The sequence below is a fragment of the Kitasatospora sp. NPDC048662 genome, assembly GCF_055587065.1.
On sequence record NZ_JBVJHA010000002.1, the window covers coordinates 685944 to 742784 of the forward strand.

Annotated in this window: 49 protein-coding genes and 1 tRNA gene (1 of these 50 cut by a window edge); 20 read left to right on the forward strand and 30 right to left on the reverse strand. The window is 73.1% G+C overall.

The features are described from left to right. From ACZ6R9_RS09055 to rsmI, 4 genes are all read right to left on the reverse strand, one after another. Nucleotides 1-512, reverse strand: partial view of a Uma2 family endonuclease gene (locus ACZ6R9_RS09055; protein WP_380479674.1) — the 5' portion only. It extends 64 nt beyond the left edge of the window; only the first 512 of its 576 coding nucleotides appear in the window; the start codon lies at nt 510-512; the stop codon falls past the left edge of the window. A gap of 53 nt (nt 513-565) precedes the next feature. Continuing rightward, nucleotides 566-1447: a TatD family hydrolase gene (locus ACZ6R9_RS09060; RefSeq protein ID WP_465537362.1), complete on the reverse strand. Its 882-nt coding sequence runs from the start codon at nt 1445-1447 to the stop codon at nt 566-568. Between the two features lie 139 nt (nt 1448-1586). Next, the gene (locus ACZ6R9_RS09065; protein ID WP_380479670.1) at nt 1587-2009 is read right to left on the reverse strand and encodes a hypothetical protein; all 423 of its coding nucleotides are present in this window, start codon (nt 2007-2009) and stop codon (nt 1587-1589) included. Nucleotides 2010-2195: 186 nt separating this feature from the next. Beyond that, nucleotides 2196-3041 carry a 16S rRNA (cytidine(1402)-2'-O)-methyltransferase gene (gene rsmI / locus ACZ6R9_RS09070; protein ID WP_380479668.1) on the reverse strand — a complete coding sequence of 282 codons (846 nt, stop codon included), beginning with the start codon at nt 3039-3041 and terminating at the stop codon, nt 2196-2198. A 138-nt stretch (nt 3042-3179) separates the two neighbouring features. Between rsmI and ACZ6R9_RS09075 the strand changes: the two genes are divergently transcribed. Beyond that, on the forward strand, nt 3180-4967 hold the full coding sequence (locus tag ACZ6R9_RS09075) for a dolichyl-phosphate-mannose--protein mannosyltransferase (RefSeq protein WP_465537695.1): 1788 nt from the start codon (nt 3180-3182) through the stop codon (nt 4965-4967). A 129-nt stretch (nt 4968-5096) separates the two neighbouring features. Beyond that, nucleotides 5097-6797: a penicillin-binding transpeptidase domain-containing protein gene (locus ACZ6R9_RS09080; RefSeq protein ID WP_380479666.1), complete on the forward strand. Its 1701-nt coding sequence runs from the start codon at nt 5097-5099 to the stop codon at nt 6795-6797. Between the two features lie 51 nt (nt 6798-6848). Here the strand turns inward: ACZ6R9_RS09080 and ACZ6R9_RS09085 are convergent, their stop codons facing one another. The 8 genes from ACZ6R9_RS09085 to ACZ6R9_RS09120 form a co-directional block, all read right to left on the reverse strand. Continuing rightward, nucleotides 6849-8336, reverse strand: coding sequence for a N,N-dimethylformamidase beta subunit family domain-containing protein (locus tag ACZ6R9_RS09085; protein WP_465537365.1), 1488 nt, complete (start codon nt 8334-8336; stop codon nt 6849-6851). Next, complete coding sequence (locus ACZ6R9_RS09090) at nt 8333-9604, reverse strand: glycosyltransferase 87 family protein (protein ID WP_465537367.1); 1272 nt, start codon at nt 9602-9604, stop codon at nt 8333-8335. Before ACZ6R9_RS09090 ends, ACZ6R9_RS09085 begins: the two co-directional genes overlap by 4 nt. 99 nt (nt 9605-9703) lie before the next feature. Beyond that, entirely contained in the window at nt 9704-11134 is a 1431-nt protein-coding gene (locus ACZ6R9_RS09095; protein WP_465537369.1) for an amino acid permease, read from the reverse strand. Nucleotides 11135-11242: 108 nt separating this feature from the next. Beyond that, the gene (locus ACZ6R9_RS09100; protein ID WP_465537697.1) at nt 11243-12664 is read right to left on the reverse strand and encodes a penicillin-binding transpeptidase domain-containing protein; all 1422 of its coding nucleotides are present in this window, start codon (nt 12662-12664) and stop codon (nt 11243-11245) included. An 86-nt stretch (nt 12665-12750) separates the two neighbouring features. Further along, nucleotides 12751-14079, reverse strand: coding sequence for an FtsW/RodA/SpoVE family cell cycle protein (locus ACZ6R9_RS09105; RefSeq protein ID WP_465537371.1), 1329 nt, complete (start codon nt 14077-14079; stop codon nt 12751-12753). Between the two features lie 76 nt (nt 14080-14155). Further along, a complete protein-coding gene (locus tag ACZ6R9_RS09110; protein ID WP_380479657.1) occupies nt 14156-14659 on the reverse strand; it encodes a DUF1269 domain-containing protein in 504 nt (167 codons plus the stop codon). A gap of 103 nt (nt 14660-14762) precedes the next feature. Then, complete coding sequence (locus tag ACZ6R9_RS09115) at nt 14763-15413, reverse strand: ABC transporter (RefSeq protein WP_380479655.1); 651 nt, start codon at nt 15411-15413, stop codon at nt 14763-14765. Beyond that, entirely contained in the window at nt 15410-16240 is an 831-nt protein-coding gene (locus ACZ6R9_RS09120) for an ABC transporter ATP-binding protein (protein ID WP_465537373.1), read from the reverse strand. Before ACZ6R9_RS09120 ends, ACZ6R9_RS09115 begins: the two co-directional genes overlap by 4 nt. Nucleotides 16241-16335: 95 nt before the next feature. Between ACZ6R9_RS09120 and ACZ6R9_RS09125 the strand changes: the two genes are divergently transcribed. Then, entirely contained in the window at nt 16336-17658 is a 1323-nt protein-coding gene (locus tag ACZ6R9_RS09125) for a VWA domain-containing protein (RefSeq protein WP_380479651.1), read from the forward strand. A gap of 2 nt (nt 17659-17660) precedes the next feature. Further along, nucleotides 17661-18530 (forward strand): peptidase, encoded by an 870-nt coding sequence (locus tag ACZ6R9_RS09130; RefSeq protein WP_465537375.1) that lies wholly within the window; start codon nt 17661-17663, stop codon nt 18528-18530. A gap of 170 nt (nt 18531-18700) precedes the next feature. On the opposite strand, the gene ACZ6R9_RS09135 is transcribed toward ACZ6R9_RS09130, so the two are convergent. Beyond that, nucleotides 18701-20950, reverse strand: a complete 2250-nt coding sequence (locus tag ACZ6R9_RS09135; protein WP_465537376.1) for a terpene synthase family protein — start codon at nt 20948-20950, stop codon at nt 18701-18703. Between the two features lie 208 nt (nt 20951-21158). On the opposite strand from ACZ6R9_RS09135, the gene ACZ6R9_RS09140 reads away from it, so the two are divergent. Continuing rightward, nucleotides 21159-21479: a hypothetical protein gene (locus ACZ6R9_RS09140; protein ID WP_380479645.1), complete on the forward strand. Its 321-nt coding sequence runs from the start codon at nt 21159-21161 to the stop codon at nt 21477-21479. Nucleotides 21480-21491: 12 nt separating this feature from the next. On the opposite strand, the gene ACZ6R9_RS09145 is transcribed toward ACZ6R9_RS09140, so the two are convergent. Both ACZ6R9_RS09145 and ACZ6R9_RS09150 read right to left on the reverse strand, forming a co-directional pair. Beyond that, entirely contained in the window at nt 21492-21986 is a 495-nt protein-coding gene (locus tag ACZ6R9_RS09145) for a hypothetical protein (protein WP_465537378.1), read from the reverse strand. Nucleotides 21987-22114: 128 nt separating this feature from the next. Continuing rightward, complete coding sequence (locus tag ACZ6R9_RS09150; RefSeq protein WP_380479642.1) at nt 22115-22537, reverse strand: hypothetical protein; 423 nt, start codon at nt 22535-22537, stop codon at nt 22115-22117. Between the two features lie 317 nt (nt 22538-22854). Here ACZ6R9_RS09150 and ACZ6R9_RS09155 point away from each other — a divergent pair, with 317 nt between their 5' ends. From ACZ6R9_RS09155 to ACZ6R9_RS09180, 6 genes are all read left to right on the forward strand, one after another. After that, nucleotides 22855-23055 (forward strand): hypothetical protein, encoded by a 201-nt coding sequence (locus ACZ6R9_RS09155; protein WP_380479640.1) that lies wholly within the window; start codon nt 22855-22857, stop codon nt 23053-23055. A 36-nt stretch (nt 23056-23091) separates the two neighbouring features. Then, the gene (locus ACZ6R9_RS09160; RefSeq protein WP_380479639.1) at nt 23092-23328 is read left to right on the forward strand and encodes a response regulator transcription factor; all 237 of its coding nucleotides are present in this window, start codon (nt 23092-23094) and stop codon (nt 23326-23328) included. 121 nt (nt 23329-23449) lie between these two features. Beyond that, nucleotides 23450-24214 (forward strand): lysostaphin resistance A-like protein, encoded by a 765-nt coding sequence (locus tag ACZ6R9_RS09165; protein WP_465537381.1) that lies wholly within the window; start codon nt 23450-23452, stop codon nt 24212-24214. After that, entirely contained in the window at nt 24211-25488 is a 1278-nt protein-coding gene (locus ACZ6R9_RS09170) for a sensor histidine kinase (protein WP_465537382.1), read from the forward strand. The genes ACZ6R9_RS09165 and ACZ6R9_RS09170 overlap by 4 nt, the downstream gene beginning before the upstream one ends. Continuing rightward, complete coding sequence (locus ACZ6R9_RS09175) at nt 25440-26084, forward strand: response regulator transcription factor (protein ID WP_380479633.1); 645 nt, start codon at nt 25440-25442, stop codon at nt 26082-26084. Before ACZ6R9_RS09170 ends, ACZ6R9_RS09175 begins: the two co-directional genes overlap by 49 nt. A gap of 71 nt (nt 26085-26155) precedes the next feature. Continuing rightward, entirely contained in the window at nt 26156-27214 is a 1059-nt protein-coding gene (locus tag ACZ6R9_RS09180) for an acyltransferase family protein (RefSeq protein WP_465537384.1), read from the forward strand. Nucleotides 27215-27284: 70 nt separating this feature from the next. Here the strand turns inward: ACZ6R9_RS09180 and ACZ6R9_RS09185 are convergent, their stop codons facing one another. Continuing rightward, the gene (locus ACZ6R9_RS09185; protein WP_465537385.1) at nt 27285-27641 is read right to left on the reverse strand and encodes a hypothetical protein; all 357 of its coding nucleotides are present in this window, start codon (nt 27639-27641) and stop codon (nt 27285-27287) included. 98 nt (nt 27642-27739) lie between these two features. On the opposite strand from ACZ6R9_RS09185, the gene ACZ6R9_RS09190 reads away from it, so the two are divergent. Further along, a complete protein-coding gene (locus tag ACZ6R9_RS09190) occupies nt 27740-29017 on the forward strand; it encodes a hypothetical protein (protein WP_465537387.1) in 1278 nt (425 codons plus the stop codon). Between the two features lie 31 nt (nt 29018-29048). Here the strand turns inward: ACZ6R9_RS09190 and ACZ6R9_RS09195 are convergent, their stop codons facing one another. From ACZ6R9_RS09195 to ACZ6R9_RS09240, 10 genes are all read right to left on the reverse strand, one after another. Beyond that, complete coding sequence (locus ACZ6R9_RS09195) at nt 29049-31172, reverse strand: tetratricopeptide repeat protein (RefSeq protein ID WP_465537389.1); 2124 nt, start codon at nt 31170-31172, stop codon at nt 29049-29051. A gap of 113 nt (nt 31173-31285) precedes the next feature. Next, complete coding sequence (locus ACZ6R9_RS09200) at nt 31286-34504, reverse strand: DEAD/DEAH box helicase (RefSeq protein WP_465537391.1); 3219 nt, start codon at nt 34502-34504, stop codon at nt 31286-31288. Between the two features lie 63 nt (nt 34505-34567). After that, nucleotides 34568-34644: transfer RNA gene (locus ACZ6R9_RS09205), tRNA-Ala, on the reverse strand. 135 nt (nt 34645-34779) lie between these two features. Continuing rightward, nucleotides 34780-35778 carry a divisome protein SepX/GlpR gene (gene sepX, locus ACZ6R9_RS09210; RefSeq protein ID WP_465537393.1) on the reverse strand — a complete coding sequence of 333 codons (999 nt, stop codon included), beginning with the start codon at nt 35776-35778 and terminating at the stop codon, nt 34780-34782. A 161-nt stretch (nt 35779-35939) separates the two neighbouring features. Then, nucleotides 35940-36566, reverse strand: a complete 627-nt coding sequence (locus tag ACZ6R9_RS09215) for a GNAT family N-acetyltransferase (protein ID WP_380479874.1) — start codon at nt 36564-36566, stop codon at nt 35940-35942. Further along, complete coding sequence (locus ACZ6R9_RS09220) at nt 36563-37051, reverse strand: MogA/MoaB family molybdenum cofactor biosynthesis protein (protein ID WP_465537395.1); 489 nt, start codon at nt 37049-37051, stop codon at nt 36563-36565. The genes ACZ6R9_RS09215 and ACZ6R9_RS09220 overlap by 4 nt, the downstream gene beginning before the upstream one ends. Further along, nucleotides 37048-37485 (reverse strand): cyclic pyranopterin monophosphate synthase MoaC, encoded by a 438-nt coding sequence (gene moaC / locus ACZ6R9_RS09225; RefSeq protein ID WP_465537700.1) that lies wholly within the window; start codon nt 37483-37485, stop codon nt 37048-37050. Before moaC ends, ACZ6R9_RS09220 begins: the two co-directional genes overlap by 4 nt. Nucleotides 37486-37601: 116 nt before the next feature. Beyond that, nucleotides 37602-38915: a molybdotransferase-like divisome protein Glp gene (glp, locus tag ACZ6R9_RS09230; RefSeq protein ID WP_465537397.1), complete on the reverse strand. Its 1314-nt coding sequence runs from the start codon at nt 38913-38915 to the stop codon at nt 37602-37604. Nucleotides 38916-38941: 26 nt separating this feature from the next. Then, a complete protein-coding gene (gene galU / locus ACZ6R9_RS09235; protein ID WP_380479606.1) occupies nt 38942-39862 on the reverse strand; it encodes a UTP--glucose-1-phosphate uridylyltransferase GalU in 921 nt (306 codons plus the stop codon). Between the two features lie 57 nt (nt 39863-39919). Beyond that, nucleotides 39920-40759, reverse strand: a complete 840-nt coding sequence (locus tag ACZ6R9_RS09240) for a GGDEF domain-containing protein (RefSeq protein ID WP_380479604.1) — start codon at nt 40757-40759, stop codon at nt 39920-39922. 60 nt (nt 40760-40819) lie between these two features. On the opposite strand from ACZ6R9_RS09240, the gene ACZ6R9_RS09245 reads away from it, so the two are divergent. Continuing rightward, nucleotides 40820-41416, forward strand: a complete 597-nt coding sequence (locus ACZ6R9_RS09245; protein ID WP_380479602.1) for a 5-formyltetrahydrofolate cyclo-ligase — start codon at nt 40820-40822, stop codon at nt 41414-41416. 1422 nt (nt 41417-42838) lie between these two features. Here ACZ6R9_RS09245 and ACZ6R9_RS09250 read toward each other — a convergent pair. After that, the gene (locus tag ACZ6R9_RS09250) at nt 42839-45583 is read right to left on the reverse strand and encodes a penicillin acylase family protein (RefSeq protein ID WP_380479601.1); all 2745 of its coding nucleotides are present in this window, start codon (nt 45581-45583) and stop codon (nt 42839-42841) included. Nucleotides 45584-45799: 216 nt separating this feature from the next. On the opposite strand from ACZ6R9_RS09250, the gene ACZ6R9_RS09255 reads away from it, so the two are divergent. The 4 genes from ACZ6R9_RS09255 to mscL all read left to right on the forward strand — a co-directional run bounded on the left by ACZ6R9_RS09255 (nt 45800) and on the right by mscL (nt 50195). Further along, nucleotides 45800-47320, forward strand: a complete 1521-nt coding sequence (locus ACZ6R9_RS09255; RefSeq protein ID WP_380479599.1) for a potassium/proton antiporter — start codon at nt 45800-45802, stop codon at nt 47318-47320. Nucleotides 47321-47525: 205 nt separating this feature from the next. After that, nucleotides 47526-48818 carry an MFS transporter gene (locus ACZ6R9_RS09260; RefSeq protein WP_465537401.1) on the forward strand — a complete coding sequence of 431 codons (1293 nt, stop codon included), beginning with the start codon at nt 47526-47528 and terminating at the stop codon, nt 48816-48818. Nucleotides 48819-48912: 94 nt separating this feature from the next. Continuing rightward, entirely contained in the window at nt 48913-49203 is a 291-nt protein-coding gene (locus tag ACZ6R9_RS09265; RefSeq protein ID WP_465537403.1) for an FmdB family zinc ribbon protein, read from the forward strand. Between the two features lie 578 nt (nt 49204-49781). Next, nucleotides 49782-50195 carry a large conductance mechanosensitive channel protein MscL gene (gene mscL, locus ACZ6R9_RS09270; protein WP_380479591.1) on the forward strand — a complete coding sequence of 138 codons (414 nt, stop codon included), beginning with the start codon at nt 49782-49784 and terminating at the stop codon, nt 50193-50195. Nucleotides 50196-50206: 11 nt separating this feature from the next. Here the strand turns inward: mscL and ACZ6R9_RS09275 are convergent, their stop codons facing one another. Both ACZ6R9_RS09275 and ACZ6R9_RS09280 read right to left on the reverse strand, forming a co-directional pair. Then, the gene (locus tag ACZ6R9_RS09275) at nt 50207-50386 is read right to left on the reverse strand and encodes a hypothetical protein (protein ID WP_465537405.1); all 180 of its coding nucleotides are present in this window, start codon (nt 50384-50386) and stop codon (nt 50207-50209) included. A 60-nt stretch (nt 50387-50446) separates the two neighbouring features. Next, entirely contained in the window at nt 50447-51418 is a 972-nt protein-coding gene (locus tag ACZ6R9_RS09280; RefSeq protein WP_380479588.1) for a sigma-70 family RNA polymerase sigma factor, read from the reverse strand. Between the two features lie 323 nt (nt 51419-51741). On the opposite strand from ACZ6R9_RS09280, the gene ACZ6R9_RS09285 reads away from it, so the two are divergent. After that, nucleotides 51742-52554, forward strand: a complete 813-nt coding sequence (locus ACZ6R9_RS09285) for a phosphatase PAP2 family protein (RefSeq protein ID WP_380479586.1) — start codon at nt 51742-51744, stop codon at nt 52552-52554. 316 nt (nt 52555-52870) lie between these two features. Next, a complete protein-coding gene (gene murJ, locus ACZ6R9_RS09290) occupies nt 52871-55045 on the forward strand; it encodes a murein biosynthesis integral membrane protein MurJ (protein ID WP_465537408.1) in 2175 nt (724 codons plus the stop codon). A gap of 6 nt (nt 55046-55051) precedes the next feature. On the opposite strand, the gene ACZ6R9_RS09295 is transcribed toward murJ, so the two are convergent. Then, nucleotides 55052-56062: a LuxR C-terminal-related transcriptional regulator gene (locus ACZ6R9_RS09295; protein WP_465537410.1), complete on the reverse strand. Its 1011-nt coding sequence runs from the start codon at nt 56060-56062 to the stop codon at nt 55052-55054. 277 nt (nt 56063-56339) lie between these two features. On the opposite strand from ACZ6R9_RS09295, the gene ACZ6R9_RS09300 reads away from it, so the two are divergent. Continuing rightward, a complete protein-coding gene (locus ACZ6R9_RS09300; RefSeq protein WP_380479580.1) occupies nt 56340-56666 on the forward strand; it encodes a hypothetical protein in 327 nt (108 codons plus the stop codon). The last annotated feature ends 175 nt before the right edge of the window (nt 56667-56841 follow it).

Here is a 56841-nt window from a genome sequence, read left to right on the forward strand (position 1 = left end):
CCTTCGTGCACAGCGACCGGGAGGTAGACGCCCTGCTCCTGGTCGAGCCGGAACTCGTGGACCACAGGGATGTCGTCCACGCCCCGTTCGATGCGCCAGTAGGACGAAACGCCGGCCTCGGCGTACAGACCGGGCTTGGTGAACCGGTCGGCCGCCTTCGAACCGGGAGAGACCACCTCGACCGCCAGAACCACCGAGTGCACCGGGATGCACGCCAGCTCCGAGATCTCCAGGCCTGTCTCGTCGAACACCATGACGTCGGGCAGGACGACGTTGTGCTCGTCAAGCAGGACGGCCTGCTCCACGATCGCGTCGAAGGGCTCACTGATCACTGTGAGCAGTTGATGGAGCAGACGGTTCAGCACCCGGTTGTGCCACCACACTGCTTGTCCTCGGACCACGATCGCCCCATCCACCAGTTCCCACTTGAACGGCAGATCGAGCTCATTGGCCTGATCAAACGTCCAGCCGTTCGCCGGCGGATACACCCAGTCAATCGGTTCGGCGCTCATCACGGCCTCCTCACTGCCTCCATGCTAACGAGCGCGGGCGCATCAGAATGCGGTCAGTAACCGAACGCCCGTGCCGTGTTGGCCGCGATCGCCGTCGCCAACTCGTCCTCCGCCAAAGCCAGATGGGCCGCCATCGCGCGCAGCGTGACCGGGATCAGGTAGGGGGCGTTGGGGCGGCCGCGGTACGGGTGGGGGGTGAGGAAGGGTGCGTCGGTCTCGATCAGGATGCGGTCGAGGGGGGTGGCGGTGAGGGCCTCGCGCAGGGGGTGGTTGGCCTTGTAGGTGACGGGGCCGGCGAAGGACAGGTACCAGCCGTGTTCGGCGCAGGTCTTGGCCATGGTGGCGTCGCCGGAGTAGCAGTGGAAGACCGTCCGCTCGGGGGCGCCTTCTTCGAGCAGGACGGCGATGACGTCCTCGTGGGCGTCGCGGTCGTGGATGACGAGTGCCTTGCTGTGGCGCTTGGCGATCTCGATGTGGCGGCGGAAGGACTCCTTCTGCAGGTCGACGCCCTCGGGGCCGGTGCGGAAGTAGTCGAGGCCGGTCTCGCCGACGGCGAGCACGTGCGGGAGCGCGGCGAGGCGGTCGATCTCGGCGAGGGCCTCGTCCAGGGCGGCCTGGCCGCCGGCCTTGCGCTGCTGGCCGGACCATCCGTCGGGGTCGCCGAGGAAGATCCGCGGGGCCTCGTTGGGGTGCAGCGCGACGGCGGCGTGCACCTGCTCGTACTCGGCGGCGAGATCCGCGGCCCACTGCGAGCCGGCCACGTCGCAGCCGACCTGCACGACGGTGGTGACGCCGACGGACGCGGCGCGGGCCAGACCCTCGGCTGGGGTGCCGGACTGCATGTCGAGGTGGGTGTGCGAGTCGGCGACGGGGACGGCGAGCGGCTCGGGGAGCGGCGGCGGGGTGCTGCGGTCGTCGTTCTTCTTGGTGGCCATCAGGAGGCGGTCTTCTCTTCCGGGCGGCGGACGGCGTCAAGGGGTCGAGCGGCACGGCGGTGGCCCCCGACGAATCCTAGTCACCGACTGATGCCGCGGCCCCGGACCGCGGGGGCGGTCCGGGGCCGTGGGAGGAGGGTCATGCGGTGCGGTGGCGCCGGAAGAGCCGGTTCCACCAGTGCAGGACCCGCGGCTTGCGGGGCTGCTGCGGGCCCTCGGGTTCGGCGGTGGGGGCGTAGCCGGGGGCGGCGGCCATGGCGGACAGTCCGGCCACTCGGCCGGCCCGCATGATCCGGACCCGTTCGCCGCCGCAGCCGGGGCAGACCAGTTCACGCAGCGGGGACGGCACCTTGACGCCGTTCGCCTTGTACTCGACCACGGTGTGCCCGTCGCGGCCGGTGTGGTGCTCGATGTCGTACGCCTGCTCCCAGCCGTAGCCGCAGTTGAGGCAGACGAAGGAGTAGGCCTCGCGGACCGTCTCCACGGGGATGCGCGGCCGGGTGGTCAGCCCGAGGCCGCTGGGTGCTCCGCCGTCCAGGGGGCTGTCGATCGTGTCGCTCATGCGCCACCTCGCTTCGCTCGGAGCCCGTCGCCCGACCTGGCGGGCCCGGCGCGGGTCTTTCCATCCCAGGGAATGCCCGGGAGGGTCCGTCCGATGCCCGGCTTGCCAAGTCTTGGTTCCGAATTGGCCCTCCGCTGGGGTGCTCATTCCAACGTACGCGCGAATCCGGCCATGGGCACCAGCCGGTCAGCCGGAGTGCTTGGCGGCCACCACGGCGTCGAAGACGACGGACTTGCGCAGGCCGAGTTCGGTGGCGACCGCGGCGATCGCCTCCTTGCGGCGCTCGCCGGCCTCCTCGCGGACGGCGACCCGGCGGGCCAGTTCGGCGGGGCCGACCTCCTCGGGGGCGGCGGGCGGGGCGCCGGCCACCACCACGGTGATCTCGCCCTTGACGCCCTCGGCGGCCCAGGCGGCGAGTTCGGCGAGCGGGCCGCGCTTGACCTCCTCGTAGGTCTTGGTGAGTTCGCGGCAGACCGCGGCGGGCCGCTCGGCGCCGAACGTCTCGGCCATCGCGGCGAGGGTCTCGGCGATCCGGTGCGGGGCCTCGAAGAACACCATGGTGCGCGGCTCGGCGGCGATCTGGGCGAGCTGCCGGGAGCGGTCGCCGGCCTTGCGGGGCAGGAAGCCCTCGAAGGTGAACCGGTCCACCGGCAGCGCGGACAGCGCCAGCGCGGTGAGCACGGCGGACGGGCCGGGCACCGCGGTCACCTTGATCCCGGCGGCGACGGCCGCGTCCACCAGCCGGTAGCCGGGGTCGGAGACCGAAGGCATGCCGGCGTCGGTGACCAGCAGGACCCGGGCGCCTTCCTGGAGAGCGCCGACCAGTTCGGGGGTGCGGGCGACTTCGTTGCCCTCGAAATAGGACACCACCCGGCCGGTCGGCGTCACGCCGAGCGCCTGGGTCAGGCGGCGCAGCCGCCGGGTGTCCTCGGCCGCGATCACGTTCGCCTCGGCGAGTTCGGCGCGCAGTCGGGGCGGCGCGTCCTCGACGTCGCCGATGGGGGTACCTGCCAGTACGAGAACACCAGTCACGGCACCATCCTCCCCTACCGGAGGGGGTCCTCACCGGGACGGACGCGGTGCGGTGCGGCGCGGGCCGCACGGGGACCCCTTGTGACTTCAGCCTTTGCCCCTACGATGTGGCCCGTGAGCGGCGACATGGACAGTGGTATGGACCACCCCGAATGGGGCGGCGTGACCGTGCTGGAATCGGCCGATCCGGCCGCCGTTCCGGGGCCGCGCCCCGAACCCGAACCGGCCTCCCGGTGGGCCCGGGCGCTGTCCGGCGTGGGCTACCGCGCGCCGCAGCGCACACCGGTGGACGAACAACTGGTGCCGCCGATGCCGGACGGCCCGGGCGTCACCCCCGAGCTCGTCCCGCCGTCCCCGCTGCTCACCCGGCTCGGCCTGCGGCTGCCGGACGCGCTCTGGGCGTGGCTGTGCCGCTGGTCGGGCTGGCTCGGCCCGATCGCGGTGGCCGTCTTCGCCGGCGTGCTGCGCTTCGTCAACCTCGGCGGGCCGCACGCGCTGATCTTCGACGAGACGTACTACGCCAAGGACGCGTACTCGCTCTGGCAGGTCGGCTACGAGACCAACTGGTCCGAGGACGCCAACAGCCTGATCACCGGCCCGAACCCGACCGTCCCGTTCCGCACCGACCCGGCGTACATCGTGCACCCGCCGGTCGGAAAGTGGATCATCGGTCTGGGCGAGCAGATCTACGGCATGAACCCGTTCGGCTGGCGGTTCATGATGGCCGTGCTCGGCACCCTGTCGGTGCTGATGCTGGCCCGGATCGGGCGGCGGCTGTTCCGCTCCACCCTGCTGGGCTGCGTGGCCGGGCTGCTGATGTCGGTCGACGGCCTGCACTTCGTGCTCAGCCGCTCCGCGATCCTCGACCTGATCGTGATGTTCTGGTTCCTGGCCGCGTTCGGCCTGCTGCTGATCGACCGGGACAAGAGCCGCGCCCTGGTCGCCGCCCGCCTCGAACAGGGCCTCGGCGGCGAGTGGTGGCACCTCGGCCTGCGGCCCTACCGCCTGGCGGCGGGCGTCTGCCTCGGCCTGATGATGGGCACCAAGTGGAGCGGCGGCCCGGCGATCCTCGCGTTCGTGCTGCTCACCGCGTTCTGGGACTCCTCGGCGCGCCGGCTGGCGGGCGGCATTCGCAAGGCGGCCGGCCGGCCGATCGGCGAGGGCGGACGGCTGCTGCGGTACGGCTGGGACTTCGTCTGGTCGGGCCTGACCATCGGCCTCACCGCGCTGGCCACCTACGTGGTCACCTGGACCGGCTGGATCATGTCCTCGACGGAGCCCGGCAAGGGCGGCTACTTCCGCGACTGGGCGGTGCAGAACCCGGGCGGCTTCGGCCCGGACTGGCTCCGCAGCCTGTGGCACTACCACTACACGATGTGGGAGTTCCACACCAACCTGCACAGCCCGCACACCTATCAGTCCAACCCGTGGAGCTGGCTGGTGCTGGGCCGCCCGGTGTCGTTCTTCTACGAGTCCCCGAAGAACGGCCAGGCCGGCTGCACCACCTCCGACTGCGCCCGCGAGGTGCTGGCGATCGGCACGCCGCTGCTGTGGTGGGCGGGCATCGCCGCGCTGCTGTACTGCCTGTACCGCTGGCTGTGGCGCCGCGACTGGCGGGCGGCCGCGCTGCTGAGCGGCGTGGCGGCCGGCTACCTGCCCTGGTTCATGTACCAGGAGCGCACGATCTTCCTGTTCTACGCGGTGTGCTTCGTGCCGTTCCTGGTGCTGGCGGTGACGATGATGATCGGCGCGATGCTGGGCCCCGTGAACGCCTCGCCGGACCGCCGGCTGGCGGGGGCCACCGGTGCGGGGTTGCTGATCACGGCGATCATGTGGAACTTCCTGTACTTCTATCCGATCTACACCGGCCAGACGATCCCGATGTCGGACTGGAACAACCGGATGTGGCTCAGCACCTGGATCTGAGCCACACCGGAAGGCGTGTACCGGATCTGTCACAAACCAGCGGCGTGTCGTGAGTGCACGGATGGTGTCTGCCTAAGGTGGCGTGGCCGCTGAATTCCGACGGCCATGACACATCCCGGGGGGCTCCACGTGAACAACGGCGCGAAGATCGGCATCGCCTCGGCCGCCACGGTGCTGCTGCTCGCCGGTGGCTACGGGGCGTACGCCCTGGTCTCCGGCGACTCGGACGGCAAGGACACCGCCAAGAAGGCCCGCACCGTGGTCGCCGAACCCCCCAGCCCCGAGCTCGCCGCGTCCGGTGCCAAGGCGTTCCTGGACGCCTGGGCCAAGGGCGACCTGTTCGGCGCCGCCAAGCTCACCGACGACCCGGACAAGGCGCAGGCGGCGCTGCAGGCCTTCAAGGACAACGTGAAGCCCAGCGCCGTCCACCTCACCGTCGGCGGCCCCACCACCGCGCCCAGCCCGTCCGCCTCCAAGTCCGCCGCGGCCTCGGCATCCGCGTCGGCGTCGGCGTCCTCGACGGCGGAGCCCGGGCCGACCGGGGTGCTGGAGAGCTTCAAGGTCTCGCTGGAGTTCGCCGACACCGGCACCCCGTGGAACTACGACGGCGTGCTCGGAGTGGTGAAGATGAGCGACGGCACCGCCGCCGTGCACTGGGCGCCCACCGTGATCCACCCGAAGCTGGACGCCAACGAGACCATCGGCATCAAGCCGGTGTTCGCCGCGCCCGCCGCCGTCACCGACCGCAAGGGCAAGCCGCTGGCCGGCTACGCCTCGCTCACCGGCCTGCTCAACCAGCTGAAGGCCGCCGCCCCGCAGGGCGGCAACCCCGAGGACGCCGGCACCGCCGTGGTGGTCTCTCCGGCGTCCGGCAACGGCGCCGCGGAGAAGCTCTTCACGCTGAAGGAGCCCAAGCCCGTCCCCAACCTGAAGCTGACCCTGGACGCGGACCTCCAGGCGGCCGCCGAATCCGCGGTCTCCGCCCAGGGCAAGCCGGGCTCGCTGGTGGCGATCGAGCCCAGCAGCGGCGGCATCCTGGCCTACGCGTTCTCCCCCACGAACGGTCAGAACCGGGCGTTCTCCGGGGCGACCGCGCCCGGCTCCACCCTGAAGGTGCTGACCGCCGCCGCGCTGCTGGAGGCCGGCGTCACGCCCAGCACCTCGATGCCCTGCCCGGAGACCACCATGGTCACCGGCAAGTCCATCGGCAACGACTTCAAGGGCGCGCACCCGGAGTACACGCTCACCGACGCGTTCATCAACTCCTGCAACACCTCGTTCATCGAGAAGGGCAAGGACACCCTCAAGGCGAACAGCCTGCCCTCGCTCGCCAAGGACGTGTTCGGGATCGGACTGGTCTGGAAGACCGGCCTGTCGAACTTCGACACCGACATCCCGACGGAGACCAACATGGCGGGCGCGGCCAGCGAGTTCATCGGCCAGGGCCGGGTGCGCGCCAACCCGCTGGGGATGGCGTCGATCGCCGCGACCGTGCAGTCCGGGGTGTTCCGGCAGCCGATCCTGGTCCCCGGCATGGAGCAGGTGAAGGCATCCCGCACGCTCTCCCCGCAGGTGCTCTCCAGCCTGCAGTCGCTGATGGTGCAGACGGTGAAGTCCGGTACCGCCGCGGCCGTGAAGCCGGCCCTGCCGAGCGGTTCCGGGGCGAAGACCGGCACCGCCGAGGTCGACAACACCTCCGACGCGAACTCCTGGTTCACCGCCTACTCCGGCAACCTGGCGGTCGCCGCCGAGTTCCAGGGCGCCGGGCACGGCTCGGCGGCGGCCGGACCGGCCGCGTCCAAGGTGCTGGCGGTGGGCAACCGCGGCTGACGCCTCACCCACGCGACGCGAAGGGGCCCCGGGATCCGGGGCCCCTTCGGGCTACTGTGCGAAGCGGCGCAGCAGGTTCTCCGTGACCTGGCGGGTGAACGCGCCCGCCTTCCCGTCGATGCCGTGGATCGCGCTGCCGCCGGCGGGGCCGGTCGCCTCCAGCGACTCCACCCACCGCATGGTGCCGGTGGCGAACACCAGCGCGCCGCTGCCCGCCGTGTACAGCGCGGTGTCGGCGAACGAGTGCCGGCCGTCGCACACCACCGGGGAGTGCGAGAGCACCTCGATGCCCTGCGGGGTCGGGAAGGACGGGTTGACCCGGTCGTACTCGACGCCCACCAGGTGCGGGAAGCTGTCGCCGGCCTTCGCGCCGGTGCCCGCGAACAGCCAGTGGCCCGGCTCGGTGACCACGTACGGGGCGTCCACCGGGTAGCCGTCGTAGATCACGCCGAGCAGCGAGGACTCGGGGTCGGCGCCGGGCGGGGAGCGGAAGTCGGTGGTCGCCGGGTGCCCGGCCTGGTACCCGGGGTCGTCCTTCCAGGCGCCCTTCCAGCAGACCACCGTGCGGTCCGGCCCGGTCGGTGACGGCTCGTACCGCACCCGCCGGAAGCAGCAGTTGGCGCCCAGGATCGCCAGGTGCGATCCGGCGTCACGGGCCGCGGTGAAGTGCGCGCGCTGCTCGGGCGACCAGTACTCGTCGTGGCCGGGCGAGAGCACCGCCTTGGCGCCGCGCAGCAGGTTCGGGTCGGCGGCGACATCGATGCCGGTGGTGTACGACAGCGGGATGCCGAGCTTCTCGGCCAGCGCGACCAGCGGGGCCTCGTAGACCAGGAACAGGCCCGCGCCGTCGTCGTACTGGTACGGCCGGTCGAAGCTGACCTGGAGCGAGCGGGTGGGCAGGCCGCCGGACGGGCCGTTGTACAGGTTGTAGCCGCCCCACTCGTTGTAGGCCTGCCAGGTGGAGACCGCGTTGACCAGCACGGTGGTGCCCGCAGTGCCGCGCGAGCGCACCGTGAGCGGCACGTACCGCTGCCCGGCGCCGCCGTCCGCGTCCAGCCGCAGCAGGTAGCAGCCCTCCGGCCAGCCGGTGGTGTCGACGGCGGTGGTGCGCGGCCAGGCGGTGATCACCGTGCGGGTGGGCTGTTCGACGGAGAACGGCTGCTGCTTGCTGCCGGGCAGCCGCTCCGACTTCCACACCTGCCGGGCGCGCGCCCCGCCGTACCAGCCCATCCGGTAGGCGGTGACGGTGAAGCCGGGCGCGGTGGTGGAGACGTGCAGGCCGACCTGCTCGCCGGGCAGCACGCTGACCCGGTCCGCCCAGCCCTCGATCGCGGCGGCCGGGCCGGCGTTGGTGATCGCCCAGTCGGCGTTGCCCGGTTTGGCGTTCTCCGCCGCGGTGGCGGACGGCGCGGGGCTCGGCGCGGCGGCCCCGCCGCTGCCCCCGGTGGCGGTGCGGCCCGGGCCGCAGGCGGTGAGCGCGGCGGCCGCGCCGGCGGCCAGGCCCAGGAAGCGGCGTCGTCCGGTGGCGCCCAAGATCACTCCCGTGTTCGTACGGTGTCCCGGGACACCATAGGCACTGCGGCGGGCTGCCGCTGTGTCGCCCGGCGCCGGGGCACCGGAACCAGTCGTCCGGATGCCACCGCCAGCCGGGGCCACAGCACCAGGACGGCGGGCAGCGCCAGATAGCCGAACCGGCCGGCCGGGGCCAGCGCGAACGCCACCGTCAGGCCCGCCGCCAGCAGGTCGCAGGCGGCGACCGCGGTGGCCGGCGGGTGGGCGGGCAGCCACAGCGCGACGGCCAGCGCGCCGGTACACAGCAGGGTCAGCGACAAGGTGTGGCCGAGCGGGCCGAGACCGGCCAGCACCTTGCCCGGCAGCGGGCTGCCGGCCGGCGTGTGGATCGCCGTCAGACCGAGCGGGAAGCGCACCACCTGCTCGTACAGTTCGCGCGGGTGCAGCACCGCGAACGGGCCGATCACCGCACCGCCGACGGCCAGTACCGGCCAGACGGCCCGCAGCGCCGACCGCAGGCCGTGGCGGCGGTGCAGCAGCAGCAGCGCGATCGGCAGGGCCGGCCAGGCCGTCCACTTCAGCGTGCAGGCCAGGGCCAGCACCAGGCCGGTGCGCAGCGGGTGGCCGCGTTCGGCGAGCGCCATGGTCAGGCAGCACACGCCGATCAGCGGCAGGTCGACGCCGCCGACGGTCAGCGCGGGCGCGATCAGCGGCGAGGCCGTGAGCACCATCAGCGGCAGCACCGGTGCCCGCGCCGGGCCGGGGCGCAGCAGCCGCCACCCGGCCAGCAGGCAGGCCAGGAACGCCGCCGCGAACCACAGCCGGGCGTCACCCAGCACCCGGGCCGCCGGTCCGGCCTCGCCGAGCACCAGCCGGGGCAGGCCGAACAGCGACATCGCGGGCAGGTACGGGTTGTAGTCGACGACGTGCACCGGATGGGGCAGGTACGGGCTGCCGGTGTGCAGCAGCAGCGCCGCCGACCGTTCCACCACCGTCACCTCGGACTGGTGGTGCCCGGTCAGCGCCAGTGCCCCGAGCGGCAGCAGCACCGCGCTCAGCGCCGCCACCGGCACGGCCGCCCGCGCCGCGAGGCCGTGCGGCAGGGTCAGCGTCAGCACCGCGGCGAGCAGGTACCCGGGCGCCGCGTACCGCCCCCAGGTGACTTGGTTGGCCAGGTGCGACACCAGTGGGAACGCCCCCGCCCAGGCCGCGGCGGCCAGCCACCCGCCGGCCTGCACCACGGGGTGCCCGAACGGTCGCAGGGCGCGGCGGACCTGCGTCCGGGTGGTCACCATGGCTCGAAGGCTAGGCGGGATGTGTACGCCCTGTCGCGAGCATCGGCCCGGTTTTGCCCATTTCCGTCCGTATTTCGACGCCGCGTGGCCTACGGAGCGTCAGCTCCGGTCGGCGGGTTCCCCGGTGCGGGCCGCGGCCAGCCGGGAGTGCTTGGCGCTGTAGGTGAAGTAGAGGACTCCGGCGAGGGCCAGCGCGATCGCGAAGGCGATGAAGGTGTCGCGGTGCAGCTTGGTGATCAGGTAGACGCAGAAGCCGGCGCTGAGCACGGGGGTGATCGGGTAGAGCGGAACCTTGAAGCCGCGCGGGAGGTCGGGGCGGGTGCGGCGCAGCACGATGATGCCGACGGACACCGCGCAGAACGCCACAAGGGTGCCCATCGAGGTCATGTCGGCAAGCAGTTTGAGCGGGAAGACGGCGGCCAGCAGGGCGACGGCGGTGCCGACCATGACGGTGTTCCACACGGGGGTGCCGGTGCGCGGGGAGACCTTGGTGAAGCGGCGCGGCAGCAGGCCGTCGCGGCCCATCGCGAACAGGATCCGGGTCTGGCCGTAGATCACCACCAGGGTGATGGAGAAGATCGAGACGATCGCGCCGCCGGCGAACACCAGGGCGGGCCAGGACTGGCCGGTGACGTCCTGCAGGATCTGCGCGAGGCCGGCCTCCTGGCCGCCGAACTGCTGCCAGGGCTGGGCGCCGATCGCGGTGACGGCGACCGCGATGTACAGCAGGGTGACCACGCCGAGCGAGATCAGGATGGCCAGCGGCAGGGTGCGGCGCGGCTCGCGGACCTCCTCGCCGGCGGTGGAGACGGCGTCCAGGCCGATGAAGGAGAAGAAGATGGTGGAGGCGGCGGTCTGTACGCCGTCCCAGCCGTTGGGGGCGAACGGGGTGAAGTTGCCGGCGTGGAAGCCGGTCAGGCCGACGGCGACGAACAGCACCAGGATGGCCAGCTTGATGGTCACCATCACGGCGTTGACCTTGGTGGATTCGCCGACGCCGCGGATCAGCAGCACGGTGACCAGGGCGACCAGCACCACGGCGGGCAGGTTGACGACGCCGTTCTCGCCGGGCGGGGCGGTGAGCGCCGCGGGCAGGTGCAGGCCGAACGCCAGGTCGGCGAACTGGTTGAGGTACTGGCCCCAGGTGACGGCGATCGCGGACGCGGAGACGCCGTACTCCATCAGCAGGCAGACGCCGACGCCGTACGCGACCAGTTCGCCCATGGTGGCGTACGCGTACGAGTAGGAGGACCCGGCCACCGGGATGGCGGAGGCGAGTTCGGCGTAGCAGAGCGCGGTGAGGCCGGCCGTGACGGCGGCGATCACGAAGGACATCACCACGGCCGGCCCGGCTTCCGGGACGGAGGTGGTGAGGACGAAGAAGATGCCGGTGCCGACGGTGGCGCCGATGCCGATCGCGGAGAGCTGCCACAGGCCGATGGATCGGCGCAGATGTCCGGCTCCGGTTCCGCCCGCTTCGGCGATCAGGGTGTCCACGGGCTTGCGCCGCAGCAGGCGGGTGGTGCTCATCGGTGTCCTTCTGGTGGGAATCAGGCAGGAACGATATCAAATACGACTTTCCGCATAGTTATGAGGCCTTTGCGGTGGGCACGGCCATCCGCCACAGGTGGCGGGCGGTCACCGGTTCAGGACGGCTTGCATGACGGCCTTGGCGATGGGCGCGGCCAGCTTTCCGCCGGTGACGTCGGTGGCCTGGCTGTCGGCGACCACCACGGCGACCGCGACCGGCGGGGTGGCGGTCGAGCCGGCCGGGCGGGCCCAGGCGATGAACCAGGCGTACGGGGTGCCGGTGTTGTCGACGCCGTGCTCGGCGGTACCGGTCTTGCCGCCGACCTCGGCGCCGGGGATCTGCGCGTTGGTGCCGGTGCCGTTGTTCACCACGTTCACCATCAGCCGGCGCAGCTCGGCGGCGACGCCGGGCCCGAGGGCCTGCCGGTACAGGGTGGGGCGCATCAGCTGGACCTGGGTGCCGTCGACCTTGGTGAGCCTTTCCACAAGCTGTGGATGCATCACCTGCCCGTCGGCGGCGGCCCCGGCGGCGACCATGGCCATCACCAGCGGCGTGGCGGCGGTGTTGTACTGGCCGATCGAGGACAGCGCGAGCTGCGAGCTGTTCATGGTGGTGTCGAAGTTGGAGCGGGCGGCGCGCACCGGGGTGTCGAGCTTCGCGTCGTCGAAGCCGAAGTTCTTCGCCATCGCGACCATCCGGTCGAGGCCGGTCTGCACGCCGAGCCAGCCCATCACGCTGTTGCAGGACATCGTCATCGCCTCGTCCAGCGACAGCCCTGCCTGGTCGCAGGCGCTGGTGTCGTTGTTGAGCGTCGTGGTGGTGCCGGGCAGCACGTACGGGTAGGGCGCGCCGGTGGGGGCCTGGATGTCCGTCACCGTGCCATTGGCGAGGGCGGCCGCGGCGGTGACCACCTTGAAGGTGGAGCCGGGCGGGTAGATCTGGCGCAGCGCCCGGTTGAGCATCGGCTGGGCGGGGTCGGCCTGGAGCTTCTCCCAGGTGGCCTGGTCGGCGGTGCCGGCGCCGGCGATCGCGCCGGGGTCGTAGCTGGGGGTGGAGGCCAGCGCGAGGATCCGGCCGGTGGCGGGTTCGATCGCGGCGACGGCGCCCTGCTGGTTGCCGAGCCCCTGCATGGCGGCGCGCTGCGCGGCCGGGTCGATGGTGGTGACCACGTCGCCGCCGGGCTGCTGGTGGCGGGTGATGGCGTCCCAGACCGCCCAGCCGGCCAGCCGGGGGTCGGTGCCGGTGAGCAGGTCGTCGTAGACGCCCTCCAGCTGGGTGTTGCCGTAGATCTGCGAGGAGTAGCCGGTGACGGCGGCGTACAGCGGGCCGTCGGTGTAGGTGCGCTTGTACGCCAGGCGGCCCCCGGTGGCGACCGAGCCGGTGACGGGCTGGCCGGCGATCAGGTTGCCGCGCGGCTGCGCGTACCGCTGGATGGTGGCGCGCTGGTTGGCGCTGTTGTCGTCCAGTTCCTGCTTCTGGAAGACCTGCACCCGGGTGGCCTGGACGGCCAGCGCGATGATCAGCAGCATGCAGAAGGTGGCGGCCCGGCGACCGGTGGTGGAGATGCCGGGCAGGCCCTGCGGTCCGCCGTTGGTGCCCTCGGGGCGGGTGAACCTCACGCCGCCTCCCAGGGCGCGGGCCGCCGGGCGACGTCGCTCATCCGCACCAGCAACGCCACGATGATCCAGTTGGTGACCACCGAGGAACCGCCCTGCGCGATGAACGGCAGCGTCATGCCGGTCAGCGGGATCAGGTCGAGGACGCCGCCGGCCACCACGAACACCTGGATCGCGACCAGCGCGGCCAGGCCGATGGCGAGCAGCCGCCCGAACGGGTCGCGCAGCGCGATGCCGGTGCGAAAGCCCCGGGAGACCAGCAGCGCGTACAGCAGGAACACCGCGAGCAGGCCGGTCAGGCCGAGTTCCTCGCCGATGGTGGCGAGGATGAAGTCGGACTTGGTGGCGAAGCCGATCAGCGCGGAATGGCCGAGACCGAGACCGGTGCCGAGCTCACCGCCCCAGGCGAACGCGAACAGCGACTGGGCGATCTGGTTGGCGCCCTGCCCGGCCTCGATCGAGGCCAGCGGATGCAGCCAGTCGGAGACCCGGCTGTGCACGTGCGGCGACAGCCAGCCCACCCCGACCGCGGCGACGGCCGACAGCAGCAGGCCGATGACGATCCAGCCGGTGCGGGCGGTGGCCACGTACAGCATCACCACGAACAGGCCGAAGAACAGCAGCGAGGTGCCGAGGTCGGTCTCCAGGACCAGCACGCCGACGAACGCCGCCCAGATCAGCAGCACCGGCCCGAGCACCCGGCCGAGCGGCAACCGGAACCACAGCACCCGGCGGCCGGTCAGGGCGAGCGCGTCGCGGTGCCGTGCCAGGTACGCGGCGAAGAAGATCGCCAGCAGGATCTTGGCGAACTCGCCGGGCTGGAAGGACAGCGGGCCCAGCGTGATCCAGATCCGCGAGCCGTACACCGGCGGGAAGAACACCGGCAGCACCAGCAGGACGAGGGCCACGAACGCGCCGAGGTACGCGTAGCGCTGGAGCCGGCGGTGGTCGCGCAGCAGGAGCAGCACGGTAATGAACAGGCCCACGCCGAGGGTGGACCACAGCAGTTGGGTGGGGGCGGCCTCGTGGTGCGGGGTGTTGCGGTCCAGCCGGTAGATGACGACCAGTCCGATGCCGTTCAGCAGGACCGCGATCGGCAGCAGCAGCGGGTCCGCCCACTTCGCCCGCCAGCGCACCGCGCCGTGCGCGAGCAGGGCCAGCACACCGAGGGCCGCGCCGTACTGGGCGGCGTCCGGCGGCGCCTTGCCGTCGATGTTGACGCCCACCTCGACGTAGCCGAACACCGCCAACCCCACCGCGGCCACCACCAGCAGCAGTTCGGTCCACCGCCGGGGGCGCCGCGTGCCGGCCGCGTAGTCAGTGGCCACCAGCCGTCCTCGCCAGCTCGATGGGGGGAGGGACGGCGGGGTGCGAGCGACCCCGCCGGTACCGCTCGAGGGAGGGTCAGAGCGTGGACGCGGGGTTCGCCGCCCGGGCGATCTCCCGCAGGTGCTCCTCCTCCTGGTGGCTCAGCGAGGTCTGGAGCAGTTCGCCGCCGAACTGCGCGACCGCCGGGATCACCTTGTCCTGGGTGGCGGTGCGCACCAGCGCGAACACCGCGGCGCTGCCCGGGGACAGCTTCTGCCCGACCTGCCGCATGAAGTTGTCGTCCACGCCGGTGTCGGTGGTGGCACCGACGGCCGCGCCGGTCGCGCCGCCGATCGCCGCGCCGATCACCGGCATCAGGAACAGCAGGCCGATCACGCCGCCCCACAGGGCGCCGGAGGCCGCGCCCAGGCCGGTGTTGGAGACCGCCTGGTGGAGCTTGATCTTCCCGTCCGGGTGGCGCTCGACCACCACGATGTCCTCCAGGTCGATCAGCCGCTGCTTCTGCAGGCCGATCAGCTCGTCCCGGACCTTCTGTGCGGTGGTGACATCGGGGTAGGCGATCGCGAACAGGTTGCTCACAGCGGGGTTCCTTCCGGCAAGGCATCGGGCACGTCCCCAGCACCCTAGCCACCATCCGCCGCATTTAATCCCATCTACTGCGGTGTGTCCGGTTCCCTGCCGCTCACTCGCCCCGGCGCTCCGCCACGGCCACCGCCGCCCACCAGGCGGCCGCCGCCAGCGCCGCCGCACCCACGAGCGTCCACCACGGCACGGACAGCGCGTGGTGCCGCGAACCCAGCACCAGCGCCCGCACCACCACGTTGGCCGGCGAACCCGGCACCAGCAGCGCCAGCACCATCGCGGCCAGCCCCAGCGGCACCGCGTACTGCGCGCCCGCCACCACCGGACGGTTGCACACCGCGCCCACCGCCGCGCCCGTCAGCACGCACACCACGGTGGCCAGCACGCCGGCCGCCACCGCCACCCCGGAGCCGCCGCTGCCCACCAGCAGCACCGCCGCCAGCCCCGCCCCGCCCAGCGCCAGACCGGCCAGCGCCGCCGCCAGCAGCCCCGACAGGTGCACCCGCCGCCAACCCGCCGCCGCCACCAGGCAGGCCCGGGACTGCGCGGGCTCCGCCGTCACCGCCGAGCGCACCAGCCAGCCCGTCACCGGCACCAGCAGGCCCGCCGAGAACGCCGCCGCCGACAGCGCCTCGTCGCCGCTCGACACACCCAGGCCCATCAGCAGCAGGTACAGCAGCCCGGGCGGCAGCCAGCGCTGCGAGCGCAGCAGCAGCTCCAGGTGGTAGCGCGTCAGCATCCGCACCGTCATGACGCATCCTGCCGGACGGACCTGATGTGCACCGGCGGGTGGGCCGCCAGGAGGCGGCGCAGCAGCGCGTCGGAGTGCGCGGCCGGGACGTCCAGCCGGGTGGCGCCGTCGGCCAGCGGTTTGCGTTCGGGCCGGCCCGGGAGCCACTCGGGCAGCGTCTCGGCCTCGACCACGACCGCCGTACGCGGCCCGTCCTCCTCGACGCCGGGCAGCGGGACTTCGTGCAGCGTGCCGTCACTGACCCGGTGACCTTCGGTGGTCAGGCCCGCCAGCCGGGTCGGATCGTGGTCGACGAACACCACCAGGCCGCCGGCCGCGGCCCGTTCGGCGACCGCGCTGTCGAGTTCGCCGCGGGCGTTCTGGTCGAGCCCGGTCCACGCCTCGTCCAGCAACAGCAACTCGGCCTCGGCGAGCATCGCCTGAGCCACCGCGACCTTCTGGCACGTCCCCTTGGAGAGCCGGCCGATCGGGGTGCCCGCGTACCCGGCGATGCCGAACCGCTCCAGCCAGTGGTCGGCGCGCCGTCGCGCCTCCCCGTCGGACAGCCCGCGGATCCGGCCCAGGTGGCACAGGTAGCCGCGGGCGTCGAACGGCAGCGCGGGCGGGAACCGCTCCGGGACGTACGCCCGGCCGGCGGGCACCTCGACCGTTCCCCGCTCGGCGCGCTCGATACCGGCGAGCAGCTTCAGCAGCGTCGACTTGCCACTGCCGTTGGCGCCCTCGATCCGCACCAGGGAGCCCGGACGGAGCGTCAGCCCGACCTCCCGCAGAACCCACGGCCCCCCGCGTCCGTAGCGCTTTCCGACGCCCGCCAGACGCACCGTCATGTGCTCTCCCCGCCTGCTGTGCCGACCAGTTCAGCGTACGTCGCGCTCACCACCCGCATTGGGTGATTGGAACTGACGGTCCCTAGGATGCGGCGGTGATCACCCTTACCAAGAAACGACGGACGGCCCGCGGAGCCGCCCTGCTCGGGGCGCTGACGATAGTCGCCGGCACCGTGCTCGGCACCCTGCCCGCGCACGCCGACGAGCCCGGGGCCCCGCCCGCCGCGACCGAAGCGCCCAAGGTCGACCTCGTCCTGGACGGGTCGGGGTCGATGCGGACCGCCGACATCCAGGGCAAGAGCCGGATCGCGGTCGCCCAGCAGTCCATCAACGAGGTCATCGACGCACTGCCCGACGAGACCGAGTTCGGCCTGCGCACCCTCGGCGCGACCTACCCCGGCAGCGACCAGAAGGAAGGCTGCAAGGACACCAAGCAGCTCTTCCCCGTCGGCAAGACCAACAAGGTCGAGGCCAAGACCGCCGTCGCCACCGTCCGCCCGACGGGCTGGACCCCGATCGGCGTGGCGCTGCGCGCCGCCGCCCAGGACCTCGGTACCGGCCCGACCACCCGCCGGATCGTGCTGATCACCGACGGCGAGGACACCTGCGCCCCGCCCGACCCGTGCGACGTGGCCCGCGAACTCGCCAGCCAGGGCATCCACCTGGTGGTCGACACCCTCGGCCTGGCGCACGACGACAAGACCCGCCAGCAACTGCTGTGCATCGCCAACGCGACCGGCGGCACCTTCACCGACGTCCGCACCCAGGAACAGCTGACCCAGCGCGTCAAGCAGATCGTCACCCGCGCCCAGGACACCCACACCATCACCCCCGCGAAGGTGACCGGCGCCGAACAGTGCCCCAACGCGCCGATCCTGGCGCCCGGCGTGTACAGCGACCGGGAGAAGTTCTCCGAGCACCGGGTGTACCGGGTGCCGGTGAAGGCCGGCCAGGAACTGCGCGCCTCGGTCAGCGTCACCCCGGACCGGGCCGTCGCCCGTGACTACGGGGTCCTGCTGCAGGCCACCGACAGCAGCGGCCAGGAACTGGTCCGCGGCAGCGACGCCGGCTCCGGCCGCACCGACGTGGCGTCCACCGGCGTCCGCTGGTCCGCGCCCGGCACCGACTCGGCCTCCCCGTCGGCGAGTTCCGGCACCAAGGCGAGCACCGACCGCACCGTCTGCCTGATCGTCAGCAACTCCTTCGCCGGCCAGGCCGCCACACAGGCCGCCGACCCCGGACTGCCGCTGGAACTGACCGTCGACGTCGCCGCCGCCTCCCCCGCGCCCGACGGCGCCGCGATGGGCCTCGGCCGCGGCTGGATCCTGCTCGGTGTGCTCACCCTGGCCGGCCTGCTCGCCGGTCTGATCTTCGGCTGGCTGGCACGCTGGCGGATCGCCGTCTGGCGGGAGAACTGACGATGCGCAAGCTCTTCACCCTCGCGGCCCCAGCCGCCGCGCTCACCGGCCTGCTCCTGCTCGCCCCCTCCGCGAGTGCGGCTTCGCCGTCGCCCTCGCCGTCCGCGAGCGGCGGCACCAAGCCGGTACTCAACTCGGTCGGCACCAGCTTCCTCACCGCCACCACGCTGGCCGCCGGCCAGGACGCGGACGTGCCGGTCTCCACCGGCGACTACCTGTACTGGGCGTTCCCGGCCGCCGAAGGCCAGACCGCCACCGTCCAGGTCAAGGTCACCCTCCCGGACGCCGCCGACCGGCACGGCGCACAGACCTGGACCGTCGAACTCTTCGACGGCCTGCGCCGCCGCCAGGCCTGCACCGCAGGACCGCAGAACGGCAGCGCCGAACAGAGCGCCACCACCATCGCCCTGAGCTGCACCCTGCGGCAGATCCGCTCCTGGGCCGAGCCCTGGTCCGGCGACCCGCTGCCCGGCACCTACTACATCCGGCTCTCCACCAGCGACATCCCGCAGCAGGACCTCGGCCTCGCCTCCCAGGTCCACGTGCACGTCGCCACCACGGGCGGCCTCAACGACGCCCAGCCCGAAGGCGGGTCGCTCAAGGCCCCGCTCGTCCCGCCGGTCAACGCCGGCTCCACCGCGAGCGGGCCGGCGGCGACGCCCGCCCCCAGCGCGAGTGCCGCGTACGCGGCGGCCCCCACCGCGGAAGAGACCCACTGGTACTGGGACCTCTTCTCCGGCTGGAACACCCGCTGGTGGTGGACCGCCGCAGGCGGCATCCTCGCCGCCCTCGCCGGCGTCCTCGGCTACACCCTCACCCGCCACCCACGCGGCCACCGGCCGCACCACCACCAGCCGCACATGCCGGAATAGAGCTGCACAACCCTGGGAGAGCACAACCAGGGAGAGCACAGCCAGGGGCGCGGGGAACTGCGCGAGGCGGAAGGCACCCCACCGCAAGGTCGCGACGCAGGACAATGACCTGCACTTGATCGCGACCTTGCGAACGTGGTGAGCGCTTGTCGCGCAGTTCTCCCCCAGCCCTAGCGGGCCGGGAGGTACCCCCACGCGCCCCTGTTTTCGCGCCCATCCGCTCTCGTGCTACCCCTGAGCTCCGCGAGAATCCGCATCGCCGACATCCCCAGATCCGCCGGAACGGCCGTCCCGGGTGCGAAGTGGCGCTTGAGGACGTCCTCGGTGTAACGCCGGCACTTCTGGTGCCAGTTGAGGACTGCGGCCATCCAGTCCTCCAGCTCGTGGACGTACCCGTCGAGTGCCTCCGAAGCCTCCCCCTCGATGCCGAAGTCCTGCTTCAGCAGCGGCAGTTCGCCCTCCACCACGTGCTGGAACTGGCTCAGCCGGGAGCCCATCAGGTCGGCGACGATGTCCACCGCCACGGGGTACTCGCAGGAGAAGAAGTTCTCCACCACCCGGACCAGGTTGTGGAACTCCCCCTCGTACTCGATCTCCTTCTGGTACGAGTGCAGGTCGTTGACCAGGCAGGCGTAGTCCGCCGCCGAGTTCTCGATCGCCCGCATGGTGCCGCTCAGGTACACCTCCTCGGCGATCACCTCCCCGCGCCCGAGCCGGGACAGGCTCATCGTCAGGTCGGAGCCGAATGTCGCACGCCGCATCTCGATGTAGTCGACGGGGTCGGGGATGCGGTTCTGCGCGCCGTTGGCCAGCTCCCACAGCCAGCTGTCGATCATGTCGCCGACGGCCTTGCGGAACTTGGCCCGGGCGGAGGTGGAGAAGGGCACGATGGTGCGCTGCCAGAGGTCGGCGAGGCCGGCCTCCAGTGCGTTGCGCGGCGGGAAGGGGAGGCTTCCGTCGAGCGTCATCAGCGCGTACAGCCGCTCGTTGGTGAGCTTCGCGCCGGCGAGGTCGCGGGGGGCGCCGAAGACCGGGGGGTAGTAGTCGTCGGCGTAGGTGCCCCAGGTGAGCCAGGCGGAGCTGAGGTCGAGCTCGGCGGGGGTGCCGTCGGGGTCGATGCCGGCGGCGCACAGCGGGAAGTCGTAGTCGCGGAGCTTCTGTTCGGTCCAGATGTCGGAGGCGGGGACGCCGGGCTCGGGGTCGAGCAGGCCGAACTCGCGGGCCCAGTGGACGACGTTCTCTCGAGAGGCGTCCAGGTGCGGGTTGAGCGAGACGGCGTACGGCATCGGGAAGTCGGGCATCCGCGAGGGCCCGACCTTGCGGTGCGGGGTGTGGGCGAAGCTGCGCAGGCCGCGGATGCCCGCCGCGAGGCGGATGTTGGCGGCGGAGGTGCCGAGTCCCCTGGGGCCGGGGACGGGGGCTGCCGCGCCTCCGCCGTTCATGTAGCGGCTGGAGCGCATGTGCCATTCGTGGCCGCCGGACTGCCAGTCCTGCATGCCCTTGACGTACGCCAGGACGCGGGCGATCTCCTCCGGGCCGAGTGCGTACTCGGCGAACAGGCCCGGGAGTTCGGTGAGCGCGGTGTTCTCGAACTGCTGGAGGCGGGAGGTGAGCAGGTCGTTGACCGCGTTCGCGGCCTCCTGCGTGGAGCAGCCGAGGAAGGTCTCCAGCACCAGGACGCCGTTGGAGAGTTCGCCTTCCTCGCCGATCTCGCGCTCGTAGGAGAACAGGTCGTTGCGCAGGTGCACGCCGTCGGAGAAGGCGTCCCGCAGGACCCGCAGCGGACGGGAGTACGCGACCGCCTCGGGCACCTCGGCCTGCGCGGCGTACTCGACCAGGCCGGCCGACCAGGGGGCGCCGCCGACCTTGCGGCGCATCTCGATGTACTCGACGGGGTTGGAGACCCGGCCCTCGTTGATGTTGGAGAGCTCCCAGAGGGACTCGTTCAGCAGGTTCCGGGTGGATTCGGCGAACCGGGCCCGCCAGTCGGCCGACATGTGCGGGACGGTGCGCTGCCACAGGTCCGCCAGGCCCGCCTCGACCGGGTTGGTGGCCTCGGGGAAACCGTCGGCGAGGTCCATCGGCATGAAGGCGGGCAGCCGGTCCAGGTAGGCCTTGCCGCCCTCGCGGTCGAGGGTGCGCTTGAAGATCTCCAGGAAGTGGTCGTCGAAGAAGAAGACCCAGGTGTACCAGTCGGTGACGAGGTCGAGTGCCTCGCTGTCGCAGTCGGGGTGGGTGTAGGAGCAGAGCAGCGCGTAGTCGTGCGAGTCGAGATCGTGCTCCTCCCAGATGCCCGATCCCTCCAGCATGCCGAAGTCGCGCGCCCACTCCTTGGTGTGCACCCGCGCCTTCTCGTAGTGCGGGTTGATGCGCGCCGGGTACGGCACGTAGAAGTCCGGCAGTTCGAACGGCTGAGCCACTGGGTCCCGCCCCTTTTTCGACGACAGAGATCGGCGCGATGCCTAACGAGCCCTCCGACCCTCGGTCACCGGTACCCAACTCTGCCGCTCGGACGCCACAATCCACTCGTTCGAGTGAACTCCCGGATGATCTCCTGGCCTTGGGCGCTGTCAGACCCCTCCGACAGACTGTCACCGCCCGTGCCCCCGCACCCCGGAGGAGCTCCGCATGGCGTTCACCGACGAGACCTGGCGTCTGATGCGCGGCGACGGCCTGGTCGGCGAGATCCGCATCACCGACGCCGACTTCCCCTGGCTGTACGGAGACTTCCTGCCCGGCCCCGGCTGGCCCGCGGCCGAACCCGACTTCGCCGAGAACCGCCGGCTGAACCAGGCCGAGGAGTGGGAGGCCTGGGACCAGCACTACACCGAGCTGGAGAAGAGGTACACCCTGCACGCCCCGGAGGGCCCGGTCGCCGAGTTCCTGCTGCACATCAAGCCACCGCACGCGTGGTTCCGCTTCAGCGAGGAGCCGTTCGAGGACGACTGACGCCCCGTCCCGTCAGGCCTGTGGCTGGAAGACCCGGGCCTGAGCCGGGTCGCTGCTCCAGTCGACCTGCCAGCCGCGGCTCGCGGCCAGAGCGGCCAGCCCGTCGAGGCCGATGCCCCGGTAGTAGCGCCGCCGGATGCTCGTGCTGGGCACCAGATCCTTGCCCTTGTACTTGTAGCGGTACTTCGCGTTGTGCCCCAGGCGCGACCGCACCCTGGCCAGCCCCTGCTCGATGCCCCGGTCGAGTGCCCGCGCGGCCCAGGCCTCCCACTCCTCGCGGGTGCCGCGCCGCTCCAGGCGGTAACGGCTCGGCGTGAGCACGAACTTGGACGCGCCGGGCTCGGCCGTTCCGTCGAGCGCCACCGAGCCGTCCAGGAAGTCCCAGGTGATCCGGAACGGCAGCCAGAACCACTGCAGGCCGAACTGGAGCCGCAGCCCGAACGCGGAGCGCCGCGGCAGCGGGCCGGTGCGGGTGCCGGGCGGGGCCGGGGGGTGCCAGGTGCTCATCCGAATGCCTCCAGGATCTCCGCGTCGAGGCTGCCGGCCCGGGCGGTGCACGCGCCGAGCCGCAGTTCGATCTTCGAATACCGGGCGCAGGCTACCTTCCGCCGCCGAGGGGGCCGGCCGACGGGGCGTCAGGGCAGCGCGAGCGTGAGCGGCCGCGCGGGGCTGCCGGGGTCGAGGCGGTAGCTCCAGTCGGCGGGCACCAGCAGGCACTGGGCGGCGCGCAGGCGCAGCGTGCTGCGGCCGGCGGCGGAGCCGGGGGGTGGGCTCAGCTGGATCTCCGCGGCGCCGCGCCGTTGCACCAGCAGCACCGCGACGTGGCCGCGCCGCCACGGCCCGGCGGGACGGTCGGCGACGGCCCGTACGGGGCGGGCCAACTCCCGTTCCAGTGCGGCGGCCAGCGCGTCGGCGGAGCCGTCCGGAGAGGGCTCCTGTTCGCTCCACATCAGCGCCGGGGCGGAGCGGGCGGTGCCGCCCCGCAGGAAGGCCGCCAACTCGGCCACCTGGCCGTCCTGTTCCGGGGACGGCCGGTCCTCCTCCTCGTACCACTGCACGACTGCCACCCTTCCGGAGCGGGCACCGAGCCGTCTCGGGGACCGTCGAGCCATCCTGGGGCGCCGTCAAACCTGGCGGACAGTCACGAGATCGCGCGACACCGGCCCGGTGCGACGGCCGCCCGGCGAGGTGCGGCCTTTCGCCCGGTTCGATCTGTTTCGTCCCCTGGTCACTTTGCTGCCAGCGCAGTTGATGAGGTGGGCACCCGGTGGTCCCGGGCCTACCCGCCGGACATGCTGGATGCAGGCCGATCAACACCGGGCGCCACGCCCGACAGGCCCGTTCCCCACACCGCAACCGCCCTCGGAGGCCCCCCATGAAGCGCGCCCTCGCCCTCGCCGCCGTCACCGTCGCGGCCCTGTTCGCCGCCGTTTCCCCGGCCTCCGCCGACACCGCCCCGGCCGCCCCCACCACGCTGCAGCAGCAGCTGCCGACCGAGCTGCCCACCACCCCGCTGGGCGGGGACACCTCGTGGGGCGGCGCCTGCGAGACCCCCAACTGCCAGCCCTGGAACTGACCCCCGCTGCCACCTCGACCTCCGGGAGTTCCCACCATGCACACCTCCACCGTCCAGCAGCCCGCTGCCGCCATCGAGTTCAGTCGCCGCGAGCTCCAGGTCCTGCACCTGGTCGGCGAGGGCGCCAGCTACGCGACGATCGCCCGCCGGCTGGGGCTCAGCCCGCACACCGTGGACACCTACCTGCGCCGGATCCGCGCCAAGTCCGGTGTCAGCTCGCAGGTGCAGCTCGCCCTGCTGGCCTCCCGGCTGCCCGCACTGGCGGCCGCCTGAGGAGGCAAAGGGGGGTGCAGCTGGGTGCACCCAGGCCGGGCAGGTGGCTGCAATGGCACGGGCCGCCCCACCCGGGATCGTCATGGGTGACAGGACGATCCCGACCGAGAGGCGAACTCCCATGCGCAACACCCGGACCGGCTGGTTCGGCCCCGCCGCGCTCTTCCTCGCGGTGGCCTTTCCGGCCGCCGGCCTGCTGGGCGCCGTCCAGCCGCTCACCGGACTGCCCGACGAAGTCCTCCAACTGACCCAGTTCGGCCCGGCGTTGGGCGTGGCCGCGGTCGCCCTGATGCGGCCGTCGCAGGTGTGGGGCCTGCTGACGGCCGGCGGGGCGCGCGGCCCGCGCGGGCCGCTGCTGCTCAGCGCCCTGGCGATCACCGCGCTGGCGGTGGCCGGCGCGCTGCTGCTGCACGGCAGCGTCCCGGTGCGCGACCCGGGTTCGCTGGCCGCCCCGTTCGGGGTGATCGTGGTGGCCCAACTGGTCGGCGCGTGCGGCGAGGAGATCGGCTGGCGCTGCCTGCTGCAGCCACTGCTGCGCACCCGTTTCGGGCCGCTCGGCTCGTCCGCCGCGGTCGGCCTCCTCTGGGGCTGCTGGCATGTGCAGGTGTTCGCGCAGGCCCCGGCGTACGCGGCCGGGTTCCTGGCGGCGACGATCGCCATGTCGGTGCTGCTCGGCCTGGCCTGGGAGCGGATCGGCGCCCACCGGCTGCTGCTCGCCGGCGGCTTCCACACCCTGGTGAACCTGGGCATGCTGCTGTTCCTGGACGAGGAGTCCGGCGCGGTGGAGCCGATGCTGCTGTTCGGCGCGGCGGGCGTGCTGGTCGCGCTGCCCTGGGTCCTGGCCGACCGCCGCCCGGCCCGTACGGATAGGCTCGCGACGACATGACGGACCGACAGATGCGCATCCCGGGACCACTGGTCGCTCTCGGCCGGTGCCAACGACTGTCCCTGGACGCCCTGGTGACGTCCCTGCGCTCGCTCGCGGTGCTCGGCGCGCTGATGCTGCTGCCGGTCGGCCTGGGTCTGCTGCTGCTGCCGTCCGCGGCCGGCCTGCTGCGCCGCGGCAGCGACCGCGAACGCGACCGCACCGCCCGCTGGACGGGCACCGTGATCGACCCGCCCGAACCGCTGCCCGCCGCCCCGACCGTCACCGGCCGGGCGGTGGCGGTGCTCGGCTCCCACGCGTTCTGGCGCGACCTCGCCTGGTGCTGCTTCGGCCCGTGGACCACCGGCCTGCTGGTCGCCGTCCCGCCGACGCTGGTCGGTTTCGGCCTGTTCGGCGCGCTGGTGCAGCCGTTCATCTGGCAGTACCTCGGCCCGGACAACTGGTACGCCTTCGTCCCGGTGGAGTCCACCGCCACCGCGCTCACCGCCGCCGCGCTCGGCCTGGCCTTCGTCGCGGCGGGCCTGTGGCTGGCCGTCCGGGTGCTGGTCCGCTACGGCGAGTGGACCGGCCGCCTGCTGGGCGACCCGTACGCGACCCGGCTGGAGCGCCGGATCGGTCAGCTGACGGACAGCCGCGCCGACGCCCTCGACACCCAGGCCGCCGAACTGCGCCGGATCGAACGCGACCTGCACGACGGCGCGCAGGCCCGGCTGGTCGCCCTCGGCCTGACCCTCGACCAGGCCGACCGGCTGGTCGACAGCGACCCGGCCGCCGCCCGCCGGCTGCTCGGCGAGGTCCGGGCCAGCTCCGAGCGGGCCCTGCAGGAACTGCGCGACCTCGTGCACGGCATCCTCCCGCCGGTGCTCGCCGACCGCGGCCTGCCCGACGCCGTCCGCTCGCTCGCCCTGGACGCCTTCCTGGACGTCGAGGTGGACGCCGACCTGCCCGGCCGGCTGCCCGCCGCCGTCGAGGGCGCCGCCTACTTCGCGATCGCCGAACTGCTCGCCAACGCGGGCAAGCACTCCGGCGGCAGCACCGTACGGATCCGGCTGCGCTGCGCCGACGGCCTGCTGCGGGCCACCGTCACCGACGACGGCCGCGGCGGCGCCGACCCGTCCGGCGGCAGCGGCCTGGCCGGGGTACGCCGCCGACTGGCCGCCTTCGACGGCACCCTCGCCCTGGTCAGCCCGCCGGGCGGACCGACCACCGCGACCCTGGAGCTCCCGTGCGCGTCGTCCTCGCCGAAGACCTCTTCCTCCTCCGTGACGGCCTGAGCCGCACCCTCACCGAACACGGCTTCGAGGTCGTCGCCGCCGTCGACAACGGCCCCGAACTGCTGCGCGCCCTGCGCGAGCTGCGCCCCGACGTGGCCGTCGTCGACATCCGCCTGCCGCCCACCCACACCGACGAGGGCCTGCAGGCCGCGCTCACCGTCCGCCGCGAACGCCCCGGTCTGCCGGTGCTGGTGCTGTCCCAGTACGTGGAGCAGCTGTACGCGCAGGAGCTGCTCGCCGACGGGCAGGGCGCGGTCGGCTACCTGCTCAAGGACCGGGTCACCCACACCGCGCAGTTCATCGACGCCGTCCGCACCGTCGCCTCCGGCGGCACCGTGATGGACCCGCAGGTGATCGCCCGTCTGATGGCCCGCTCCACCGCCCGCGGCACCACCGCCGACCTGTCGCCCCGCGAACTCGACGTGCTGCGCCTGATGGCCGAGGGACGCTCCAACGCCGCCGTGATGGCCGAACTGCACATCGGCGAGAGCGCGGTGGCCAAGCACACCGCCGCGATCTTCGGCAAGCTCCGGATCGACAACACTCCGGACGCCAACCGCCGGGTGCTGGCCGTGCTCGCCTATCTGAAGCGCTGATGCCCCGGCGCCGGGCGGTCGGGCTCGTAGAGTCCTGAGGGTCCGCCGCCCGCCGAGCCCGGAGTTCCCCCTTGCTCGCCGAACCGTCACCCGCGCCGCCACTGCCGCCCACCGCCGGTGCGGGCCGAGGCGGCCGGGCCCGGGAGGCGTTCTTCGACAACGCCAAGCTGCTGGCCCTGGTCCTGGTGGTCTGCGGGCACTTCTGGGAGCCGCTGGCCCGGCAGCCCGGGCACCGGGCGGTGCACGCGGCGTACCTGCTGGTGTACGCCTTCCACATGCCGGTGTTCGTGTTCGTCTCCGGCTGGTTCTCCCGCTCCTTCACCGCCCGGCCTGGCCAGGTCGACCGGCTGATCGGCGGCGTGCTGGCGCCCTACCTGCTGTGGACCACGCTGCTCGGCGGATTCACGGTGTGGCTGGACGGCCGGCCGTTCCGCCTGGACCTGCTCACCCCCGCCTGGGTCACCTGGTTCCTGCTGTCGCTGTTCCTGTGGCGGCTGAGCGCACCGCTGTGGCGGCAGTTGCGCGCGCCGGTCACCGTCGCCGTCGCGATCGCGCTGCTCGCCGGGGCCCTCCCGCTCACCCCGCAGCTGTCGATCGGCCGGACCCTCCAGTTCCTGCCGTTCTTCGTCGCCGGCCTCACCCTCGACCGCGACCGGGTCCTCGCCCTGCGCGGCCACCGCGCCCTGCGGATCGCGGCCGTTCCGCTGTTCGCGCTCGCCGCCGTCGCCGCGTACTGGGCGGTGCCACGCCTGGACGCCGCTTGGCTGTACCGCAGCACGAGCGCCGCCGGCCTGCACTCCGGGTACCTGCACTGGGCGGCCCTCTCGCTGGCCCTGGGCATCGCCGGGGCGGTGCTCGGCACGGCCTTCCTCGCCCTCACGCCCACCCGGCACGCCTGGTTCACGACGCTCGGCGCGGCGGGCCCGTCCGCCTTCCTGGTCCACCCCTTCCTCCAGCTCATCCTGGTCCACCGGGGCGCCTACGACGGGGCCTTCCTCGCCTCCCCGGCGGGCCAACTCGCCCTCACCGCCGGGGCCGCCGCGCTCACCCTGCTGCTCTCCACTCCCCCGGTGACCCGCCTGCTGCGGCCGCTGCTCGCCCCGCGGCTCGGCCTGCTGCTGCGCCGGTAGCCGTTCGCCTCCGGAAGCCGGTCCGCCGCCCGCCGGTGATCGCTAAGCTGCCGGGGCGGTGGTGGAACGATCACGGAGGAACGGCTTGCTGGGCGAGTGGATCAGGGTGCCGGTCGGCGACGACTCCGCCCGGTGGACCACCCGGGGCGAATGCCGGCGGGTCCTGCTGGTGGCGCACAACGTCACCTCGGCGACCCGGCTGCTCGACGTGGTCGGCCTGTTCCGCGACGATCTGCGCATCCAACTGCTGGCCACCTGCCCGGGCAGCTCCCCGTTCCGCTTCGGCCTGCCCGAACTCCTCCACGCCCTGGGCATCCCGGTCGTCCCCTGGGAGCAGGCCCTCGACCTCGCTCCCGAGTTGGCGATCTCGGCCAGCTTCGGCGGTCAACTCCACGAGCTCAAAAGCCAGTTGATCGTCCTTTCGCACGGCGTTGGCTACAATAAGAAGCTGGCAACACCGGACACCGGACACCGGACACCGGACACCGGACACCGGACACCGGGGAGTCGGGGGCCGGGGCGCCGGTGTTCGGACTGTCGCGCGAGTGGCTGCTCCACGACGGGGTTCCGGTCGCCGATGCGCTGGTGCTGTCCCACCCCGACCAGCTCGACCGTCTCGCGGCGGCCTGCCCGGAGGCGGCCCACACGGCGGTTCTCGGCGGTGACCCGTGCTTCGACCGCATCCTCGCGGCCCGCCCCCGCCGCGACGCGTTCCGCCGGGCCTTCGGCGTCCGGCCGAACCAGCGCCTGATCGTCCTCAACTCGACCTGGAACCCGACCTCCCTGTTCGGCGACGGCGGCGCGGAGGACGTCCTGCCGCTGCTGCTCTCCCGGCTGCCCGAGCTGCCGCTGGACGAGTACCGGGTCGCCGTGGTGCTGCACCCCAACGTGTGGCACGGCCACGGTCCCGGCCAGGTCCGGCTCTGGCTCGACGGCGCCCGCCGGGCGGGGGCGACCCTGATCGACCCGGTAGCGGACTGGCGGCAGGCACTGATCGCCGCGGACGCCGTGATCGGCGACTTCGGCTCGGTGAGCTACTACGCGGCGGCGCTGGGCACCCCGGTGGTGCTGGCAGCCGCCGGTACGTCCGTCCTCGACGACGGCTCACAGGTCGCCGAGTTCGTCCGGGAGGCCCCAAAGCTCGATCCGCACGCGCCGCTCGCCCCGCAGCTGGCGGACCTGCTCGCCCGGGGTGCGGTGCCCGCCGGACCGGCCGAGCTGACCAGCTCCCGCCCGGGCGAGTCCGCCGGGCTGCTGCGCGCCCTGTTCCACCGCCTCCTCGACCTCCCCGAGCCGCCCGCACCCGCCCTGCTCGACCTGCTGCCCCTGCCCGCCCATCAGCCGCCCGTGGTGACGGCGCCCGTCCGGGTCCTGGCTCACCCCCGCGCGGACGGCACGGTCGGGATACGCCGCTTCGCCGGCCCCCGCTACGAGCCGGAGGGCCCCGGCACCGCCCAGCTGGTCGTGCACGAGGACACCCTGGACCCGGGAACCCTGGCCCTCGCCGACGTCATCCTCCGCCACGGTTCCCCCGACGACCCACGCCTCGACCCGCCGCTCGCCTGGGCCGAACGCACCCTGCGCCGTCACCGCGCCTGCACCCTGGCCGTCCAGATCACCGGCCCGACCACCTGCACGGCACGCCACCGCTCCGGCGCGGCCGTGGAGTTGACCACCACCCCCGACGGCCTCGACCCGGCCACCGCCGCCTCCGCCCTGCTCGCCCTGGGCCCGACCGCACCGTCGCTGACCGTCCGCACCGGCGGGGCGGCTCACCGGGTGACGGTCACTCAGTTCCATTGACGCGCAGCGGCCCCGACTCACCGGGCGACGGTCACTCGCCCTCGTCCCCGCACAGCGAGCGCAGCACCGCCAGCGGCATCAGGTGGAACACCGCGCCGCCGCGCTCCAGCAGTACCCCGGCCTCGTCCAGCAGCGGCAGCGCCTGCGGCCCGTGCCCCTGGTCGATGAGCGTCTGGGCCAGGTCGGTGAGCGCGCGGGCGAGGTTGTACCCCTCCCCCGTGCCGCGGAAGAACGCCACCGCCTGCTCGATCGACGCCCGGGCCTCCTCGAACCGGCCCAGTCCGCGCAGCGCCCGGCCGCGGTGCCGGCCGAGCAGGGCGCGGGCCCGGGGCAGGTCGGCCTGTCCGCTGTCACCGTCCCCGATGCCGTCGAGCAGTCCGACGGCCCGGTCGAAGCACTCCAGTGCCTCGGCCCAGCGCCACTGGCGGAGCCTCAGCAGCCCGAGCGTCTCCACGGCGGTGGCCTGCCCGCGCAGGTGACCGTCCGCCCGTTCGACGTCTGCGGCCAGTACCAGCTGCTGCTCGGCCTCGCCGAACTCCTGCAACTCGGTGAGCGCCAGCGCGAGTTGGACGTGCATCCGGGCCGCCGTCGAAGCTCCGGCAGCGGACGCGGCCCGCGCACCGGCGCGCAGCGCGGGCAGCAGCTCGTCGTGCCGCCCGGCCTTCAGCTGGACCGCCCACAGCGCCTCGACCAGCTGGCAGACCACCTCGGGCGCGGCGAACTCCTCGGCGGCGCACACGGCTTCCACCAGGTTGGGCAGCTCCGCCCCGAGTGCCGCCAGCGCCGCGGCCTCGTCGGGGTAGCCGTCCGGGCCGAGCTCCGCGTACAGCGGGCCGAGGTGCCAGCGCTGCGGGAGCGCCGCGTGGTCGGCCCGGACGGCGAGGCGCAGGTAGTGCTCGACGGTGCGCCGCACGGCAGCGGTGCAGGCCGCGAGGCCGTCCTCCCGCACCGCCGCCGCCTCGGCGTGCCGGCGGACGGCCGGGCGGTAGCGGTGGCGGCCGTCGAGCGCGGTCTCCAGCAGTCCGGCGGCGGCCAGTTCGTCCAGTGCCTCGACGGCCTCCGCCTCGGTCAGTCCGGTGGCGGCCGCGGCGGCGCCGGGGCCGATCGCGGGCCACTGGCGCAGCGCGCAACTGCGGTACACCAGAGCGCTGTTCGGCGTGAGGCGGGCGTACCGGTCGGCCGTCGCGGCCTCCACGGGGTCGGCGAAGACCTGCCCGGCGAGGGCCCGGGGCGCGGCCTCGCCCAGTACGGGGGCGGCGGCGCGCAGCGCGAACGGCGATCCGGCGCAGCGTTCCAGCACCCCGGGCAGGGTGGCCTTGGCGGCGCTGACGGCGTGTTTGCCGGCCAGGTCGGTGAGCAGCCGGCGGGCGTCCTTGTCGGCGAGCGGGCCGACGGGGATGTTCAGCGCGTCCAGCCCGGCCAGCGGGCGGCGCGCGGTGATGAGGGTGACCACGCCGGGTGCGGCGGTGAGCAGCGGCCGCACCTGGGCGGCCGAGTGCGCGTGGTCGAGGACGACCAGCAGCCGTCGCCCGGCCAGCAGTTGACCGAAGCGTTCGGCCCGGTCCTCGACGGTGGCGGGCAGCTGGTCGGCGGGTACGCCGAGCCGTTGCAGGAAGCGGCGCAGCACGGTCGCCGGGTCGGCGGCGCCCTGCGGTCCGGCGGCGCGCAGGTCGGCGTACAGCTGCCCGTCGGGGAACCGGTGGGTCTCCCGCCCTCCCCAGTGGATCGCCACCGCGCTGGTGCCGATGCCGTCCGGGCCGTGCAGCAGCACCTGCCGGGGCCGGCCGTCGGGCTTGCGGCCGGCTTCCTTGTCGAGTGCGGCGAGCGGCCCCTTGCGGTCGGTGAAGTACCGGGTGGAGACCGGCAGCAGCCGCGGCGCCGCATCGGCTGCCGTGCCCTCCCGGTCGGCCAGACCGGTCAGCCAGGCGGCCAGCGCCCGGGCGTGCGCGGGGTCCTTGCGCGCCCCCTCGACCAGCAGCCGGGCGAGCTCCTCGCGTTCCTCGGCCCCGGCGGGCGCCGTGAGCTGACGTCCGGTCACCCGCTGGGCCAGGTTGCCGATCGACTCCCACGCCCACTTCCCGGCCTCCCCGGCCATCGCCGACCCGACCGCGGCCAGCACCCCCGTGACCGCCGAGACCGACAGCGGATCGATCATGCCCACCCCTCAGAACCGTGCGCGAAGACCGCGACCTCCGCCCACTCCACCCGACGCGCCCAACGGTAGCCTGCACACCACCCTCCGTCAGCATGCCTTCCCGGCCCGCCCGGTCACTCCCCCCAGTCGTGGCGGGGCAGCCGGTCACCCAGGTCGGTGAAGAACCGTTGCGGCGTCCAGAGCTCGTGGTTGCCGATCACGAACAGCCGCCGCTTGGCCCGACTGACCGCCACGTTCAGCAGGTTGGGCCGCTTCGCCGCCCACTCGCGGGCGCCGGGTGAGCGCGGGTCGGTGCCGAGCACGAGGATGACCACGTTCGCCTCCTTGCCCTGGGTGGTGTGGACGGTGCCGACCCGGTCCCCCTTCATGAGCGGCCGGGCCGTCCGCCGGGCCCCGTCGACGACGGCCCGGAACGGGCTGATGACGTACGCCTCCTGGTCCAGGTCGATCCCGTGTTCCTGGAGTTTTTCGAGCATCTTCCGCAGCGCCAGCCCCTCGTCCGGGATCCAGTGCCCCTCGGAACGCGCGGAGCCGACGTGCACCCAGGAACTGCGCGGGCCGTAGGCGTACGGCTCGGGGTAGTGGGTGCCGTTGACCATCAGGCCGTCGTAGGCGATCACGTTGCTGACCGTGAACATCGGGTTCTCGCACCGGCGGTGCACCCGCAGCGGGGCGCCGACCCAGACCTGCTGCGACCCGTCGGGGAGTTCGGCCGGCAGCGTGGTGCCGTACCGGGTGGCCCGGTCGGCCACCTGTTGGACGGAGGTCCAGCCCGGCAGCCACTCCTCGGCCACGCCGTACTGCCCGCGCAGCGCCTGCTGCGCGGTGAACGGGACGGTCACCACGGGCTCCAGCTGGAGCGGATCGCCGACCACGACGGCCCGGCGGGCCCGCCACAGGCCGCCGACCGCCATCTGCGGGCTCGCCTGGCCCGCCTCGTCGATGAACAGCCAGCCGAGCGCCTCGGGGCCGAGACCGGTGAACACCCGGTCCAGCGACGCGAAGGTGGTGGACAGCACCGGCACCACCAGGAACAGGCTCTGCCAGGCCGCCAGCCGGGCCTCCTCGGGGACGGATCCCGGGGCGGCCCCGCGCACCACGTCCATCGCGGCGCGCAGGTTCTCCAGCATGGTCCGGGCCGTGCACCTCAGGAAGGCCTTGTGCAGGCCGAGGGCGGCCAGGAAGACCTCGGTGCGGGCCGCGGAGATCTCCTCGTCGGCCCAGGGCGAGGACAGTTCGCGGGCCTCCTCGTCGTCCACCGCCGGATCGGGAACGTGCCCGCCCCAGCGCTTGCGCCCCGACTCGGCCGCCTCCCGCATCGCGTCGGCGTCCGCCCGGGCCTGCTGCAGACCGGCCGTCAGCCGCCCGTACGCGTCCTCGGCCCGCGCCGCCGCGTCGGCGGCCTGCCGATGCCGGGAGTGCGCCGCGTCGGCCTGTTCCAGCGCCAGCCGCTCGCGTGCGGCGTGCTGCTGGTCGAGGGCGTTCCACTCGCGCGCGGCCCGGCCCATGGTGACCAGGGCGTCCACCAGGCCCGGGCGCCGCACGTGGTGGGCCTGCCGCAGCTCGGACACCCCGTCCAGGTGCCCCTGGGCGTCCCGCGCCGCGCTCTCCGCCGCACCCGCCTCCTGCCGGCTGCGGTCACGCAGCCCGGCAGCGGCGCCGGTCTCCCGCTCCGCCCGGGCGACCCGGTCCAGGGCGTCGGGGGCCCCGCGGAGCGCCGTGGCGCAGGCCGCCCGCTCGGCGACCAGGCGCTCCACCTCGGACAGCGCCCGGACGAACCGTTCCTTGGCGTCCTTCCACACCCCCTGCTGCGACTCGCTCCGGTACCCGGACAGCAGGTGCGACAGGCCCTGCCCGGTGTCCTGCCAGCCCGTGCCCTTGACCGGCGGCAGGTCGGGGGCCTGCGGCAGCGTCGGGTCGTCGGGCAGGTACTTGCCGTGCCAGAGCCGGTTGACGAAGGCGATCCGGTTGGACTTGTTGCCGAGGTGCGCGGCGACCGTCCCCCAGGCCGGTGTGCCCTTGAGCAGGCGGGTGCCCTGTTCGGCGAAGTAGTCCGCGTCCTCGCGCCACTGCGGGGCCAGCGCGGCCCGCGCCGGGATCTCCTTGGAGATGTTCTCCACGGCGCCGTTGTTGGCCGAGGCGACCACCATCTCGAATCCGGTCAGCTCGGGCCGCAGCGGCACCACCTTGCGGGTGTACTCGCCGCTCTTCCACACCAGCGGCGTGCCCAGGAACGCCTCGGACGGCAGGCGCAGCGCGGCCAGCGCCCGGGCCCGCTCGACCACCCGGTCGGCGATCGCGTCGCGCAGCATGGTGGTCTTGCCGGTGCCGGGCGGGCCGTTCACCGAGAACACGCCCCCGGCGGACGTCAGTTCGGCCCTGATCGTGTTGACCGCGAACTGCTGACTCAGCGCCAGCGGATACTTGGCCGCAGCCGGCCAGCGCCCCGCGGGCGACCGCTCGGGCTCGACCTGACGCAGCGCGACCTCGGGGTGTTCCCGCAGGTCGATCCTGGCGGCGGTGTTCCGCTCCGCCGCCGGGGTCAGGTACTCGGCCAGCGCGCGGCCCGGGCGACGGGTACCGAGGGCCTTCGCGACGCGCGCCAGGTCGGCGGCGATGAAGCTGTTCAGGAAGTCCTGCTGGTCCGCGTCCTGCGCACGGTCCTTGCGCACCTGCACGCTGCGGATCCGCAGACCGGCCGGGGCGAGGCCGCGTTCGACCCGCCAGGCCTGCGCGAGGTCCCCGACGAAGCCGAGCAGGTCCGCCGCGTCCACCACCAGGCGGTCGGCGTCCTCCTGCGGCTCCTCGGCGACCTCCTGCGGCTCCGCCGGCTCCTCGGCGTCCCCGGGCCGGCGCCCCAGCCGGGCGGCGCGGCCCAGCCACTCGGCCTCGTCCTCGGGGAAGCCGTCCAGCCAGCCCGGACGGTTCACGTCCCGGGTCAGCGCCCGGCCGACCGCCCACCCGCAGGTCGAGATGACCGCGGAGTCGGGCAGCACCGACCCGAAGTCGTCCACGGTGAGCGCGAACAGCGCGCCCTGACTGTCCAGCCGCCCGTCGTGGCTCTCCGGGTCGCGGCCGAACACCTCCATCAGGGTGTTGCGCACCTGCGCGAGCGGAAACAGCCCGCCGTAGACCACGTGCTGCCAGGTGTGCCCGACCGCCGGCCTGGTCCGCCGCAACCAGTGACCGTCCTGCCACGGGAGCAGCCCGGTGGCGTCCAGCGCGTAGACCTTCTGCTTCTCGTCCGGCGCCGGCACCGCCTGAGCACTGAACAGTTCCACCGCCCGCCAGAACTCCACCACGGCCGCCGCCTGTTCGACCCCGCCCGTCACGTCCGCCTCCCGTTTCGCCGCAACGCAAAAGTCCCGCCCGGGTGACCCGGACGGGACTTCTGTTGGTGGAGCTGAGGGGATTCGAACCCCTGACCCCCTCGATGCGAACGAGGTGCGCTACCGGACTGCGCCACAGCCCCAACAAGAAGAAACTCTATCACCCCTGGAGGGGTACTCATGACCATGGTCGTGGGGAGGCCGTGACTGGACGTTCGAAGCCCGGGAAACACGAACGCCCCGGCCACGGGTGGTGGCGGGGCGTCCGGGGGTGCGGGCTACTCGTTGGCGGCGCGGGGGCGGTACTCAGGGGCCGCCTGGTGGCCGGGCTCGCCGTACTGGTCGAACAGCGGGGTGGCGGGGCGGCCGGAGTCCCAGGTGTTCGGGGCGGCGAGGTCGAGGCCGCGGGTGACCCGGGGGGCCACGGGGGCGGTGACGTAGGTGGGCAGGGGGACGGGGACGGGCTCCCAGGAGTCGGGGCCGGCCGCGGCGCGGGCCCGGACGCCGTCCACCCACTCCTCGTGCTCGGTGGCGTCGGCGAGGGCGCTGGCCCGGGCCGCGGGTTCGGTCGGCACGTCGATGGCGTGCGGCGCGGTCGCGGTGTCCGCCGCCCGGGCCCGCTCGCGCTCCCGCAGCCGCTCGGCGGCCTGCGCGGCCCGGGCCCGGTCGAACTTGACCTCGTAGCGCTGCCGTTCGAGCCGCCGCAGGTGCCCGATGTAGAGGGTGAGCAGGATGCCCGGCACCGCGGGCACCCAGAGGAAGGCGACGCCGGTCACCGCGGCGAGGACCGCGCCGAGCGCGAAGGCGAGGAAGAGCAGGGTGACCATCCGGCGGCGCCGGGCCAGCAGGCGGGCCCGCCGCTCGGCGGAGCGCCGCTCGTCCTGCTCGCCGCGGGCCGCCTTCCCGGCCCGGCCCGGGGCCGGCTCGGCCGGCGCCCCGGAAGGGGCGGGCTCGGCGGTCGCGACCGGCTTCCCGGGCTCCGCCGGGGTCGCCTCGGCGCCGTCCCACCCGGAGGGCCGGGTGGGGACGTCCCCGGGGTCGGCAAGGGCCCCGTCCGGTTCCCCGGCGGGGTGCTGCTGGTCGGCGGTCTGTTCGCCGAGGGCTCGGGCCGCGCGCCGCTCCATGGCCGATCGCCCGGCCAGCAGGCGGATCGCGGTACTGAACCGCTCCGTCGGACGCGACTCGTTGAGCTCGTCCTGCCTGCGGAGCCACATCGGCACCAGATAGGCGGCCCAGGCCCCTACGATGACCGCGTAGATAAGGCCGCTGCTGCTCACGTTTCACACGGTACGGGCGCGGGGTAAGGCGCTGCAGCAATTTGGGACGGCGTGTCGTCCGATCAAGCTGATTCTCAGACTATTTTGCCGGTATTTGTGACGGCTCGCCCCGGCCCCGGCGGCCCGCCGATGCCATATCGATATCTATTTCGAACAAGTATTCAATTCTCCTGCGTCGGCCCGCTCCTGAGAGAGTGCCAGCGCCGCAGCAGCCCGTCGGCGGCCTCGTCGGCGGTGAGCGCGTAGACCAGGTGGTCGCGCCAGTCGCCGTCGATGTGCAGATAGCGGGGGCGCATTCCCTCGGCACGGAAGCCGAGTTTCTCCACCACCCGGCGGCTGGGCCGGTTCTCGGGGCGGATGCACACCTCGATGCGGTGCAGTCCCAGGTCACGGAAGCAGTGGTCGACGGCGAGCGCGACGGCGGTGGGTGTGATGCCGCGGCCGGCCACCGCCTCGTCCACCCAGTAGCCGACGTTGGCGGAGCACATCGAGCCCCAGGTGATCCCGCCGACGGTCAACTGGCCGACCAGGCGGCCCCGGTAGAGCACCACGAAGGGCAGCATCCGGCCGGCGGCGGCCTCCGCGCGCAGGTAGCGGACCATCTGCCGGAAGGTGGGCCGGGGCAGCGGGACGCGGCCGGGCGGGGCGGGCGGGACGGTGGCCTCCCAGCGGCGCAGCCACTCCCGGTTGCGCCGGCTGACCTCCTGCCACTCGGCCTGGTCGCGGCGGCGGATGGGCCGCAGCACGATGTCGCCCTCGGCCAGTTCGACCGGCCAGCCCGCGTTCAGAGCGCACCGCCCGGTCGCGGGTGGTCGCCGCCGGCCAGCTGGTCGACGGCGTGCGGCAGCAGCGGGGCGAGCGCCGCGAGGCCGTCACGGACGCCGCCGGTGGAGCCGGGCAGGTTGACGATCAGGGTGCGTCCGGCGAGGCCGGCCAGGCCGCGGGAGAGCGCCGAGGTGGGCACCTGCTCGCGGCCGTACGCGCGGATCGCCTCGGGGATGCCGGGGATCGGGCGGTCGATCACCCGGGCGGTCATCTCGGGCGTGAGGTCCTGCGGGGAGATGCCGGTGCCGCCGGTGGTGAGCACCACGTCGTACCCGGCGGCGACGGCCTCGCGCAGCACGGCCTCGACGGGGTCGCCGTCGGGGACGACGGTCGGGCCGTCGACCGCGAAGCCCATCCCGCGCAGTCCGGCGACCAGCAGCGGGCCGCCCTTGTCCTGGTACACGCCGGCCGCGGCCCGGTTGGAGACGGTGACGGCGAGCGCCTTCATCGGGCGTCCTCCCGCACCCAGTCGCCGCTCTTGCCGCCGCTCTTGCTGAGCACCCGGACGTCCTCGATGGCGGCGGCCTTGTCGACGGCCTTGACCATGTCGATGACGGTGAGCGCGGCGGTGGCGACGGCGGTGAGCGCCTCCATCTCGACGCCGGTGCGGTCGGCGGTGCGGACGGTGGCAGTGATCTCCACGGCGGTGTCGGTGACCGTCAGGTCGACGGTGGTGCCGGTGAGCGCGATCGGGTGGCAGAGCGGGATCAGGTCGGGCGTCCGCTTGGCGCCCATGATGCCGGCGATCCGGGCGACGGCGAGCGCGTCGCCCTTGGGGACGCCCTCGCCGCGCAGCAGCTCGACCACCCGGGGGGCGACCCGGACGCGGCCGGCCGCCACCGCGACCCGGGTGGTGGTGGCCTTCTCGGAGACGTCGACCATCCGGGCGGCGCCGGTGTGGTCGACGTGCGTGAGGCGGTCGCCGGGGGGTGTGTCGGTCACGAATGGGCTCCAGTAACACGGTGCGAATCTCGCGCTACCGTACCGCCCCGTCCGGGTCAGTCCGTGAGAAGGACCACATCGACGGGGCTGCCGGCCGGCAGTGCGGTGGTGTCCTCGGGCACCGTGATCAGACAGTCGGCCTGGGCCAGCGCCCCGACCAGGTGCGATCCTTCGCCACCGACCGGGCTGACGGTGCCGTCCGCCGGGCGGTACCGTCCGCGCAGGAACTGCCGCCGCCCGGCCGGGGAGCGCAGCGCTGCGGTGGTGGCGGCGCGCACCACGGGGCGGTGCACGTCGGGGGCGCCGAGCATGGTGCGGATGACGGGGCGGACGAACAACTCGAACGAGATGTACGCGCTCACCGGGTTGCCGGGCAGCGCGAGCAGCGGCACGCCCCGCTCGCCGCCGATCCGGCCGTAGCCCTGCGGCTTGCCGGGCTGCATCCGAAGGCGCCGGAAGTCCACGCCGGCGTAGTCGGCGAACACCTCCTTGACCACGTCGTACGCGCCGACCGAGACGCCGCCGCTGGTGACGATCAGGTCGGCCCGGCCGAGCTGGTCCTCCAGTACCGCGCGGAGAGTTGACGCCTCGTCGGGAACGCCGCCGACCCGATAGGCGACGGCGCCGGCGGCGATCGCGGCGGCGGTCAGGGTGAAGGAGTTGGAGTCGTGGATCCGGCCGGGGCCGGCCTGCTCGCCGGGCTGGACGAGTTCGCTGCCGGTGGAGAGCACCACCACCCGCGGCCGGGGGCGGACCCGGACGGTGGCCCGGCCGATCGCGGCCAGCAGGCCGAGCTGGGTGGGGCCGAGCACGGTGCCGGCCTCCAGCACGGTGTCCCCGGCGGTGACGTCGCTGCCGCGGCGGCGGATGAACGCGCCCTCGGAGACCGGGCGCAGCACCCGCACCTCCGCGCCCTCGTCGCCGCCGCCCATCGCCTCGGCGGCCCGGCCGGTGCCGGTGCCGCCGTCGGTCCACTCGACCGGGGCGACGGCCTCGGCGCCGGGCGGGACGGGGGCGCCGGTCATGATCCGGGCGGCCTGGCCGGGGCCGACCTTGGGCAGGTCTCCGGCCCCGGCGGCGATGTCGCCGACCACGGCGAGCACCGACGGGTACTGCTCGGTGGCCCGTACGGTGTCGGCGGTGCGCAGCGCGTAGCCGTCCATCGAGCTGTTGTCGAACGGCGGCAGGTCGGCGCCGGCCCGCACGTCCTCGGCGAGCCGGCAGCCCTGGGCGTCGAGCAGCTTCAGTTCGATGGGCGGCAGCGGGGTGGCCGCGAAGAGCACGTCGGCAAGGTGTTCGTCGACGCTCCACAGACGCGGTGAGGCCGGGGAGCCGGCGCCCTCTCCGCAGGGGTCGTACTTCCCGGTCATCGCCTCACACTCGCCTTCGTGGTGGGTCAGCCCTGCATCTCGGCGGCGACGAACTGCCGCAGCCAGGTCCGGAATTCGGGGCCGAGGTCGTCGCGCTCGGCGGCCAGCCGGACGATCGCGCGCAGGTAGTCGGCGCGGTCGCCGGTGTCGTAGCGGCGGCCCTTGAACAGCACGCCGTAGACCGGGCCGCCGGTGTTCTCGTCGCGGGTGGCGAGTTCGCGCAGCGCGTCGGTCAGCTGGATCTCGCCGCCGCGGCCGGGCGGGGTCTCGCGCAGCACGTCGAAGACGGCCGGGTCGAGCACGTAGCGGCCGATGACCGCGTAGTTGGACGGGGCGTCGGCGGTGTCGGGCTTCTCGACCAGGTCGGTCACCTGGAAGACGTCCTCGCCGAAGCCGTTGGGCTTGACGGCGGCGCAGCCGTACAGGTGGATCTGCGCGGGGTCGACCTCCATCAGCGCGACCACGGAGCCGCCGAGTTCCTGCTGCACCTCGATCATGCGGGCCAGCAGCGGGTCCCGGGGGTCGATCAGGTCGTCACCGAGCAGGACGGCGAACGGCTGGCCGGCGACGTGCTGTTCGGCGACCGAGACGGCGTGGCCGAGGCCCTTCGGGTCGCCCTGGCGGACGTAGTGCATGTTGGCCAGCTGCACGGACTCCTGGACGCGGCGCAGCCGGTCGTGGTCGCCCTTGCGGGTGAGCAGCTCCTCCAGCTCGTAGGCACGGTCGAAGTGGTCTTCCAGAGCACGCTTGTTGCGACCGGTGACCATCAGTATGTCGGACAGTCCGGCCGAGGCGGCCTCCTCCACGACGTACTGGATGGCCGGCTTGTCGACGACCGGGAGCATCTCCTTCGGCGTGGCCTTGGTGGCGGGGAGGAACCTGGTGCCGAGGCCGGCAGCGGGGACGACTGCCTTGGTGACCGGCGTGCGGGCGTGCTTGTTCGTCATGCGTCGACCTTACTAAGGCAGGAATTCCGGCCTGCTGAGAGGCAGGCGAATCGTTTGTCAGGGCCGGTCACCGGTCGTATGGGGGCCGACGGTGGTCGCGTGCGGGGTGAGGGAGTCCCCGCCGGGGCCGGGAGACACCTTACCGGGCACCGGTGAAACGTCCGGACCGCTCGACGCGGACGGGCCGGACGGAGCGGGCCGCCAGCAGTCGCCGCCGGCCGCCCTGGCCTCGGCGAGCGCACGGTCGGCGGCCCGCAGCAGGACGGCGGCGTGCGCGCCGTCCCGGGGCAGTACGGCCAGACCGATCGCGGCGGTCAGTCCGCTGCGGGCCTCCGGATCGGCCGGCTCGCCCGGGTGGCGGTCCGTCAGGCGGTGTCGGCGCACCGACCAGCAGAGCCGCTCGGCGACCTGGGCGGCGCCCTCCGGGGCGGTGTCGGGCAGCAGCACCAGGAACTCCTCGCCGCCGTATCGGCCCAGCGTGTCGCAGCTGCGGATCTCCACGGCCAGCCGCTGGGCGAGGTCCCGCAGCATGCCGTTGGCGCGTGAGCGGCCGTGCTCGGCGACCAGCGCGTCGAAGCCGACGAGCTCCACCATCAGCACCGACAGCGGACGCGGATCGACGGCGGTGGCCTCGGCCCGGCGGGCCCGTTCGATCTCCTGGTCCAGGGTGAGCTGGAGGTGCCGGTAGTTCCACACCCCGGTCAGCGGGTCGCAGGACGCGGTGCGGCGCAGCTCGTCCCGTTCCGCGGTCAGTTCCGCGATCTTCGCCTGAAGTTCCGCCTCCCGGCCGCCGTGCGCCGCCCCGGCCCCGCGGCGGCGCAGCGCGGCGGCGCCGGCGGCGACCGGGGCGGCCGCGCCGAGCACGGCCAGGGCCTGGAGCAGGAGCGGGGTGGACATGCGGCGGCCTCGACGTGTCAGGCTCGTGTCACTGCGAATGACAGAGCTGAAGGGATACGGATGGTGTCTGCGGATCAGTTGTCCAACGACAAGGCGGCGCTCAGGTCACGGTTGCTCGCCGAACGGCGGGCCCTCACCGCGGAGCAGCGGGCCGCGGCCGCCGAGAGCCTGGCGGCGCACGCGACGGAGCTGGTACCGCCGGGCGGCACCGTCGCCGCGTACGTCTCGGTGGGCGCCGAACCCGGCACCCGCCCGCTGCTCGCCGCCCTGGCCGCCGCCGGGGCACGGGTGCTGCTGCCGGTCCTGATGCCGGACAACGACCTCGACTGGGCCCCCTACGAGAGCGAGGCCCGGCTCGCACCCGCCACCCGCGGCCTGCTCGAACCACTCGCCGCCCGCCTCGGCCCCGACGCCGTCCGCGAAGCCGACGTCGTCCTACTCCCCGGCCTGGCCGTCGACACCCACGGCATCCGCCTCGGCCGCGGCGGCGGCTCCTACGACCGCGTCCTGGCCCGCCTCGCCCGCACCGGCGCCCACCCCCTCCTGGCCACCCTCCTCTACCCCCACGAACTCCTCCCCGCCCTCCCCGCCGAACCCCATGACCACCCCGTCCACGCCGTGGTCACCCCGACCGGCGTGACCCGCTTCGCGGACTGAGGAGCAGAGAAAGGAGAGCCGGGTACGCACGGCCTGGTCCCGGCGGCTCCGGTGCGCATACGGTCCGGCGCCAGGCGGCCCGCCAGGTGCGCCACACCCGATACGGCCACCGCCCGCCCCGGAGCAGCCCGCCGGGCCGGGGCTGATCACCGCCCACTCGGCACCGACCAAGGGCGGCCCCCGCAGGCGGGAATCGTGGCACCCGCCTGGTTTCCGGCGGGGCCCACGGAAACCCCCGGAGGCATCACGCGTCGAAGTCCGCCCGGGGCGCGGCAGGACCGGCCCGCCGCCCCGGGGCCGACACTGCCCTGGCCACGGGCAGCCGCCACTCCCCCACAGGAAGGGGAGCCGAACCAGGGCCGGTCGCCATTCACAAGGCACCGGCCGAGGACGGGCTCCCGCCCGCGAAGCCCGGGTCGGCACTCCCGCAGGCGGGAGAGTCGCCGCCCGCAAGGCCCGCCTGTTCTCCGGCGGCCCCCACGGAAACCGCCGGACGCGGCACCCGTGGGAGTCCGCCTGGGGCGCGGCAGGACCCAGCCCGCCGCAGGCGTGCCGACACAGCCCTGCCCACGGACGGCCGCCCACAGACAGGGGGCTGGACCAGCACTGATCGCCGTTCATTAGGCGCGGGCCGAGGACGAAGCCCGGGTCGGCACTCCCGCAGGCGGGAGAGTCGCCGCCCGCAAGGCCCGCCTGTTCTCCGGCGGCGCCCACGGAAACCGCCGGAGGCAGCACGCGTGGGAGTCCGGCCCGGTCGGTTGGCATGACCGGCCCGCCGCATGCGGGGCGCTTGGCGGGGCCCCGGGCCGACACCGCCCCACAGACGGGGGAGCTGGGCCAGCACTGATCGCCGCTCACGAGGCAACGGCCGAGGGCGAGGCCCAGCCTGCCCCCACCGCAGGCGGGAGTCGCGGTACCCGCCTGTTCTTCCAGCGGGGCCCACGCCGCCGGAGGCAGCACGCGCGGGAGTCCGGCCGGGTCGGTTGGCATGACCGGCCCGCCGCATGCGGGGCGCTTGGCGGGGCCCGGGGCCGACACCGCCCTGCCCACGGGCAGCCGCCCCACGAACAGGGAAGCCGGACCAACGCTGATCGCCGCTCACGAAGCGCCGGCCGAGGCCCCCCACGGGCGGGAGTCGCCGCCCGCAAGGCCCGGCTGTTCTCCGGCGGGGCCCAGGGAAACCGCCGGAGGCGGCGCGCGTCGGAGTCCGCCCGGGTCGTGGCAGGACTGGCTGCCACGGGCGGGGCCCCGGACCGACGCGGGGCCGCCCGCGAGGCACTCACTGGAGCTCCCCTCCCCGACGGACCTCCGGAAGACGCCGGAGGCAGGCTCCGTCGGACGTCCGGCCCGCCGCAGGCGGAATGTGCCGGAGGCGGACCCCCCTTGGCGTGGGGGGTCCGCCTCGATGGGGGCAGGGGGCTGTCAGCCGGCGGTGAGGGTGAGGGTGTTCTTGCCGGATTTGGTGACGGCGTCCTTGGTGTAGGACCAGGGAAGGAGTTCGCCCTTGGACCAGAGCGCGGTCTGGTCGTTGTAGTTGGGGTGGAAGGCGTGGCCGGAGGCGCCGCCGACGTTGATCCAGCGGGAGGCGTCGAAGTCGCTGAGGTCGACGACCATGCGCATCGAGGGGATCCAGGTGACGTCGTAGCCGGCGGCGGAGTTCCAGCCGGTGGCGTCGACCGCGGCGCTGCCGCCGGACATCTTGTAGGGGCCCCGGTTGAGCATCTTGTGGACGGCGGTGGAGGCGATCGAGGAGTCGTCCGTGCCGAGCGTGGGCTCCTGCAGGGTCAGCTGGTGGAGTCGGCCCCAGCTCCAGGTGGAGATGTCCTTGCCGAGCCGCGAGGTGAGGTCCTGGCGGGCGTCCTTGAGGGCCTCGGCGAGCAGGTTGTCCAGGCCGTGCTGCTGCTGGTGGTTGGAGTCGATGTAGTCCCACCAGGGCGACTTGGGGTTGGCGAGCTGCTGGCGGACGACCTCCATCCAGCGGTCGCCGCCGTCGGGCTGGGCCAGCGAGGGCTTGCGGGTGCCGCACTCGGTGACGGCCTGTGCGGCGCCGCCGAGCGCGTCGTCGGGGAGCGTGTTGTCACGCTTCTGGCGGACCAGCAGGCAGTCGCCCTCGACGCGCAGGTCGGCCGGGAACTTCTGGCCGAAGGAGAGCGTGAGCATGGCCCGCCAGACGCCGTTGTAGTACGCGGCGGCGGCGGAGTCGGCGTCCTGGTGGAAGTTCCAGTCCTTCAGCAGGTCCTGGGCCTCGCGCACGTACGGGTCGTTGATCTTGACCTTGAGCAGCAGCGGGACGAGTTCCTTGGCGAGCACGGCGGTGTTGTCCATCTGCATGGACTGCATGTCGTTGAGGGAGATCTTGCCGCCGTTCTTCAGCTTGGCCTGGATCTGGTCGTTGATCTCCTTGGCGCGGGTGCCGTACTCCCAGTCCTTGGTGAGCAGCGGCTTGTAGGTGTCGTCCACGACGGCCTGGTTGGCCGTCACGATGTAGCCCTCGGGCGGGTTGTACGCGTAGGGCAGCGACTTGAACGGCAGGTAGTTCGCGTTCCAGGCGTAGGTGGAGTCCCAGCCCGGGGCGGGGTAGCGGCCGTCGCCCTTGCCGCGGACGGGGATCAGGCCGGGGGCCTGGTAGCCGATGTTGCCCTTGGTGTCGGCGTAGATGAGGTTCTGCGCGGGGACGGCGAAGTCCTGCGCGGCGGCGCGGAAGGTGGTGAAGTCGGCGGCCTTGTCGAGCTTGAAGACGGCGTCCATGGTCTTGCCGGGGACGAGCGCGGTCCAGCGCAGCGCGACGCCGTAGCCGGCCGCCCGGTCGGGGGCGGCGTTGCCGGCGGGGGCGGCGGTGCCGACCTTCTGCTCCTCGGAGGACTGGTCGGAGATCATCGGCATGCCGTCCTGCGTGGTGCGGACGGTGATGGTGCGGTCCGCGCCGCCGGCGACCTTGATGGTCTCCTTGCGGACGGTGAACTTCACCTCCTTGCCGTCGAGCAGGTAGGTGTCGGGGCCGGTGACCTTCTCCAGGTACAGGTCGGTGACGTCGGCGCCGAGGTTGGTGAAGCCCCAGGCGATGTCCTTGTTGTGGCCGATGACGACACCGGGCATGCCCGCGAAGGTGTAGCCGGCCGTGTCGTAGGTGCAGGCGGCGGAGGCGCTGCGGCAGTGCAGGCCCATCTGGTACCAGATCGACGGCATGCCGGGGCCGAGGTGCGGGTCGTTGGCCAGCATCGGCTTGCCGGTGGTGGTGTTGGCGCCGGAGACGACCCAGGAGTTGGAGCCGATGCCCTGCCCGTTGGGGCCGAGCAGCTGCGGCATCTCGCCCATCTTGCCGGACAGGTCGCCGAGCAGCTGCTGGGTGGCGGCCCGGGCCTGAGCGGTGTTCACGGGGGCGGCACTGCCGGGCTGGGCGGGCAGGGTGGTGCCCTCGCCGGGGGCGTAGGTGCCGTCCGCGCCGACCTTGCCGGTCTTCACGATGGTGCCGTTGCGGTCGTACGGGTAGTCCGGGTAGAGCTGGGCGATCTGCTCGGTGGTGAAGTTCTGCGTCAGCAGCGAGCGGTCGATCTCCTCCTGCATGTTGCCGGACAGGCTCCAGGCCATCGCCTTCAGCCAGGCCACCGAGTCGACCGGGTCCCACTTCTCGGGTGTGTAGCCGGAGTTGACGGCGCCGAGCAGCGCGTACTCGACCGAGGCGCCAGCCCCGCCGGGGTGCTCGGCGAGCCAGGCGTTGACGCCCTCGGTGTAGGCCGTCAGGTTGCGCTTGGTCTCCTCGGAGAGCGTGGTGTCCCACTCCTTCTGGGCCACCTGACGCCAGCCCATGGTGCGCAGGAAGCTGTCCTTCTCCACCGTGCCGGAGCCGAACATCTCGGAGAGCCGGCCGGCGGTGACGTGCCGTCGGACGTCCATCTCCCAGAACCGGTCCTGCGCCTGGACGTAGCCCTGGGCGCGGAACAGGTCGGCGTCGGTGTCGGCGTACAGCTGCGGGATGCCCTTGTCGTCGCGCACCACGTCCACCGGGGCGGACATGCCGGGAACCGCGACGGTGCCGCTGACCTGCGGGAACGAGGAGCGGACGGTGTCCACTGCCCACCAGCCGCCGCCGGCCAGACCCGCCACCAGCAGCACGGCCAGCAGGATCACGATCAGACGTGCGCGCCGGAACTTCTTCGAGCGGGGCATCCGAGTCCTTGTATGAGGGAGCGTGCGGCCGTGACAGGTCACCACATTAGGGCGACGGCACCGGCAGCCGTGCACGGGGGACACCGGCAGGGCTGCGACGGCGTGGTTCGGACCCTACCGGGCCGGGCGGAAAGCAGGGAGTAGCGTAAAGATCAAGTAAAATGTTAGACTGAGTAACGATCCGTCAGCCGCCCTTCCTGCCCGAGGTGCCCCTGCGTGACCGTTGACCACCTGAACGAGCTGCTTCTCGAGTCCGCCGTCATCCTGCTCGTCGCCGTCGGCGCCGTCAGGCTCTCCACCCGGACGGGACTGCCGTCACTGCTGCTGTACCTCGGCATCGGCGTCGCCCTGGGTCAGAACGGCATCGGCATAAGCTTCAACAACGCCGAACTCACCCAGGTCCTGGGCTACGCGGCCCTGGTGGTCATCCTCGCCGAGGGCGGACTCAAAACCAGCTGGAAGGCGATCAAACCGGTCGTACCCGCCGCCGCTGTGCTCGCCACCGTGGGCGTCGCCGTCTCGGTGTTCGTCACCGCCGCCGGCGCACACTGGCTGGTCGGCCTGGAGTGGCGCACCGCGCTGCTGCTCGGCGCGATCGTCTCCTCCACCGACGCCGCCGCCGTCTTCTCGGTGCTGCGGACCGTCCCGCTGCCCAAGCGGCTCACCGGCCTGCTGGAGGCCGAGTCCGGCTTCAACGACGCGCCCGTGGTGATCCTGGTGGTTGCCTTCGCCACCACCGGCGAACTCGCCCCCTGGTACGAGCTGGTCGGCACCATCGCGCTGGAACTGGTGATCGGCGCGGCCGTCGGCCTCGCGGTCGGCAAGCTCGGCGCGTACGCGATGCGCCGGATCGCGCTGCCCTCCTCCGGCCTGTACCCGATCGCGGTGCTCGGGCTGATCGTGTTCGCCTACGCGGGCGGCGCGCTGCTGCACGCCTCCGGCTTCCTGGCCGCGTACCTCGCCTCGGTGATCCTCGGGAACTCCAAGCTGCCGCACGGCCCCGCGGTGCGCGGCTTCGCCGACGGACTCGCCTGGATCGGCCAGATCGGCATGTTCGTGCTGCTCGGCCTGCTGGTCACCCCCGCGACCATGGGCTCGGCGATCATTCCGGGCCTGGTGGCCGGTGCCGTGCTGGTGTTCATCGCCCGGCCGCTGTCGGTGCTGGTCAGCATGACGCCGTTCCGGATCCCCTGGCAGGAGCAGGCCCTGCTCTCCTGGGCCGGACTGCGCGGCGCCGTGCCCATCGTGCTCGCCACCATCCCGCTGGTGTCCGGCGTGTCCGACGCCGAGCAGCTGTTCAACGTGGTGTTCATCCTGGTCGTGGTCTTCACCCTGCTCCAGGGCCCGACGCTGCCGGTGGTCGCCCGCTGGCTGAAGATCGGCGAGGGCGACATCGGCCAGGACCTGGACATCGAGTCCGCCCCGCTGGAGAAGCTGCACGGCCACCTGCTGTCCGTGCCGCTGGCCCCCGGCTCCCTGATGTCCGGCGTCGAGGTCTCCGAGCTGCGCCTGCCCAAGGGCGCCGCCGTCACCCTGGTGGTCCGCGAGGGCTCCAGCTTCGTGCCCGACCGGATGACGGTGCTGCGCGAGGGCGACGAACTGCTGGTGGTCACCACCGACGAGGTCTCGGAGGCCGCCGAACGTCGGCTGCGCGCCGTCGACCAGGGCGGAAAGCTGGCCGGCTGGCTGCACAATGCGGAAGCTTCACCTTCCGTTCCCAGAAGGAAAGCGGGCTGAACCGCTAAGCTGAAGGCTGAAACCCCGATTCCCCCGCATCTGCCTGATGCAGAGTCGGCGCGACCGCTCGGCGGCCGGGCCCCGAGGCGCACCGCCCGGGCCCGGTAACAACCCCGGTCGACGCGCGAGAGGACGACTCTCGGCGCCGGTCCGGTCCCTCCGTATGTGCCCGGTCCCGCGCTACCAGGCAGCAGAGAGGACGACCGTGGCGGCCCGCCGACCGGTCGACGACACCACCCCCAACGGCTACGGGGCCCTGCTGCGCACCCCCCGTGCCTGGACCTTCCTGCTCCCCGCCCTGGTCGCCCGACTGCCGTACGCCATGCTCGGCCTCGGCATCGTGCTGCTGGTGCGCGACACCACCGGCTCCTACGGCCTGGCCGGCGCGGTCGCCGCGACCGCCGCCGTCTCGCAGGCCCTGATCGGCCCGCAGACCGGCCGGCTCGCCGACCGGCACGGCCAGGCCGCCGTGCTGGTCCCCGCCGTCCTGGTGCACGCCGCCGCGGTGGGCGCGCTGATCGCGCTCGCCCACGGCGGCGCCCCCGACTGGACGCTGTTCCTCGCCGCCGCCCCGGCCGGTGCCTCCGTGCCGCAGGTCGGCGCCATGGTCCGGGCCCGCTGGGTGAACCGGCTGAACCAGCAGCCCGCGCTGCTGAACACCGCCTTCGCCTTCGAGTCCGTCACCGACGAGTTCACCTTCGTGGTCGGCCCGGTGCTGGCCACCGGCGTCGCCACCGCGGTCAACCCGTCCGCCGGGCTGATCGCCGAGGCCGCCCTCACCGTGCTCGGCGGCCTGGCCTTCGCCGCCCGCCGCGGCACCGCCCCCACCCCCAGCGGCCCCACCGCCCCCGGCCTGCGCCGCGCCTCCGCGCTGGCCTCCCCCGGTGTGCGCCTGCTGGCCGGCGGGTTCCTCGGCCTCGGCACCGTCTTCGGCGCGCTCCAGGTCTCCATCACCGCCTTCGCCGAGGACGCCGGCACCCCCGGCCTCAGCGGCCCCGTCTACGGCCTGTTCGCGGCCGGCTCGATGATCGCCGGCGTGCTCTACGGCCTGATCCCCTGGCGCAGCTCGGCCCGGCAACGGATGCTCGCCTGCTATGCGCTGCTGGTGCTCGGCTGCTCCACCCTCTGGGCGATGCCGAACCTGCTCTCGCTGGCCATCGCCGGCCTGTTCTGCGGCCTGGCCATCGCCCCCAGCCTGATCACCGGCTACACCCTGGTGGAGACCCTGGTCGCGGACGGCGCCAAGACCGAGGCATTCACCTGGCTCACCGGCGCCATCGGCCTCGGCCTGGCGATCGGCTCCACCGCCGCCGGGCAGCTGATCGACCACTCCGGGCCCTCGCTGGGCTTCACCGTCGCGCTGATCGGCTCCGGCCTCGGCCTGGTGGCGCTCGTCACGATGCGCGGCCTGCTGCTCGCCCCGGCCCCCCGCAGCCGTACGGTGGTCCACGGCGCCGCCGTCCGCCAGGAGCCGGCCGGAGCGGGCCACCACGGCTGAGCCGCTGGACTCCACCAGCGGAATGCCGCATCATGGACCGTTGTTAGCACTCGTAGCGTGAGAGTGCCAGGGGGAGTGCAGGAGGAAGCGGAAAGTGCCCACGTACCAGTACCAGTGCACCGAGTGCGGCAACGGCCTCGAGGCGGTGCAGAAGTTCAGCGACGACGCGCTGACCACGTGCCCCGACTGCCAGGGGAAGCTCCGTAAGGTCTTCTCGGCCGTGGGCGTGGTCTTCAAGGGCTCCGGCTTCTACCGCACCGACAGCCGCTCCAGCTCCAGCAGCTCGCTGAGCTCCTCGTCGGCCTCGTCCTCGTCGGGCTCCTCGACCTCTTCGTCCACCGCGTCGTCGTCGACCAGCACCAGCTCCGCCCCGGCCGCGAGCTGATCATCTGACGCAGCGCAGCAGGCCCCGCCCGGTTCGACCCGGGCGGGGCCTGTTTGGCGTGTCCGGGCGGTTACGCGGGTTCCTCCGGGCGGTGGGGCGCGGTGGTCACGGGGTGTACTCCGAACGGCACAGTGGTTCAGCCCTGCGGGTGATGGCGGTTATCCACAGGGCGGGGTTTTCCACAGGGTGGGGAAATCGGCGGGCGAGGGCCGAGGGGCGGGCGCAGGATGGCTGCCGCGGCCCCGGCCGGGGCCGTCGTTCCTGAGGAAGGGCCTGCCGCCATGACCGCTTTCGTGCTTCCCCCGATGCCCGCCGCGCCGGTGCCGCCGCGCCGCGAAGTGCCCGACTTTCCGCCGATCCGGGGCACCGAGCGGGGCCGCCACCGCTTGCGGCAGGTCGTGCGCCGGCGTCCCGGCCTGCTCGCGGTGGTCTGTCTGGCGCTGGCCGCCGCATTCACCTCGGGGCCGCTGCGGCCCGCCCCGCCGCCCGGGCAGGGGGCCACCGGATGCCCCCCGGCGTCAACCGAAGGGGTGTGGATTCACCCGTGACCTTCGCGTACTGCCGCCGTTCGACGCGGCATGAAAGGCTTCAAGGAATTCCTGCTCCGCGGCAACGTCGTGGACCTGGCCGTCGCCGTCGTCATCGGTGCGGCCATCACCAACGTCGTCAACACGTTCGTCAAGGGCGTCATCAACCCGCTGATCGGACTGATCGGCACCAAGGACTTGAACAGCTACGCGTCCTGTCTCCGGGGGCCGTGCTCGATGGACGCGAACGGCAACGTGACCTCCGGCATCTTCATCCTCTGGGGCTCGGTGATCAGTGCCGTGATCAGCTTCATCATCATCGCCGCCGTCGTGTACTTCCTGATCATCCTGCCGATGAACCACTTCCTGGAGAAGCGCAGGACGCCGGAGGAGGAGGCGCTGGAGGCCGAGGTGAAGGAGGTCCAGCTGCTCACCGAGATCCGCGACGCGCTGGTCAGCCGCTGAGGGCTGCGCCGCTACTTCTCGCCGTGGTGCGGGGGCCGCTGGTCGAGGTACCAGTCCAGCCCACGGCCGCCCGACGAGTCGCCCCAGCCGCGGTCGGTGTCGTCGCTGGTCTGCTGCTCGAACGGGTCCTTGAAGACCAGTCGCGGCGCGGGCCTGTTCTTTTCCTGCTCAGTCTTGTCCTGCTCGGTCATCCGTCCACTGTAGAACCGCCGGGCACCCCCGCGGGGGCGCCCGGCGGCCGGGGCTCGGACTCAGGCGGCTTCGAAGCCCGCGTGGTCGGCGATCTTCTTCAGTTCGGCCAGCGCGTGCTTCTCGATCTGCCGGATCCGCTCGCGCGTCAGGCCGTGCTGCTTGCCGACCTCGGTCAGCGTCCGCTCACGGCCGTCCTCCATGCCGTAGCGGCTGCGGATGATGGAGGCGGTGCGGTCGTCGAGGCGGCCGATCAGGTCGTCCAGCTCCTCGCGGCGGAGCATCACCAGCACGGCGTCCTCCGGGGAGACGGCTCCGGTGTCCTCCACCAGGTCTCCGAACTGGGTCTCGCCCTCGTCGTCGACCGCCATGTTCAGGCTGACCGGGTCACGGGCCCAGTCCAGTACGTCCTTGATCCGCTGCTCGGTGGTGTCCAGCTCGGCGGCGATCTCGGCGGGCTCGGCCTCGCGGCCCAGCTCCTTGGACTTCTCGCGCTGCACCCGGCGGATCCGGCCGAGCTCCTCGACCAGGTGGACGGGAAGCCGGATGGTGCGGGACTGGTCGGCGATCGAGCGGGTGATCGCCTGGCGGATCCACCATGTCGCGTAGGTGGAGAACTTGAAGCCCTTGGAGTAGTCGAACTTCTCCACCGCGCGGACCAGGCCGGCGTTGCCCTCCTGGATCAGGTCGAGCAGGGGGAGGCCGCTGCGCGGGTAGCGGCGGGCGACGGCGACCACCAGGCGCAGGTTGGAGCGGATGAAGACGTCCTTGGCGCGCTCGGCGTCGTCGGCTATCGCGCGGAGCTCCTCCGTGCTGGCGCCGTCGAGCTGCTCCTCCTCGTCCAGCAGGTGCTGGGCGAAGACCCCGGCCTCGATGCGCAGGGACAGCTCGACCTCCTCGGCGGCGTCGAGCAGGGGCGTCCTGGCGATTTCGTCGAGGTACATACCGACCAGGTCGCGGTCGGCTTCCAGGTTGGTCGGGCGGGCGGTGCGAGTCCGATCGGCCCTGTCGCGTACGACGGCACGGGTGGCCATGCTTGCTCCCTCACTGACGATGCCGGGGGCGCTCCGTTCCGCCGCCTGGCACAACCGTGTGGGCCAGTTCCAGGCTCACACGTAACGATCCAACGCACAGAAATCGGACAACATTCCCAAGTGGCTCAGCTTTTCGTGAGCCATGCAGTATCCTGCCGATTTTCATCCGACCGATACACGCAGCGTGACGCGGTTTGCACACCCCGCGTCCACTCGCCGCCACCGAACCGGCGCGGGGCCTTCGCGACACATCCGCACAACCGATGCCGAATCGCTATCGCGGGACCGCCGGTTCGCCTCCCGCCGCTGGGAAGGTGACTGTCATGCACCAGTCCACCGATGGCTCCCCGGCGGCCGACCGACCCCCGGCCGGACGCCGCCGCTCACCGGTTCAACGCCGGACACTGCTCCGTTGTGCCTGGATCGGGCTGACGGGTCTGCTGCTCTTCACGGTGCTGCTGGTCCTGGTGAAAGCCGGCTGGTCGCCACTGGACCGGCTGGACCGCGGCTGGGTGGCGGCGCTGCACCGGTACGCGCTGCGGCACCCGGTGTGGACGGCGGCCATGCAGACGCTGGCCGACATCGGCGCCCCGTGGACGATGCGCGCCCTGCTCGGCGCGGCCGCGCTGTGGCTGTGGTGCGTGCGCGCCCGGGTGCTGGCCGGCTGGGTGCTCGCGGTGGGCCTGCTGGGCTGGACGGTCAGCGGGGCGGGCCGGGCGCTGATCGGCCGGGCCCGGCCGCACTTCGCCGACCCGGTCGCGGTGGGCTCCGGCGCGGGCTTCCCCTCCGGGCACGCGATCGCCTCGGCGGTGGCCTGCGGGGCGCTACTGGTCCTGCTGTGGCCGCGCGCGGACCGCGCGGTGCGGGCGGTAGCGGGCGCCGGCGCCGCGTTCACCGTGCTGGGCGTCGGCTGGACCAGGCTCGCACTGGGCGTGCACTACCCCAGTGACGTGCTGGCCGGCTGGGCGGCGGCGGCCACGGTGCTGGCCGGGGTGACGCTGGCGGTGGAACTCTGGCTGCCGGGCCGGCTCGGCCGGGACGTCCGCCGACTGCGCTGGCGGCTGCGGCCCCGGGTGCAGCGGGTGCTGGCCCCGCCGCTGCCGGTCGAGGCGGACGGCGACCCGGGCCACTCCTGACGGTCCGTGAGCAACGTCACACTCCGCATCCGGGCGCTCCGGGGGAGGGAACGGGCGTGGGCGGCATTCCGCATGTTTCCGGGCGGAAACGGCGCCCGACGGCCGACCCGCCACAAGCTCCGGACGCGCACCGCGACGGGCTCGGCAGGCCCCCGGGCGGCACCCGACTCCCCATCGGGTGCCGAGTTACGGCAGACTTCTGCGGCTGGGTGCACCCTGCAACCGGCAGTCGGCGGACGGACCAGACCGTTCTCCCGCACTTCTCCTGAATTTTTCCCACGCAACGCCGGACGGGCACCGATCGACGGGGGGTCCGATGACCATGCACACCGCTGACGGCCCGACCGACCCGTACGATCCGTACGCCCAGCAGCGCGGCCCGTATCCGCAGCACGGCGGCCCGTACCCCCCGCAGGGTGGCCAGCACCCCCAGCAGGGTGGCCAGCACCCCCAACAGAACGGCCAGTACCCGCCGCACGGTGGCCAGTACCCGCCGCAGGGCGGCCCGTACGTTCCGCAGGGTGGCCCGTACGTTCCGCAGGACCCACCGACCGTGCAGCTCGGCCGGATCCCCGAGCAGTTCGACCAGTACGGCCAGGTCGGTTACCCGCCGCCCCCGCCGCAGGCCCCGACGCCGGTGCCGGTGCCGGTGCCGCCGCCGCGGGCGAGCGAGGAGCAGGACCCGAAGCCCGAGGCCAAGAAGCCTGCCGCGTCCACCGGCCGCAACGGCCTGATCATGGCGCTCGGCTCGCTGGCGTCCCGGGCGCTGGGCTTCGTGCGCAGCGCGGTGATCGTGGCGGCGCTGACCACCGGCCCGGCCGGTGAGGCGTTCAACGTGGCGAACTCGCTGCCGAACATCGTCTACATGATGCTGATCGGCGGTGTGCTGGCCTCGGTGTTCGTGCCGGAGCTGGTGCACGCGATGCAGACCCACAAGGACGGCGGCCAGGCCTACACCGACCGGCTGTTGACCCTGTGCGGGACGATCCTGGTGGTGCTGACGCTCGGTGCCTGGCTGTTCGCCCCGCAGATCGTCGATCTCTACTCCGATTTCGACGGGGTACAACGCGAGCTGGCGATCACCTTCGCCCGCTACTGCCTGCCGCAGATCTTCTTCTACGGCGTGTTCACCCTGCTCGGGCAGGTGCTGAACGCCCGTGACCGGTTCGGCGCCATGATGTGGACCCCGGTGCTGAACAACGTGGTGGCGATCGGTGTGTTCGGCGGCTACCTCGCGATGGGGCACCACGCGTACGCGGCCGAGGACGTGAGCAGCAGTGACGCGTTGCTGCTGGGTGTCGGCTCGACGCTGGGCATCGTGGTGCAGGCCGCCGCGCTGCTGCCCTCGCTGCGCTCGGCCGGTTTCACTTTCCGGCCGCGTTTCGACTGGCGAGGCGCGGGCCTCACCCGGCCGCTGCGCGCGGCGGGCTGGGCGCTGGCCCTGGTGGCGGCCACCCAGCTGTCCTTCGCGGTGATCACCAGCTTGAGCACCGGTGCGGGCAAGGCGGCGCACGACGCGGGCATCCTGGGCGGCCGTGGCTTCTCCGCCTACAACAACGCCTACGCGCTGTTCGTGGTCCCGCAGGGCGTGATCACGGTGTCGCTGGTGACGGCGCTGCTGCCGAGCATGTCGCGGTCCGCGACCGCGGGCGACTACCGGAAGATCGGCGAGGACCTGTCGGCGGTGCTGCGCTCCTCGGCGGCGATGGTGGTGACCGCCGCCGTGCTGTTCTTCGCGCTGGGATCGCAGATCGCAATGGCCGCGTACGGCTACGGCTCCGGGAAGACCGTGCACGACGACGCCATGGTGGTGGGCCAGCTGCTGATGGCCTTCGCGATCGGCCTGCCCGCGTTCTGCGCCCAGTACGGCCTGGCCCGCGGCTTCTACGCGATGGGCGACGCCCGGACGCCGTTCTGGCTGACCCTGGCGTCCACCGGCACGAATGCCGCGCTGTGCTGGGTGGCGTACGAGACGCTGCCGCTCCAGAACAAGGTGATCGGCATGGCGGTGGCGCACACGGCGGCCGCGATCCTGTCGGTGGCCGTGACCGGCATCGCGCTGGGCCGCCGGCTGGCGAAGGGCGCTCCCCCGGCTGCCGCGCCCGCCCCTGCGAACGCGGAGCCGGACTCGACGATGGTGCTGCGCACCGACGCCTTCGCGCCGGGTGCGAACGCCACCGTGGACCTGGGTGTGCGGCGCGGGCGGCGCGGCAGTGGGCTGGAGGGCTTCCGGCTGGTGACCCTGCACCTGGGCCTGATCGTGGCGTGCCTGCCGGGCGCGTTCGCCGCACACTGGCTGGCGGGGCAGTTCGGCGAGAGCCTGTTCGGCAGTCTGGTGGGGCTGGCGGCGGGCTCGCTGGCAGTGCTGCTGTCGCTGTTCGTGCTGGCCCGTCCGCTGGGCGTGGGGGCGTCGGTGGCGCCGTTCGCCCGCAAGCTGCGGATCCCGTACCCGACGCCGGCACCGGCCGGCGGGGGCAAGCACCGGCGATAGGCCGGGTCAGGTCGGGATGTCCTCGGCGGCCTCCAGCCAGCCGAGGGCGGCGACGTGGATGCCGGCCTGGAAGCGGCTGCGGGCGTCCATCCGGACCATCAGGTCGGCCATCATCCGGCGCACGGTGCGCAGCGAGACGCCCAGGCGCTGACCGGCGCGTTCGTCGGTGAGGCCTTCGGCGAGCAGGCGCAGCAGTTCGCGTTCCTGGCCGGTGAGGCCGTGCGGGTCGCGCTGGGCGGATTCGCCGAGCGGGCGGGCGTGGTCCCAGACCTGGTCGAACAGGGCGCGCAGGGCGGCGACCACGCCGGGGCTCTGGAGCAGTACGGCGCCCTTGCGGGGGTCCTCGGGGTCGATCGGGACGATGGCGGTGGCGTTGTCGACCACGATCATGCGCAGCGGCAGGGTGGGTGCGGTGCGGACGGCGCCGCCGAGGCCGTGCAGCCAGCGGGCGTACTGGACGGTGGCGGGGTCGTTGCGGACGCTGTCCTGGTAGACGGTTCGCATCCGGACGCCGCGTTCCAGGGTCTCCTGGTCAAGGGTTCGGCTGGCCTCCATGACCTGGGCGGGCTGCGGGCCGCCGGGGGCGAAGGCGAGCACTTCGGCGGTGGCGTCGGAGGCGAGCTGGATCAGCCGGTCGCGGACCTGGTCGAGGCTGGCGAGCATTTCGATGCCGCGCTGTTCGCCGGGCGCGTGCAGGCTGGCGTACTCGGCGATCAGGCCGGCCATCGCGACCCGGCTGCGTTCCATCTCGCGGTGGCGGCGGGCGGCCTCGGCCTCCTGGTGGGCGAGCAGGGCGGCCAGTCCGCGTTCCGGGTTGACGGCGCGCCAGCGGGTTCCGCAGCTGGTGGGGCGGGTGAGGGCGAGGTCGGCGAGGCGGTCGAGGGCGGCGCAGACCTCCGTCTCGGTGCTGTCCAGGTGGGCGGCGAGGCCGCCGGTGTCGAGGTCGGGGTGCAGCAGCATCGCCCGGTAGACGGCCTCGCCGAAGGCGTCGAGCCCGATCGGGCCGCCGGCGGTCAACGCTCGGTCTTCCGGCTGTCCTGTCCGGTGCCGGTGCGCGTCGCTCTGTTCATTTCGGCCTCCAAAGCGCCGGTTCGCGGCGCTGCCCCCGGGTAGCGTCCTGATCTGGCGTCAGGCGATTGCCACCCGAGCCAGGTCTGGAACTGACTTGCGGAGATTCTGGCGGACGGGTGGGTGAACCGTGAAGGGTGCCGGGCAACTGTCATTTTCGTGCCAGGCGGATATGTGTCACCCGTGATGCCCTCCGGCGGGGGCCCGGGTTTGTCACGCTGGGGGGGTGTACGCGATCCGCCTGGAGCTGATCCCGCCGCGGCCCGTCCCGGGCGGGGCGGCGATGGAGGCCGATCCGGTCCGGCTGGCCCTGCTGCGGCTGCCGCTGGACGGGGCCCGGGTGTGCCACGCCCGGGTGCTGACCGGGCCGGACGGGCTGGCGGCAGTGTGTTTCCTGACCGCCGCGTCCTTGCTGGCCGCGGAGCGGGCGCTGCGTGCGGGCGCGGGCGGGCTGGCGGAGGCGGGCGGGCCACTGGCGGGCTGGGCGGTGGTGCGCTGCGAGGCGGATCCGTGGATCGCGCTCGGCATGTTGCAGGCCCGCGCGCGGAGTTGAGGCTTCGAGACCGAGCTGGCCGCTCGGTGTCACGGCACTCTCGTGCCAGCTCCGGGTGCTGACGCGAAGGTGCCGTCCGGGCCACTCTTGGTGATGTCGGCAGGACGGCGGTGCGAGACCGCGGGAGCAGCCCCCGGCGGGGGCCGCGGATCGGACCGGAGACCTGACGGCGGTT

Bases quoted from the DNA above. Each gene is read 5' to 3' on its own strand.
- ACZ6R9_RS09155 (WP_380479640.1), top strand. From the start codon at position 22,855: ATGAAGCGCGCCCTCGCCCTCGCCGCCGTCACCGTCGCGGCCCTGTTC.
- ACZ6R9_RS09245 (WP_380479602.1), top strand. From the start codon at position 40,820: ATGGTGTCTGCGGATCAGTTGTCCAACGACAAGGCGGCGCTCAGGTCA.
- ACZ6R9_RS09140 (WP_380479645.1), top strand. From the start codon at position 21,159: ATGGCGTTCACCGACGAGACCTGGCGTCTGATGCGCGGCGACGGCCTG.
- ACZ6R9_RS09130 (WP_465537375.1), top strand. From the start codon at position 17,661: ATGCGCAAGCTCTTCACCCTCGCGGCCCCAGCCGCCGCGCTCACCGGC.
- glp (WP_465537397.1), bottom strand. From the start codon at position 38,915: ATGACCGGGAAGTACGACCCCTGCGGAGAGGGCGCCGGCTCCCCGGCC.
- ACZ6R9_RS09250 (WP_380479601.1), bottom strand. From the start codon at position 45,583: ATGCCCCGCTCGAAGAAGTTCCGGCGCGCACGTCTGATCGTGATCCTG.
- ACZ6R9_RS09090 (WP_465537367.1), bottom strand. From the start codon at position 9,604: ATGGTGACCACCCGGACGCAGGTCCGCCGCGCCCTGCGACCGTTCGGG.
- ACZ6R9_RS09165 (WP_465537381.1), top strand. From the start codon at position 23,450: ATGCGCAACACCCGGACCGGCTGGTTCGGCCCCGCCGCGCTCTTCCTC.
- ACZ6R9_RS09095 (WP_465537369.1), bottom strand. From the start codon at position 11,134: ATGAGCACCACCCGCCTGCTGCGGCGCAAGCCCGTGGACACCCTGATC.
- ACZ6R9_RS09220 (WP_465537395.1), bottom strand. From the start codon at position 37,051: ATGAAGGCGCTCGCCGTCACCGTCTCCAACCGGGCCGCGGCCGGCGTG.
- ACZ6R9_RS09285 (WP_380479586.1), top strand. From the start codon at position 51,742: ATGCACCAGTCCACCGATGGCTCCCCGGCGGCCGACCGACCCCCGGCC.
- ACZ6R9_RS09060 (WP_465537362.1), bottom strand. From the start codon at position 1,447: ATGGCCACCAAGAAGAACGACGACCGCAGCACCCCGCCGCCGCTCCCC.
- ACZ6R9_RS09075 (WP_465537695.1), top strand. From the start codon at position 3,180: ATGGACCACCCCGAATGGGGCGGCGTGACCGTGCTGGAATCGGCCGAT.
- galU (WP_380479606.1), bottom strand. From the start codon at position 39,862: ATGACGAACAAGCACGCCCGCACGCCGGTCACCAAGGCAGTCGTCCCC.
- ACZ6R9_RS09100 (WP_465537697.1), bottom strand. From the start codon at position 12,664: ATGCTGCTGATCATCGCGCTGGCCGTCCAGGCCACCCGGGTGCAGGTC.
- ACZ6R9_RS09240 (WP_380479604.1), bottom strand. From the start codon at position 40,759: ATGTCCACCCCGCTCCTGCTCCAGGCCCTGGCCGTGCTCGGCGCGGCC.
- moaC (WP_465537700.1), bottom strand. From the start codon at position 37,485: ATGGTCGACGTCTCCGAGAAGGCCACCACCACCCGGGTCGCGGTGGCG.
- murJ (WP_465537408.1), top strand. From the start codon at position 52,871: ATGACCATGCACACCGCTGACGGCCCGACCGACCCGTACGATCCGTAC.
- mscL (WP_380479591.1), top strand. From the start codon at position 49,782: ATGAAAGGCTTCAAGGAATTCCTGCTCCGCGGCAACGTCGTGGACCTG.
- ACZ6R9_RS09170 (WP_465537382.1), top strand. From the start codon at position 24,211: ATGACGGACCGACAGATGCGCATCCCGGGACCACTGGTCGCTCTCGGC.
- ACZ6R9_RS09160 (WP_380479639.1), top strand. From the start codon at position 23,092: ATGCACACCTCCACCGTCCAGCAGCCCGCTGCCGCCATCGAGTTCAGT.
- ACZ6R9_RS09275 (WP_465537405.1), bottom strand. From the start codon at position 50,386: ATGACCGAGCAGGACAAGACTGAGCAGGAAAAGAACAGGCCCGCGCCG.
- ACZ6R9_RS09195 (WP_465537389.1), bottom strand. From the start codon at position 31,172: ATGATCGATCCGCTGTCGGTCTCGGCGGTCACGGGGGTGCTGGCCGCG.
- ACZ6R9_RS09065 (WP_380479670.1), bottom strand. From the start codon at position 2,009: ATGAGCGACACGATCGACAGCCCCCTGGACGGCGGAGCACCCAGCGGC.
- ACZ6R9_RS09120 (WP_465537373.1), bottom strand. From the start codon at position 16,240: ATGACGGTGCGTCTGGCGGGCGTCGGAAAGCGCTACGGACGCGGGGGG.
- ACZ6R9_RS09145 (WP_465537378.1), bottom strand. From the start codon at position 21,986: ATGAGCACCTGGCACCCCCCGGCCCCGCCCGGCACCCGCACCGGCCCG.
- ACZ6R9_RS09115 (WP_380479655.1), bottom strand. From the start codon at position 15,413: ATGACGGTGCGGATGCTGACGCGCTACCACCTGGAGCTGCTGCTGCGC.
- ACZ6R9_RS09280 (WP_380479588.1), bottom strand. From the start codon at position 51,418: ATGGCCACCCGTGCCGTCGTACGCGACAGGGCCGATCGGACTCGCACC.